Origin of the sequence: Paenibacillus sp. FSL R7-0340, from assembly GCF_038002205.1 — a bacterium.
In the GTDB taxonomy this organism is placed as follows: domain Bacteria; phylum Bacillota; class Bacilli; order Paenibacillales; family Paenibacillaceae; genus Paenibacillus; species Paenibacillus polymyxa_B.
Window position 1 is genome coordinate 1 of record NZ_JBBOBY010000002.1, and the last position, 57,671, is coordinate 57,671.

At 47.5% G+C, this 57,671-nt stretch carries 51 protein-coding genes, 1 pseudogene and 3 riboswitches (1 of these 55 running past the window's edge); of the genes and pseudogenes, 30 read left to right on the forward strand and 22 right to left on the reverse strand.

The window, feature by feature from the left end:
• Positions 1–179 precede the first annotated feature (179 nt).
• Positions 180–338 carry a hypothetical protein gene (locus tag MKX59_RS22880; protein WP_179085475.1) on the reverse strand — a complete coding sequence of 53 codons (159 nt, stop codon included), beginning with the start codon at positions 336–338 and terminating at the stop codon, positions 180–182.
• Between the two features lie 294 nt (positions 339–632).
• On the opposite strand from MKX59_RS22880, the gene MKX59_RS22885 reads away from it, so the two are divergent.
• The 5 genes from MKX59_RS22885 to MKX59_RS22905 all read left to right on the forward strand — a co-directional run bounded on the left by MKX59_RS22885 (position 633) and on the right by MKX59_RS22905 (position 6,914).
• Positions 633–1,964 (forward strand): extracellular solute-binding protein, encoded by a 1,332-nt coding sequence (locus tag MKX59_RS22885; RefSeq protein WP_076265141.1) that lies wholly within the window; start codon positions 633–635, stop codon positions 1,962–1,964.
• 228 nt (positions 1,965–2,192) lie between these two features.
• The gene (locus MKX59_RS22890; protein ID WP_076265142.1) at positions 2,193–3,083 is read left to right on the forward strand and encodes a carbohydrate ABC transporter permease; all 891 of its coding nucleotides are present in this window, start codon (positions 2,193–2,195) and stop codon (positions 3,081–3,083) included.
• Positions 3,084–3,088: 5 nt separating this feature from the next.
• The gene (locus MKX59_RS22895) at positions 3,089–3,922 is read left to right on the forward strand and encodes a carbohydrate ABC transporter permease (protein WP_445669768.1); all 834 of its coding nucleotides are present in this window, start codon (positions 3,089–3,091) and stop codon (positions 3,920–3,922) included.
• Between the two features lie 30 nt (positions 3,923–3,952).
• Complete coding sequence (locus MKX59_RS22900; protein WP_340859016.1) at positions 3,953–5,749, forward strand: sensor histidine kinase; 1,797 nt, start codon at positions 3,953–3,955, stop codon at positions 5,747–5,749.
• Positions 5,730–6,914: a response regulator gene (locus tag MKX59_RS22905; protein WP_028541242.1), complete on the forward strand. Its 1,185-nt coding sequence runs from the start codon at positions 5,730–5,732 to the stop codon at positions 6,912–6,914. The genes MKX59_RS22900 and MKX59_RS22905 overlap by 20 nt, the downstream gene beginning before the upstream one ends.
• Before the next feature lie 72 nt (positions 6,915–6,986).
• Here the strand turns inward: MKX59_RS22905 and MKX59_RS22910 are convergent, their stop codons facing one another.
• Positions 6,987–7,892, reverse strand: a complete 906-nt coding sequence (locus tag MKX59_RS22910) for a LysR family transcriptional regulator (RefSeq protein ID WP_071559438.1) — start codon at positions 7,890–7,892, stop codon at positions 6,987–6,989.
• Positions 7,893–8,052: 160 nt separating this feature from the next.
• Here MKX59_RS22910 and MKX59_RS22915 point away from each other — a divergent pair, with 160 nt between their 5' ends.
• The 6 genes from MKX59_RS22915 to MKX59_RS22940 all read left to right on the forward strand — a co-directional run bounded on the left by MKX59_RS22915 (position 8,053) and on the right by MKX59_RS22940 (position 14,766).
• Entirely contained in the window at positions 8,053–8,643 is a 591-nt protein-coding gene (locus MKX59_RS22915) for a flavin prenyltransferase UbiX (RefSeq protein WP_013369033.1), read from the forward strand.
• Positions 8,644–8,671: 28 nt separating this feature from the next.
• Positions 8,672–10,090 carry a non-oxidative hydroxyarylic acid decarboxylases subunit C gene (locus MKX59_RS22920; RefSeq protein WP_023986668.1) on the forward strand — a complete coding sequence of 473 codons (1,419 nt, stop codon included), beginning with the start codon at positions 8,672–8,674 and terminating at the stop codon, positions 10,088–10,090.
• Positions 10,091–10,131: 41 nt separating this feature from the next.
• The gene (locus MKX59_RS22925) at positions 10,132–10,356 is read left to right on the forward strand and encodes a non-oxidative hydroxyarylic acid decarboxylases subunit D (RefSeq protein WP_340859017.1); all 225 of its coding nucleotides are present in this window, start codon (positions 10,132–10,134) and stop codon (positions 10,354–10,356) included.
• Between the two features lie 71 nt (positions 10,357–10,427).
• Positions 10,428–10,889 (forward strand): hypothetical protein, encoded by a 462-nt coding sequence (locus MKX59_RS22930; RefSeq protein WP_069081122.1) that lies wholly within the window; start codon positions 10,428–10,430, stop codon positions 10,887–10,889.
• Positions 10,890–11,053: 164 nt separating this feature from the next.
• The gene (locus MKX59_RS22935; RefSeq protein ID WP_071559437.1) at positions 11,054–12,214 is read left to right on the forward strand and encodes a serine hydrolase domain-containing protein; all 1,161 of its coding nucleotides are present in this window, start codon (positions 11,054–11,056) and stop codon (positions 12,212–12,214) included.
• A gap of 215 nt (positions 12,215–12,429) precedes the next feature.
• The gene (locus tag MKX59_RS22940; RefSeq protein WP_068941007.1) at positions 12,430–14,766 is read left to right on the forward strand and encodes an Ig-like domain-containing protein; all 2,337 of its coding nucleotides are present in this window, start codon (positions 12,430–12,432) and stop codon (positions 14,764–14,766) included.
• A gap of 70 nt (positions 14,767–14,836) precedes the next feature.
• On the opposite strand, the gene sdaAA is transcribed toward MKX59_RS22940, so the two are convergent.
• Both sdaAA and sdaAB read right to left on the reverse strand, forming a co-directional pair.
• Complete coding sequence (gene sdaAA, locus MKX59_RS22945; protein WP_071559436.1) at positions 14,837–15,736, reverse strand: L-serine ammonia-lyase, iron-sulfur-dependent, subunit alpha; 900 nt, start codon at positions 15,734–15,736, stop codon at positions 14,837–14,839.
• Positions 15,726–16,415 (reverse strand): L-serine ammonia-lyase, iron-sulfur-dependent subunit beta, encoded by a 690-nt coding sequence (gene sdaAB / locus MKX59_RS22950; protein WP_013308430.1) that lies wholly within the window; start codon positions 16,413–16,415, stop codon positions 15,726–15,728. The genes sdaAA and sdaAB overlap by 11 nt, the downstream gene beginning before the upstream one ends.
• Positions 16,416–16,626: 211 nt before the next feature.
• Positions 16,627–16,742: riboswitch (glycine riboswitch) on the reverse strand.
• Positions 16,743–16,956: 214 nt separating this feature from the next.
• On the opposite strand from sdaAB, the gene MKX59_RS22955 reads away from it, so the two are divergent.
• The 8 genes and pseudogenes from MKX59_RS22955 to MKX59_RS22990 all read left to right on the forward strand — a co-directional run bounded on the left by MKX59_RS22955 (position 16,957) and on the right by MKX59_RS22990 (position 25,592).
• A complete protein-coding gene (locus MKX59_RS22955) occupies positions 16,957–18,546 on the forward strand; it encodes a DUF6359 domain-containing protein (protein WP_053324470.1) in 1,590 nt (529 codons plus the stop codon).
• A gap of 325 nt (positions 18,547–18,871) precedes the next feature.
• Complete coding sequence (locus MKX59_RS22960) at positions 18,872–19,903, forward strand: ABC transporter ATP-binding protein (protein WP_071559435.1); 1,032 nt, start codon at positions 18,872–18,874, stop codon at positions 19,901–19,903.
• Positions 19,881–20,807: an ABC transporter ATP-binding protein gene (locus tag MKX59_RS22965; RefSeq protein WP_028541233.1), complete on the forward strand. Its 927-nt coding sequence runs from the start codon at positions 19,881–19,883 to the stop codon at positions 20,805–20,807. The genes MKX59_RS22960 and MKX59_RS22965 overlap by 23 nt, the downstream gene beginning before the upstream one ends.
• Before the next feature lie 13 nt (positions 20,808–20,820).
• Positions 20,821–21,789 carry an oligopeptide ABC transporter permease gene (gene opp4B / locus MKX59_RS22970; protein WP_023986675.1) on the forward strand — a complete coding sequence of 323 codons (969 nt, stop codon included), beginning with the start codon at positions 20,821–20,823 and terminating at the stop codon, positions 21,787–21,789.
• A gap of 28 nt (positions 21,790–21,817) precedes the next feature.
• The gene (locus MKX59_RS22975; protein ID WP_023986676.1) at positions 21,818–22,726 is read left to right on the forward strand and encodes an ABC transporter permease; all 909 of its coding nucleotides are present in this window, start codon (positions 21,818–21,820) and stop codon (positions 22,724–22,726) included.
• Positions 22,727–22,768: 42 nt separating this feature from the next.
• Positions 22,769–24,589: an oligopeptide ABC transporter substrate-binding protein gene (opp4A, locus tag MKX59_RS22980; RefSeq protein ID WP_028541232.1), complete on the forward strand. Its 1,821-nt coding sequence runs from the start codon at positions 22,769–22,771 to the stop codon at positions 24,587–24,589.
• Between the two features lie 160 nt (positions 24,590–24,749).
• Positions 24,750–24,830: pseudogene (locus tag MKX59_RS22985) on the forward strand (LysR family transcriptional regulator); the annotation flags it as partial.
• Between the two features lie 6 nt (positions 24,831–24,836).
• Positions 24,837–25,592, forward strand: coding sequence for a LysR family transcriptional regulator substrate-binding protein (locus MKX59_RS22990; protein WP_256704500.1), 756 nt, complete (start codon positions 24,837–24,839; stop codon positions 25,590–25,592).
• 27 nt (positions 25,593–25,619) lie between these two features.
• Here the strand turns inward: MKX59_RS22990 and MKX59_RS22995 are convergent, their stop codons facing one another.
• The 4 genes from MKX59_RS22995 to MKX59_RS23010 form a co-directional block, all read right to left on the reverse strand.
• A complete protein-coding gene (locus MKX59_RS22995) occupies positions 25,620–26,270 on the reverse strand; it encodes an amino acid ABC transporter permease (RefSeq protein WP_028541230.1) in 651 nt (216 codons plus the stop codon).
• Between the two features lie 14 nt (positions 26,271–26,284).
• Entirely contained in the window at positions 26,285–26,944 is a 660-nt protein-coding gene (locus MKX59_RS23000) for an amino acid ABC transporter permease (protein ID WP_023986681.1), read from the reverse strand.
• A gap of 71 nt (positions 26,945–27,015) precedes the next feature.
• Complete coding sequence (locus MKX59_RS23005; RefSeq protein ID WP_071559434.1) at positions 27,016–27,846, reverse strand: transporter substrate-binding domain-containing protein; 831 nt, start codon at positions 27,844–27,846, stop codon at positions 27,016–27,018.
• Positions 27,847–27,887: 41 nt separating this feature from the next.
• Positions 27,888–28,625: an amino acid ABC transporter ATP-binding protein gene (locus tag MKX59_RS23010; RefSeq protein ID WP_028541228.1), complete on the reverse strand. Its 738-nt coding sequence runs from the start codon at positions 28,623–28,625 to the stop codon at positions 27,888–27,890.
• Between the two features lie 327 nt (positions 28,626–28,952).
• Between MKX59_RS23010 and MKX59_RS23015 the strand changes: the two genes are divergently transcribed.
• Positions 28,953–29,420 carry a cupin domain-containing protein gene (locus MKX59_RS23015; protein ID WP_013308442.1) on the forward strand — a complete coding sequence of 156 codons (468 nt, stop codon included), beginning with the start codon at positions 28,953–28,955 and terminating at the stop codon, positions 29,418–29,420.
• An 89-nt stretch (positions 29,421–29,509) separates the two neighbouring features.
• Here MKX59_RS23015 and MKX59_RS23020 read toward each other — a convergent pair whose 3' ends face one another.
• The 3 genes from MKX59_RS23020 to MKX59_RS23030 form a co-directional block, all read right to left on the reverse strand.
• Complete coding sequence (locus tag MKX59_RS23020) at positions 29,510–30,175, reverse strand: class D sortase (protein ID WP_071559433.1); 666 nt, start codon at positions 30,173–30,175, stop codon at positions 29,510–29,512.
• A gap of 110 nt (positions 30,176–30,285) precedes the next feature.
• Positions 30,286–33,801 carry a collagen binding domain-containing protein gene (locus MKX59_RS23025; protein WP_340859018.1) on the reverse strand — a complete coding sequence of 1,172 codons (3,516 nt, stop codon included), beginning with the start codon at positions 33,799–33,801 and terminating at the stop codon, positions 30,286–30,288.
• A 193-nt stretch (positions 33,802–33,994) separates the two neighbouring features.
• Positions 33,995–34,075: riboswitch (cyclic di-GMP riboswitch) on the reverse strand.
• A 50-nt stretch (positions 34,076–34,125) separates the two neighbouring features.
• Complete coding sequence (locus tag MKX59_RS23030; RefSeq protein ID WP_340859019.1) at positions 34,126–35,007, reverse strand: AraC family transcriptional regulator; 882 nt, start codon at positions 35,005–35,007, stop codon at positions 34,126–34,128.
• 593 nt (positions 35,008–35,600) lie between these two features.
• Between MKX59_RS23030 and MKX59_RS23035 the strand changes: the two genes are divergently transcribed.
• Together MKX59_RS23035 and MKX59_RS23040 are read left to right on the forward strand one after the other, a co-directional pair.
• Positions 35,601–36,857, forward strand: coding sequence for a DUF445 domain-containing protein (locus MKX59_RS23035; RefSeq protein WP_340859020.1), 1,257 nt, complete (start codon positions 35,601–35,603; stop codon positions 36,855–36,857).
• Between the two features lie 33 nt (positions 36,858–36,890).
• Positions 36,891–37,271, forward strand: a complete 381-nt coding sequence (locus MKX59_RS23040) for a TIGR02328 family protein (RefSeq protein WP_023986688.1) — start codon at positions 36,891–36,893, stop codon at positions 37,269–37,271.
• Positions 37,272–37,375: 104 nt separating this feature from the next.
• Here the strand turns inward: MKX59_RS23040 and MKX59_RS23045 are convergent, their stop codons facing one another.
• On the reverse strand, positions 37,376–38,050 hold the full coding sequence (locus MKX59_RS23045; RefSeq protein WP_028541224.1) for an NAD(P)H-dependent oxidoreductase: 675 nt from the start codon (positions 38,048–38,050) through the stop codon (positions 37,376–37,378).
• A gap of 189 nt (positions 38,051–38,239) precedes the next feature.
• Between MKX59_RS23045 and MKX59_RS23050 the strand changes: the two genes are divergently transcribed.
• Entirely contained in the window at positions 38,240–38,623 is a 384-nt protein-coding gene (locus tag MKX59_RS23050; protein WP_023986690.1) for a winged helix-turn-helix transcriptional regulator, read from the forward strand.
• 98 nt (positions 38,624–38,721) lie between these two features.
• Here the strand turns inward: MKX59_RS23050 and MKX59_RS23055 are convergent, their stop codons facing one another.
• From MKX59_RS23055 to MKX59_RS23075, 5 genes are all read right to left on the reverse strand, one after another.
• A complete protein-coding gene (locus MKX59_RS23055) occupies positions 38,722–39,969 on the reverse strand; it encodes a stalk domain-containing protein (protein ID WP_023986691.1) in 1,248 nt (415 codons plus the stop codon).
• A 236-nt stretch (positions 39,970–40,205) separates the two neighbouring features.
• Complete coding sequence (locus MKX59_RS23060) at positions 40,206–40,955, reverse strand: YcnI family copper-binding membrane protein (protein ID WP_071559430.1); 750 nt, start codon at positions 40,953–40,955, stop codon at positions 40,206–40,208.
• A 31-nt stretch (positions 40,956–40,986) separates the two neighbouring features.
• Entirely contained in the window at positions 40,987–42,705 is a 1,719-nt protein-coding gene (locus MKX59_RS23065; RefSeq protein ID WP_023986693.1) for a copper resistance CopC/CopD family protein, read from the reverse strand.
• 254 nt (positions 42,706–42,959) lie between these two features.
• The gene (locus tag MKX59_RS23070) at positions 42,960–44,810 is read right to left on the reverse strand and encodes a bifunctional diguanylate cyclase/phosphohydrolase (RefSeq protein ID WP_081365925.1); all 1,851 of its coding nucleotides are present in this window, start codon (positions 44,808–44,810) and stop codon (positions 42,960–42,962) included.
• Between the two features lie 282 nt (positions 44,811–45,092).
• Positions 45,093–45,686, reverse strand: a complete 594-nt coding sequence (locus MKX59_RS23075; RefSeq protein WP_025723384.1) for a DUF5317 domain-containing protein — start codon at positions 45,684–45,686, stop codon at positions 45,093–45,095.
• Positions 45,687–45,888: 202 nt separating this feature from the next.
• Between MKX59_RS23075 and MKX59_RS23080 the strand changes: the two genes are divergently transcribed.
• The 5 genes from MKX59_RS23080 (at position 45,889) to nfsA (ending at position 51,444) form a co-directional block, all read left to right on the forward strand.
• Positions 45,889–47,118: a multidrug effflux MFS transporter gene (locus MKX59_RS23080; protein WP_028541219.1), complete on the forward strand. Its 1,230-nt coding sequence runs from the start codon at positions 45,889–45,891 to the stop codon at positions 47,116–47,118.
• 116 nt (positions 47,119–47,234) lie between these two features.
• Positions 47,235–47,585: a metal-sensitive transcriptional regulator gene (locus tag MKX59_RS23085; RefSeq protein WP_013308456.1), complete on the forward strand. Its 351-nt coding sequence runs from the start codon at positions 47,235–47,237 to the stop codon at positions 47,583–47,585.
• Between the two features lie 58 nt (positions 47,586–47,643).
• Positions 47,644–47,844 (forward strand): copper ion binding protein, encoded by a 201-nt coding sequence (locus tag MKX59_RS23090; RefSeq protein WP_013308457.1) that lies wholly within the window; start codon positions 47,644–47,646, stop codon positions 47,842–47,844.
• A 113-nt stretch (positions 47,845–47,957) separates the two neighbouring features.
• Positions 47,958–50,414 carry a heavy metal translocating P-type ATPase gene (locus MKX59_RS23095; RefSeq protein WP_028541218.1) on the forward strand — a complete coding sequence of 819 codons (2,457 nt, stop codon included), beginning with the start codon at positions 47,958–47,960 and terminating at the stop codon, positions 50,412–50,414.
• Between the two features lie 286 nt (positions 50,415–50,700).
• Positions 50,701–51,444 carry an oxygen-insensitive NADPH nitroreductase gene (gene nfsA, locus MKX59_RS23100; protein ID WP_023986699.1) on the forward strand — a complete coding sequence of 248 codons (744 nt, stop codon included), beginning with the start codon at positions 50,701–50,703 and terminating at the stop codon, positions 51,442–51,444.
• Positions 51,445–51,626: 182 nt separating this feature from the next.
• On the opposite strand, the gene MKX59_RS23105 is transcribed toward nfsA, so the two are convergent.
• From MKX59_RS23105 to MKX59_RS23125, 5 genes are all read right to left on the reverse strand, one after another.
• The gene (locus MKX59_RS23105) at positions 51,627–52,499 is read right to left on the reverse strand and encodes a TatD family hydrolase (RefSeq protein WP_071559428.1); all 873 of its coding nucleotides are present in this window, start codon (positions 52,497–52,499) and stop codon (positions 51,627–51,629) included.
• Positions 52,492–53,442, reverse strand: a complete 951-nt coding sequence (locus MKX59_RS23110; protein WP_053326524.1) for an ABC transporter ATP-binding protein — start codon at positions 53,440–53,442, stop codon at positions 52,492–52,494. The genes MKX59_RS23105 and MKX59_RS23110 overlap by 8 nt, the downstream gene beginning before the upstream one ends.
• Before the next feature lie 44 nt (positions 53,443–53,486).
• Positions 53,487–54,263: an ABC transporter permease gene (locus tag MKX59_RS23115; RefSeq protein ID WP_023986702.1), complete on the reverse strand. Its 777-nt coding sequence runs from the start codon at positions 54,261–54,263 to the stop codon at positions 53,487–53,489.
• Complete coding sequence (locus MKX59_RS23120; RefSeq protein ID WP_016818835.1) at positions 54,260–54,553, reverse strand: MTH1187 family thiamine-binding protein; 294 nt, start codon at positions 54,551–54,553, stop codon at positions 54,260–54,262. The genes MKX59_RS23115 and MKX59_RS23120 overlap by 4 nt, the downstream gene beginning before the upstream one ends.
• Before the next feature lie 418 nt (positions 54,554–54,971).
• On the reverse strand, positions 54,972–56,015 hold the full coding sequence (locus tag MKX59_RS23125; protein WP_071559426.1) for an ABC transporter substrate-binding protein: 1,044 nt from the start codon (positions 56,013–56,015) through the stop codon (positions 54,972–54,974).
• Positions 56,016–56,206: 191 nt separating this feature from the next.
• A riboswitch (TPP riboswitch) is annotated at positions 56,207–56,316 on the reverse strand.
• Between the two features lie 270 nt (positions 56,317–56,586).
• On the opposite strand from MKX59_RS23125, the gene MKX59_RS23130 reads away from it, so the two are divergent.
• Both MKX59_RS23130 and MKX59_RS23135 read left to right on the forward strand, forming a co-directional pair.
• Positions 56,587–57,021, forward strand: a complete 435-nt coding sequence (locus MKX59_RS23130; protein ID WP_071559425.1) for a pyridoxamine 5'-phosphate oxidase family protein — start codon at positions 56,587–56,589, stop codon at positions 57,019–57,021.
• A 221-nt stretch (positions 57,022–57,242) separates the two neighbouring features.
• Positions 57,243–57,671: the 5' end (the start) of a bifunctional 2',3'-cyclic-nucleotide 2'-phosphodiesterase/3'-nucleotidase gene (locus tag MKX59_RS23135; protein ID WP_071559424.1), read on the forward strand. The gene runs 1,674 nt beyond the window's last position; 429 of the gene's 2,103 nt are visible here — the first part of the coding sequence; its start codon is at positions 57,243–57,245; its stop codon lies off the right edge, out of view.

Here is a 57,671-nt window from a genome sequence, read left to right on the forward strand (position 1 = left end):
AAGATAAAAGAGCACAGCCTTAACGGGCTGTGCTCTTTTTCCTATAACCGATTCATTTATCATTCACATGAAAGATCATTATCGTGGATTCGGTCAAAAGTTGTATGGTATCCTGGTTGTCCTTTGTATAGTGGTGCTTAGTCAGCATTTTTAACTGAGGACAGTATTAACTGGGGAAGTTAATCTATTTCAACCTGTTCTGTCTGAAGGACACTCAAGGCTTGAAGTTTACGGGTAATTTCTTTTTGCCACTTTGTATCTCCGACTTGTACGGCAAGATTGAGAAGATCCAAATAATCATCAATATGCAGGGAGGTTTTATTAAAAGTTTCTTTCACTGCGGTCCTGCCTCCTTTAAAGTCTATGTGTATTTATCATTTAATAATGATAATCATTATCAAACTATGATCTTATTCATATTATGCCTGTGTTCTAGATAAATTGCAAGTTATGATATGAATGAATTTTGAAGCACGCAAATGAGGGCTTGAAAAAACAAACCCTTCTCCTTAAGTTCACGCATTGTTCACGTCTTTTCTATGGAACATAATGAAAAGAACAAGCGGGCATTGAGTGTCCACCAATAAGGAGGGCAAATTGCGCAATGCTTCAACAAGAGGAGGAAAAAGACCATGAGCAGAACAAAAATGAAAGCGTTTGCCATTGTGATGGCGAGCGCCTTGGCATTGACGCTGGCAGCTTGTAATAACGGACAAAGCGCAAGTCCGGGAAATTCAGGAGAACCGAGCAGAGGCACCGCAACGAAAGATGTTACGATTACCTTTCAGAACATTAATCCTGATCCGAGCACCCCTTCGTACAAAATGATTAAGCAAATTGTAGGTCAATACGAGCAGGATCATCCTCATGTCAAAATTGAATTGGATTCGCTAAATACAGATCAACAAAAGCTCAAGCTGAAAACACAGGCAGCGGCGAAGGAAGTACCTGATATCACGATTGTAAACCCAGCTGCACAGATGAAGCCATTCGTAGATGCCGGGCTGCTGGCTCCATTAAACGATGTGGCTGATAAAGAGGGGTTAAAAGATACGTTTCAGAATGGACTTCTTAATTACTATAGCTTCGACGATAAGCTCTATGCTTTTCCGGACGGTAACAATATAGAAGTGGTGTTTTACAATAAAGAACTGTTCAAGCAGGCGGGAATCCAGAAGTTGCCGACCACCTTTGACGAGCTGATTACGACGGTCAAGACGTTGAAGGCGAAGGGAATTACTCCGATTGCCATTGGGGAAAAGGATTCATGGACGGGTTCCCTCCTTTTTATGAATATTTTGTTGCGTACAAATGAAGGGCCGAATTTTCTCAATGATGTACTGGACGGTAAAAAGACGTTTAACGACCCGGCTTTTGCGGAAGCGGTGGATGCATTTCAGGAATTGGTGCAGGCAGGAGCTTTCCCGGATGGAGCTACATCTATTGACTATAATGCAGGCGGTAATATTTTTAAAACAGGAAAAGCCGCGATGTATATCATGGGTACATGGGAAACGGGGTCAATTGATGCTTCTTCGGTAGCGGGTAAGGTAGGAGCGTTTCAATTCCCTACGGTGAATGGCAAGGGTGATGTGAATGAGTATGTAATTGCGCCGGGCAGCGCATTTGCGGTGTCTGCGAACAGTGAACATTTACAGGAGACGAAGGATTTTCTGCACTATTTTATTAAGGAGATGCCCAAAATTCAGTTTGATCTGAAAAATGCGATTGGCAGTGGTCAGAAAATGAAAGGTGATCTGAAGGAAGCGGGCTACTCCGAGTTAGCGATTAGTCTTAATGAGCTGTTCAAGAATGTAAAAGGGGGCGATCTCGCTTTTGATAATACGATGAATCCGGCTATTGCGCAGGCGCATCTGAGTAGCATTCAAAACCTGTTCGTGCAAAAAGAAGACTCTGCACAAGTTGCCAAGGAACATCAGAACACTTTTGAAGCGAATAAATAAGTGAGGATTTTGCAAAAATCCAATAAGCGACTCCCAATGAACAATATATAGATCGAAATGGCCTAGTTCGTCTAGATATTGCACTTTGGAGCGACTGGAATCGAATTTTGCAAAATCCTGAAGTAGCTGACACTAGGGAGGGGGCAGAGTGCTCCTTCCCTGATTGGAAATCATGTAGGTTGTGCATCCTCAGAAGATGTTCAGAATCAACACAAAGGAGATTAGAGCATGAATGTACTGAAGTTGCCAGCACGTACCATTGCCGTTTTCGTGCTACCCTGCCTGTTGTTGTATACCTGTATGGTATTTGTTCCGATTCTGGTGTCGGTGTATTGCGGATTGCTGGATTGGAACGGAATCGCCGAGGCAAAGTTCGTGGGGCTGGCTAATTTTGAACGGATTTTTACAGCAGATTCAGTGTTCTGGCCGTCCGTGAAACGGACTATGATGTTCGCTGTGTTTTCCATGCTGGAAATTCCGTTCTGTCTGTTGCTGGCGATCTTGCTTAATCGTTATGTGCGTAAGGCCAATACGCTGGTTACGATGTATTTTCTGCCGGTTATTCTATCGGTGGTCATTATCGGGCAGCTGTGGAAGACGATCTATAATCCAGCCTCGATGGGTGGAATGCTGAACGGTATTTTGCTGGCGATTGGGCTGGAAAGCTGGACACGCTCATGGCTGACGGAACCGCAGATAGCGATGTACGCCCTCTATTTTGTATCGTTGTGGCAGTATTTTGGCTATCATTTGCTTATCCAGTTTACCGGGGTACAAAATATACCGAATGAGCTGTACGAAGCAGCCAAAATTGATGGAGCTGAAGGATTCAAAGCAGACCGCTATATTACGCTGCCGCTCATTGTACCTATTTTCAAGATATCAATTGTATTAGCATTTATCGGCTCCCTGCAATCGTTTGATTTGATCTGGGTGATGACGGGTGGAGGACCAGCTCATGCAACGGATACAGTATCTACGTATATGTACAATATGTCCTTTTTATCGATGAAATACGGATATGGCAGCGCATTAGCTTCAATTCTCGTAGTGATTTGCTTGTCATTTACAATTGTGATAAATTTTGTTTTCAAACGAATAGAAAATAAGGTAAGCTAAAGGAGATGGAACTGTTGAATGCCTTGAAAAAAACGGGAGTCTTTACCTTATTGGCAATCTTAATTGTCACGCAGCTGTATCCACTCTTTTGGCTGCTGACCTATTCGTTGAAGACGAATGAAGAGATATTAAGCTCAAGCTTCTTTGCACTCCCTCAAGTGCCTCAGTGGCACAACTATCAGGAAGCCTATGAATCAGGGAGCTACTTGCGCTATTTAGGAAACAGTGTGCTGGTGACCGGGGTTACGATGATTTTCGTCATTTTATTAAGCTCAATGACTGCTTATGCGATTACACGTTTTTGTTGGCGCTTCGGGGCTGTTGTGCTGACTTTGTTTCTGATCGGGATGATGATCCCGATGCAAGCTACACTGCTGCCGCTGATGGTGATGTTTAAAAACGTCCATATTCTGAATACGTATTTCTCACTGATTTTACCCTACATTGCTTTTCAGACACCGATTGCGGTCTTCATCCTATCCGGCTTTATGCGGTCCATTCCCCACGAAATTGAAGAATCCGCTTACATTGACGGAGCGAGCATTTATCGTATTTTCCGCAGTGTAATCTTACCCATCTCGATTCCGCCTATCATGACGGTATGTATTTTAACTTTCATTAACATCTGGAATGAATACATTATGGCTGCCACCTTTATCTCGTCCGAGAAGCTCAAAACTCTCCCTTTCGGCGTATATACGTTCGTCAGCCAGTATTCTGTGAACTACGGTAATATTGGTGCTTTTCTAGTCATGGGTGCCTTACCGGTCATTATTATTTATTTTGTTCTGTCCGAAAATATCACCAAGGGCATGGTTGCGGGAGCGGTTAAAGGATAGGCGGCCGATGCGAAAGGAGCGCACGGAGGTATGCTGCGCCGTTTTCAATCCATTCAATACCGCTTGTTTGTTCTGTTCCTGTTGAGCATGTCCGGCATTGTGCTGGCGGTCAGTCTATTATTTTACAACCGTACTACGGTGCAGTTCCATGATAAGGTCAGCGAGCTGGCGCGTAAAAATGTATCCCAGACGGCAGGCCTGTTCGAATTGCTACTCGGCAGCTATAACAGTCTCTCCAAATCGATCAGCAATAATATGGATTTGGTTCGTCTGTTGACGACGGACAGCAGTGACTTACCTGCTGTCAATTACATTAACGAACGTACGATTACGAATATTCTGGGCGCTATCTATTATTCGCGTGAGGATCTGATTGGCATCCATGTCATCACAGACACAGGCAAGGTATATAACTATGGCAATTATATGAATGTCATTGATACTCATTACGAACATTCGGAATGGTATAAGGAAATTCGAAAGTCGGCGGGCAAAATTGCATGGCTGGGCGTGTATCCTCACTCTGTCATTGATCAGGTGGAAACCAGACCCGTGTTTGCGTTTGGACGGCAGCTCTATGATCTGGATGAACACAAGCCGATTGGTATTGTCCTGTTTGAGGCTGAGCCGCGTTCTGTTTTGTCCGCTCTCCACAATTTGCGGTTAGGCACCAATAGTCAGGTATATTTGTTGGGTCATGAAAATCGAATTGTGTCGGCCACTTCCTCTGATCCGCCACCGGATTTGCAAAATCTAGAGCAGCAGGTACCGGAGGAGGATGTTATTGTAAATCGAAGTAATGAAAGAGTTGTAATCGCTTCCAAGTTGCCGTTTGCCGACTGGTCTGTGATTAGTGTGACACCTAGTGAGGATCTGAACGTGGAGTTGGTGCAAAATCAAAGGTACTTATTTATCGTGGCACCTATACTTATTATTGTGTCGGCGTTAATTGCATCTATCGTCTCCAGAGGCATTTCCCTTCCACTCAAGCGAGTCATTCGGGAAATGAAGCGGGTAGAGACAGGAAATTTCCGTCATACGGTAAACACCAAATCCTATGAAGAAATCAACCAACTAGCTACCTCTTTTAACCATATGGTAAGACGGATTGCAGAGCTAATCGAGCTGGTGCGTATATCATCGGTCAGTGAAAAAAATGCGGAGCTGCACGCGCTACAGACGCAGGTCAATCCACATTTTCTGTATAATACGCTGGATATGATCTATTGGATGCTGGATGAAAAGGGACAAGATCAGCTCGGAGAGGTGGTCCTCTCCTTATCCCATATGTTCCGTTACAGCAGCCATTGGGAAGAGGGGGCCGATGTAAGCCTTCGTGAAGAAGTGGAGCAGGTTGGGCACTATCTCACCATTATTCAAACTCGGCTGGAGGGTAGGGTATCTGTAGACATTAGCATTGATGAACGATGGATGGATATCCGCCTGCCGAAAATGACCTTACAGCCATTGATTGAAAATGCAGTGAAGCACGGACTGGAGCCTCTTCATGCGGATACAGGTGGCAAGCTGCTCGTCAGAGCGGAGGAATATGACGGTGTATTGAGCCTGCACATCATCGACAACGGTGCAGGGATGGAGTACGAACGATGGGAGGTGGTCCAGGTCGCTTTGGCAGAACCCGGCAAACAGGCGGGCAGCGGGCAGGCGGGAGGCATCGGCCTGCAAAACCTAAATTTACGGCTACGGCACATGTTCGGAGAAGAGTACGGCCTACGGATCTCTAGCGCACCTGGGGCCGGAACAACAGCCACTGTAAGTGTGCCTCTGCCACAGAAGGAGGAGAAACATGAATATTCTGATAGCTGACGATGAAAATATGATTCGGCAGGGGATTCGGCGTACCATTGGCCAAGCTCTACCAACCTGCGGCATTCATCTCGCTGCTTCCACCGAGGAGGCAGCAGGCATTCTGGCGGAGCATCCTGTAGATATTGTATTAACTGATATCCTGATGCCCGGTATGGATGGTCTGGAATTCATGCGTATTTCTAAGCGAAAGCATCCTCATCTGCAGTGGGTTGTCATCTCGGCCCATTCCGACTTCCAATATGCACAAAGAGCAGTAAAGCTGGGTGCCAAAGACTACCTGTTAAAGCCGATTGGTAAAAAAAAGCTGCTGGAGTGCATTGAAATACTGGCAGCCGAAGCGCTTGTGGCCTCGCAGCAGGCGAACGAGGGTAGGCTTCTCAAATCCAATATGGTTTATTTGCGTGAAGCCGTTTTCCAACGCTATGCCCTTGGACTGGATACGGGCAAGCTGGATATACAGCCTTTTGTCGAAAATTATCCGGAATTCCATCTCTTCATGGTTCGCATGGAACCTGATCACAAGCAGACACATCTGGAGCATTTTATGATTGAAAATGTACTGTCCGAGCTCATTGAGGCAGGAGGCAGCGGCTTTGTCGTCAGTCTAGACCGCCATAGTCTGCTGGGCATTGCAAGGGTAAGAGATGAGGCAGAGGCCGCACGGCTAGAGACGTTGCTCGAATCCCATTTGAAGCGTTATGTGAAGGTGCCCCTACAAATTACACGTTCGGGTGTTCATCACAATTTTGCCTCCATACCTGAAGAGGTGGCGCGACTAAGACGTACGCCAGAGGAGATTGCAGCCGCAGCAGCGGATACAGGAGAATGTCTCCGCAAAGGAATGCATACGGTAGATGTGGCATTGCAATACATTCGGGCTCACTTTACAGAGGAGCTGTCGCTGGAGAAGGTGGCTTCAATCGTATTTTTGAATCCGGTGTATTTCAGCCAGTTATTCAAGCAAAAGACGGGACAAGGCTACAAGGATTACGTCATTTGCTTGCGTATGGAGGAGGCGAAGCGGCTGCTCAGTGATCCTCATCTGCGGCTGGCTGATATTTCAGAGCGGATCGGCTATCAGGATATGAGACATTTTACACAGGTATTCCGGCGCAAATGTGGAATGACTCCAACCGAGTATAGACATCAGGGAGTCAAATAAGGCGGTATCAACGACCGAATGAAGGAAGTTTTTCAAGCATCAGACTGTTTCAGGAGTAGAGCGGTGGAGCATCTACTCGGGAACAGTCTTTTTCGTGTCTCCAGCTTGTAGCAGTTCAACAAATTTGCGAGCTGCATTGGATAAATAACGATCCTTGCGCCATACGACGGCAGGCTGTGTGAAGGGGAATGGCTCCTTAATGGAGAGTGTGCGAAATCTGTCCCCGTATTCTTGTCCCAAGCCAGCGTCTGGAATAATGGTAATTCCCATGCCTGTGGAAACGAGCGAGAGAATGGTCGATATTTCTGGACAGTCCAGTACGACGTGCGGAATAAGATGGTGTTCCTGAAATTTGCGGATGACGGTTTCGTATAGTCCGTGTCCTTCTGTTCGGCGTCCCAACAAGAGGTCATAGCTGGCAGCTTCCTCTAAGGTAATTTCCCCACTGGGATGGCGATCTGCCCATTCACACGGAAGAACCGCAACAAAAGAAACTCCCTCCAGTTCAATCGTATGGTACGATTTGTCATCTACCGGAAGCAGCAGCAGGGCCAGATCCACTTTATTTTGGTGCAGCAGTTCTTCCAGATGATGTGTGTCTCCGTGTCCTATTTTAACGTATACCTCTGGAAAATCCTGATGAAAGCGGCTGAGTTGTTCAGTAATCAGAGACATACAGGCGGATGACGTGCCTATGGAAAGTGTACCAGTTACTTTGTTTTCAAACTCCCCAATTTCTCTACAGGTGTCCTCCATTTCAGCCAATAATCGCTTGGCGCGTGTATACAGTGTATATCCGGCCTCGGTTACCTCCCACTTCTTTCCTTCACGGTAAATCAGCTTTACGCCAAGCTCGTCCTCCATATTTTTGAGTTGTTGACTCAGCGGAGGCTGGGCCATGTTGAGCGTTCTGGCGGCCTTGGTGATTTGCCCTTCCTCCACGATGACGCAAAAGTAATGCAGATGCTTCATGTCCATTGGGATTCCTCCTTATTTCTAAACAACGCTTCAATTTGAATACTTTTAAAGTATGTATTCCATATATTATATATATTTTTCGTGTGCAAGGAACGGGCGTATAATTTTTGACAGTAATGCATGGGTGAACATAAAACGATGGGATGGAAGGAGGGGACATATGAAGAAAATCATTGTAGGAATATCGGGAGCGACAGGATCGATCTTCGGTATCCGTATATTACAACAATTACGAGAGGCTGGAGTCCAAAGCCATCTGGTGCTATCCCCGTGGGCTATTGCGAACATTCCCTATGAGACAGGCTACACGGTGAAGGAAGTGGAGGCAATGGCGGATGCAGTCTACTCGTATAAGGATCAGGCTGCGCGTATTTCCAGCGGCTCCTTTCGAGTAGACGGCATGGTCGTCGCTCCTTGCAGCATGAAGACCCTTGCCTCTATTCGTATAGGTATGGCGGACAACCTGCTTACCCGATCAGCGGATGTGATACTGAAGGAGCGAAAGAAGCTGCTGCTCATGACCAGGGAAACACCATTAAGCAGTATCCATCTGGAAAATATGCTGGAGCTGTCACGTATGGGCGTGATGATCCTGCCGCCGATGCCTGCCTTTTATAATCATCCTGCAAGTATCGAGGAATTAGTGGATCATATTGTTTTTCGTGCATTGGATCAGTTCGGTATTGTCACAACCGCAGCCAAACGCTGGGATGGAATGAAGCAGAATGACTCCAGGCTGCACCAGAATTGAGAAATCGAAAGACGAAGGAGAATGAACAATGGCTTATAAAGACTTTCGCGATTTTCTACACACCTTGGAAAAGGAGGGACAATTACTCACGATCAGCGATGAGGTAAAGCCGGAGCCGGACCTCGCAGCAGCTAACAGAGCATTAAACAATCTTGGAGATAAGACGCCTGCTCTCTTTTTCAACAACATCTATGGATATACGGATGCTCGTATTGCAATGAATGTGATGGGCTCCTGGCCCAATCATGCCCTCATGATGGGAATGCCCAAAAACACGCCGCTCAAGGAGCAGTTTTTTGAATTTGCCAGACGCTATGAACAATTTCCGGTGCCCGTGAAGCGGGAAGAAACCGCTCCTTTTCATGAAGTCGAGATTACAGAGGATATTAATTTGTTTGATATTTTGCCGTTGTTTCGTTTGAATCAGGGGGACGGAGGATTTTACCTGGATAAAGCAATTCTAGTTTCACGCGATCTGGATGATCCGGACACCTACGGTAAGCAAAATGTCGGCTTATACCGGATGCAGGTGAAAGGCAAGAACCGTTTGGGCATCCAGCCTGTACCACAGCATGATATTGCGATCCATATCCGTCAGGCTGAGGAGCGCGGCGAAAATCTGAAGGTGGCTATTGCCCTCGGATGTGAGCCTGTGATTACAACGGCTGCTTCTACGCCGCTGCTGTACGATCAATCCGAATATGAGATGGCGGGCGCCATTCAGGGTGAGCCTTATCGTGTGGTCAAAGCGAAGAATGCAGATCTGGATCTGCCTTGGGGAGCCGAGGTCATTTTGGAAGGCGAAGTGTTAGCAGGTGAACGTGAGTATGAAGGTCCATTCGGTGAATTCACAGGTCACTATTCCGGCGGTCGCGCGATGCCAGTCATTCAGATTAATCGTGTATATCACCGCAAACAGCCTATCTTTGAGCATCTGTACATCGGGATGCCTTGGACGGAAACGGATTATATGATCGGTGTGAATACAAGTGTACCGTTGTTTCAGCAGCTTAAGGATGCTTTTCCTAATGAAATCGTAGCCGTTAATGCCATGTATACGCATGGGCTGGTCGCTATTATTTCCACGAAAACCCGGTATGGCGGCTTTGCAAAGGCTGTGGGAATGCGTGCGTTAACGACTCCGCATGGATTGGGGTATTGCAAGCTGGTGATTGTGGTGGATGAGGAGGTCGATCCGTTCAATCTGCCGCAGGTCATGTGGGCTTTATCCACCAAGCTTCATCCAAAGCATGATGCTGTCATTGTTCCTGGCTTGTCTATTTTACCGCTTGACCCCGGCTCTGATCCGGCAGGTATGACGCACAAAATGATATTGGATGCGACGACACCTGTAGCACCGGATATTAGAGGACATTACTCGCAGTCGCTCGATTCCCCGTTGGGTGTAGCAGAATGGGAGAAAAAGTTGAGCCAAATGCTTCGTTGAATATTTTTTAAAATAAAGAAAGATTAAAGGAGTGCTGACAGATGAATATTTGTCCCCGTTGTGAATCTAATCGTTCGGAGGTTGTTACCCGCTCGCCAGTTAAAGGCGCCTGGGAGGTTTTGTTGTGCCCTGTATGCCTGTTCACATGGCGGACCTCAGAACCGGATAGCATTACTGATCCAGCACAGTATAAATCGGCGTTCAAGGTAAACCCCAAAGATATTCCGAATGCTGCTCATGTTCCTCCTATTCCAGAGCGGATATAGGGTCGTTCGTAAGTAGCCGTAAATTATGGTACTTTGAAGTTATAGGCTAAATGTAAAGGGGATTATACTTCATGCAGACACCAAGGATCGGTAAGGAACTGTTCACGCTACTGGACGGTAAGGTATTGGAGGACAAGCAGCATGAAGCAATGATGCTGCTGACGGTCACGGAAGATCAGTGGCCGCACATAGCGATGATTAGTGTGGGCGAAGTTGTAGCGCTGGACGAGGGGAATTTGCGTCTGGCACTATGGCCAGGCACGACCACGACGGGCAACATGATTCGTACCAGGAAGGCGACGCTTGCGGTGTTTACCGGGGGGAAGGCGCATTATGTGCGGTTGTCGCTGGAACATCTGCCTGCTTTGCCCGAAGCCAAGCATGTACGTGAGCGATTTGCGGCTCATGTTTTTGCAGCCAGAGAAGATTCGGCCCAATATGCGGATATCTTGACAGGTGTCACGGTCCGTCTCAAGGAACCGGAATCGGTGATCCATCGCTGGAAGGAAACGGTGGCCGAGCTGTTAATGTAAAGCCATCTGATTATGACAAATAATCTATGTATTTACCAAGTTTACCGTTAAAATAAATGCGGGGAATAAGCGCTTACAAGGGATCGCGCTGAGCTTGTTAGAACAGGAAATTAGAGCGCGAGGGGAAGGTTGTTTCTTTTGAAGGAAAAATAGGAGGGATGAATATGTCTCGTTTTGACAAGGTAGATCAGCTATTGAAACATTTCGTAGCAAATGGACCGGCAGGTTGCGGTTGTGCCATTGCCCAGAATGGTCAAGTGTTGTATGAAGGGTATCATGGATATGCTGATCTGGAAGCCCGAAAACCAATCACTGAGGATACAGTGTATCGCTTGTTTTCCATGACAAAAGTTGTTGTCTGTGCGGCTGCACTTATGCTGTACGAACGCGGGGAATTTTTGTTGAATGAGCCTTTGTATGAATATTTTCCCGAATATCGTAATGCGCATGTATTCAAAACCGCTCCTAACGGATACACCTATGTGGATAAGGCGGAGAAACCCATTTTAATTAAGCATATATTCAATATGAGTGTGGGTCTTCCTTACGCTTCCGAGTCTTCAGAGACAGGACGGGCCATGCAAAAGGTCCTTACAACGTTAAAGGAAAAGCAGGGGAAATATGATCTGCGCACAGAAATTAAAGCGCTTTCTGAGATTCCGCTTTCTTTTGAACCGGGAACACGCTGGTTATACGGATATGGACATGACCTGGTTGCAGGTCTTATTGAAGTGATTTCAGGTAAATCATTAGGGCAATTCCTAAAGGACGAAATATTTGATCCGCTTGGAATGAACAATACAGGTTACCGATATTGTGGAGATATTGAATCGCGAATGGCCTCCTTTTATCAACGGACAGACGCCGGAGAACTAGAGAAAATAGAGGGTTTCTTGGATGAATATCATCAGCCAGATGCTCTATATGAAAGTGGGGGCGCAGGTCTGTATTCGACAGTTAAGGAGTACCTTACATTTTCACAAATGCTGTCGAATGGAGGTATGGTAGATGGTGTGAGGCTATTAGGGAGGAAAACCATTGATTTAATGCGCACCAATCATCTGAATACAGATCAATTATTGGATTTTACTAATTCATATCATACAGGTTATGGTTACGGACTGGGCGTGCGCACGTTAATTGATAAAGCGGCTGGGCATGCAAATAGTTCTATTGGAGAATTTGGCTGGACGGGAGTAGCAGGCACTTGGGTTTCTATAGATCCAAGCGAACAATTCTCCGTCGTTTATATGCACCAACTGGCTCCTAATATGGAAGAATACCATCATTTGAGAGTTCGCGCAGCAGCTTATAGCTGTTTGTAAATGCGAGGTTGTGGGTCTGTTGGGTAAACTCTTCACTATGGCTCTGAAGCTACACAAATTGTAATGTCTAATCTTTATCAGAAATGATCTAGTTAATAAGGACCAAATTTCCTTCGAAGCCTAAACTATTCTTTTCCATATGACGACATAAAACGTAGGTGTAAGGATTTTGCGAAATCCTTAATTTAAGTTTTGGAATGGGAGGGAATTAGATTTTGAAGAATAGATGGTCCGGTTTTCTGGCGTTGGTCATCCTGATTTCAAGTTTTACATCATATGCAGGGTTTGCATCTGCTGCGGATGCGGTGCTTTCCAAGATTGTCCTTTCCTCTAACGAGGTAACTTTGCAGCAGGGAGATACGGCTGCGTTGACGGCTACTGCTGTTTTTAGCGATGGGACAACCTCGAATGTAACCGTAAGCACGGATTGGAAAAGTGATAATACAGCTATTGCTACTGTGTATAACGGTACAGTTTCGGCCAAGGCTGAAGGGGAAGCCACCGTGGTTGCGACCTATAAAGAGAAGGTGCAATCGGTTCAGGTACATGTAACGAAAAAGGTTAAGGCGCTGACATCCAGTGTACAAAGCCTGAACTTGCGTTCAAGCGGTACAGGACAGGTTGATTTGACAGCGACATACAGTGATAATACAACAGCTCAGGTTTCGGGTGATGCTACTTGGACCTCCGATAATCAAAAGGTAGCCACAGTAGTTAACGGATTGGTTACCGCTCAGGGAGCAGGTACAGCCAATATTAAGGCCGTATATGGTCAACAGACCGTAACCATTGCTGTGCAGGTGGAGCAGGTTAAACGTCTCGATGTCAGTTCATCAGAGGTTTCTCTTTTGCTGAAGGATACTGAGAAGGTTAAACTTACGGCGACGTTCCCGGATGGATCGGTACAGGACGTAACAGAGTCCGCTGAATGGAGCTCCAGCAATGCAGCTGTGGCGGATGTACTGAAAGGCACCATTACCGGCTACAGCGCGGGAAAGGCGACAATTACAGGTAAATATGGCACGATGTCCGCTACGATTTCGGTAGATGTCGATCAAACGAATAAGCTGAAAGCCAGCGAATCCAATATTTTTCTCCGTCTGGATGAATCTAAAAAAATACAAGTTTCTGCCGTTTATCCGGATGGGACGGTAACGGATATCACAGATAAAGCTACTTGGACATCAAGCGATGAAAAAATTGCGACTGTGAATAAGGGAACGATTATGGCCATTGGAGCGGGTTCGGCTACGGTGACCGCTAAGTATGGAGATAAGACTGTTTCGATCAAGACAGATGTCGAAACCTCCAGATATTTGGATTTGAGTGAGGACAAGCTGAGCCTGAATGCCAAGGAATCCAAAAAGCTCAAGCTGACCGCAACGTATGTAACAGGTACGGAAGAAGATATCACAAGTAAGGCAGAGTGGAAGTCCAGCAATGAAGATATCGCTTTTGTCAGTGCGGGAGAAGTCACGGGTTATAAAACAGGTGAGGCTACGATCACCGCTTCTTATGGTGGCAAAACAGTTACAGCTACGGTATCCGTAAATGTACCCGGTGATCTGTCTCTGTCCTCCAAAACGGCAACGATTGATATTGATGAGGACTATACTGCAACTTTGACGGCTACTTATGCGGATGGGCGTAAGGAAGATGTAACACAGGATGCAGAATGGGCTTCAAGCGCGGAAGATATTGCTTCTGTGTCCAAAGGAACGATTACGGGTAAATCCGCTGGTAAAGCGGTTATTACAGCGACCTATAATGGCAAAAAACTGACGATTAACGTACAAGTAGGCCTTGTAGACCGTCTGGAAACAGACTCGCGTGTAATTGCGCTTGGTGCTCAGGAAACGAAGCAGCTGAAAGTAACAGGAGTTAAGAGTGGCGGTACAAAAACAGATGTAACCAAGGACGCCACCTGGACAACGAGCAATGTAAAAGTGGTTGAAGTTAGCGAAGGTTTGATCAAAGCGAATGGTAGCGGTAAGGCAACGGTGACTGCTTCATATGGCAAGCAAAACATTACGTTTACGGTAGAAGTGGACGTAGCGCAAAAGATTGAAGCGGATGCAATCGCGTTGTCACTTAAATCCGGAGATCAAAAAACCATCGCGATTGTGGTTAAATCGAGTGATGGTAAAGAAAAGGACGTTACGGCCCAAGCTGAATGGAAAACGTCTAATTATAAGGTAGCCACTGTTAAAAAGGGTCAGGTTACTGCGGTTAGCTACGGTAAAGCTAACATTCAGGCGAAGTTTGGCGGGAAGGTAATCAGCGTACCCGTGGATGTTGATACGCTTAAATATCTGCAAACAGACGAAGTTGCTTTGAATTTGAAGGCAGGACAGCTGGCCAAGGTTACGGCTACAGCCACGTATAAGGATGAGTCGGAGAAGGATGTTTCCAAACCGGCTGTCTGGTCCTCGTCCAGAATTGTTGTTGCGACCGTCAAAGACGGTAACATTAAGGCACAGGGCAAGGGCAAAGCAGTAATTACTGTGAAATATGCAGGTAAAATGACGAAGATACAGGTAACCGTTCAGTAAAAAAGAGAGCAAGCATACGTCCAAGGACGACATGCTTGCTCTTTTTTTTAAGGAGGCTACCTCTTATAGATTATGACTTATCCTTCTTGGTCGGTGTGTTGCGTGTAAGTGATTCAGTCAAACGCTTGCCAGTCGGCGTCTGGGCCAAGCCGCCTTTGGCGGTCTCGCGGTGCTTCGACGGCATCGCACTGCCGACTTCAAGCATCACGTCAATGACTTCGTCAGACGGAATAGCGCTGCGCACACCCGCCAAAGCCATATCCGCTGCGGCAAGCGCAGTCACGGCTCCCAGCCCGTTGCGCACGATGCACGGAATCTCCACGAGTCCGGCGACGGGATCGCAAATCAGGCCGAGCGTGTTCTTAAGAGCGAGGCCCACGGCGTGAACAGCCTGTTCAGGCGTACCACCACGCAGCTCGACCATAGCGCCAGCAGCCATCCCGATAGCTGAACCAATCTCAGCCTGACAGCCTCCCTCCGCGCCAGAAATGAAGGAGTTGTTGGCGATCACGTAGCCAATGGCTCCAGCGGCGAACAGGCCTTTCACCATATGCTCATCATCCCAGCCGAACCGCTCCTGCGCACTGATGAACACACCAGGGATAACCCCACATGAGCCTGCGGTAGGCGTGGCGACAATACGACCCATGGATGCATTTACCTCCGACACAGAGAGGGCATAAGCCATGGCCAGCGCGGAGGCATCGCCGGAGCAGGTTTCCCCTGACCGCAGATACTCGGCTAGGCGCTTGCCGTCACCGCCCGTCAATCCACTGCGGGATACGGTGTCTTGTGTCTGACCGCGATGAACGGCTTCCTTCATGACTTCATAATAATCAGACATTTGGCGAAAGATTTCTTCCTCCGTTGTATTCGTCTCTTGTACCTGCTCTTGAATCATCAAACGGCCAATTGTGGTGGATTCTTCAGCGCATAAAGCGCTGATTTCATGCAGATGGCTAAACCGCATCGGATTCAGCTCCTTTTTTCAAATTAATCATCTTAATTTCATACATATGAGGTAAAGAACGCAGTTCCGCAATCAGTTCAGCTGGAGCAGAACTGTCCGTTTCAATGGCGGTGAGTGCTTCACCATCCCGGCCTTTGCGATCTACGTGCATATAGGCAATGTTAATGTGGGCCGCGCCCAGCGCTGAAGTTATCGCGCCCAATGTACCGGGCTTATCCGAGTGGAGAAGCACCAGCGTAGGCAGCTCCCCGGTCAGATTGACCCGGAATTCGTTGAGCTGCTGGACATGGATGCTGCCGCCGCCGATGGAGGAGCCCAACAGTGTGCGCTGATCCTCGCCCTTCCACAGCTCGAAACGGACAGTGTTCGGATGTGGCGCGGGGAGTCCGCTGACGGCGAATTCCACGGCCATCCCGGCTTGCTCTGCCCATTGCTCGGCATCCGGAATCCGGTGATCGTCCGTATCGTAATTAAGCAGCCCTGCGATGAGCGCCAGGTCTGTACCGTGTCCTTTATACGTGTCGGCAAAGGAGCCGTACAGCGTCATGCGGGCACGGTCAGGCTGCGTCCCGAGCCAGTGCCGGGCAACGCGTGCGAGCCGCACCGCGCCTGCGGTGTGTGAACTGGAAGGTCCGGTCATGGCCGGACCGATAATAGAAAATACATCTTTGAAACGCATGGTGTGGCCCCCTGTATGTTCTAATACCATACTATATGGTATTTCCGCGTCTTTGCGCGGTTATGACGGTTCCTAATGCTGACGCACAATGTGAGCACAAAAAAGGACAGGATAAGGAAGTTTCCCTTATCTCTGTCCTCGTTACCTGAGAGTTTCGTGCGGTGTTCTTACCGCCTTACCCCTTGGGTGGCTTGCGCTCTCTCCAGAGTTGCGTCAGATGACGATACATGGACCTGAGAGATTATCCGCCAGCCGGGTGCTGGCGTCTTGCTCCTTCGGTGCCGCCAGAGCGTAGGCTCCCTGGACAGACTCTCCCGTCATCTTCATTCGCGTATACCGTTCTACATGTCTTTCTTAGCGTAATGTATGCCGTGCTCGGTGTCAATCACAGGTTTAATTTTTACATAAACAGGTGCGTTTCCAATAAAAAAGATTAAAATTTACATAATTATGGATGAAACCAGGAAGGAATTAGAAGATTGGCGGCTAATCTGATAAAGGACAAGTATATTTATGGAAATCATAGGAGGGATATTGACGTATGGTAAAAGGCTTGCGATTCACAGGTTCACGCTTAAAAGGGATGTTGCATCTAGCAGCGATCGTATCACTGCTGATTGGGATCTTTGTTCCATTCGGTCAGGTCAAGGCGGAGGGAGCATTGACAGTAGCCGAAGCACTTCAGCGCCAAAGCAGTGGAGGTACGGTGACGGTGGAAGGTTACATCGTCGGACATGCTACCGGATCGAAAACGGCTAACTTTTCTTCCCCGTTCGCGAATGATTTTAACGTACTGATTGCCGATCAGGCAAATGAACGTAATACGTCTAATCTGTTGGATGTACAGCTGACTTCAGCGTACAGAGGGCAATATGGGCTATCAGGCCATCCTGAGCTGATCGGCAGCAAAATTCGTGTGACGGGTACACTCGGCGCCTACAATAATTTTGGTGGAGTGAAAAGCCCAAGCGCTGTTGAACTGGTGAGCGGAAGCGAGCCGGGGGAACCAGGCGAACCTGGCAACCCGGGTCAACCCGGTACTACACTGCCGGATGGAAAAGGCAAAAAGGTGCTGTTCGATAATACGCACGCACAGACCGCTGGTGCAGCAGATTGGGTCATTGAAGGCGCCTTCTCCGACTTTGCCAATGGACTGCGTAATGTAGGCTTTACGGTAGACCAATTGAATCGTCCCATTCCTTTTACTTATGGAGAGCAGGCTATAACATATGATAAGTTGCGCCAATATGATGTGTTCATTATTGGTGAAGCGAATGTTGCCTTTAAGGCATCCGAGCAGGCTGCACTGCTGCAATACGTGAATAGCGGGGGGAGCGTCTTCTTCATCTCCGATCATTATAATGCGGACCGTAACAAAAACCGTTGGGATTCCTCCGAGGTTATGAATGGTTACCGTCGTGGAGCCTATACTAATCCGGCCAAGGGCATGACTGCAGAAGAAGCTGCATCACCGGCGATGCAAGGATTAACAAGCTCCGATTGGCTGGCGGCCAACTTTGGCGTTCGTTTCCGTTACAATGCGCTGGGTGATGTGAATGCTACCGACATTGTAGCCGCAGATCAATCTTTCGGCATTACCAAGGGTGTGCGCTCGATTGCAATGCATGCAGGATCTACGCTGGCTATTATTGATCCTACCAAGGCTAAAGGCATTGCTTATATCCCTTCAGGCACGAAAAAATGGGGTAATGCGGTAGACCAGGGAGTTTATAACGGCGGGGGCCGTGCGGAAGGACCTTATGCTGCTATTTCCAAGGTAGGTCAAGGCAAGGCAGCGTTCATCGGTGATTCTTCCCCTGTAGAAGATGCTACACCGAAATATGTGCGTGAGGAAAACGGACAGTCGAAGAAGACATATGATGGTTTTAAAGAAGTGGATGATTCCACCTTCCTGGTGCAGACGGTTCAATGGCTTGCATGGAAGCAGGACTACACGAAATTGTCTGATGTGGCAGGTTTGACTCTGGATCAGCCAACGAAGCTTCTACCATTTGAGGAGCCTGCGGCTTCCACAGAACCGCAGCCTGAGCCTTGGTCTGCTCCAGCAGCAGGCTACAAATGGTACGATCCTAGAACGTTCAAGTCTGGCTCCTATGGAGCGGCTTCGTAATTATCGCCAGAAGCTCAATGTGAGCTGGTATTAGTTAGTCGTTTGATCCCTGCAGAGGGATCAGGCGACTTTTTTTGTGATGAAAATTAACCTGTGGTTGGTTATTTCATTACATTTTGTTCCAGAAAGACCGCGCTACTGCTGGATCATTGATTTTTTAAATGATGTTGATAGCATAATCTTAATTGATATATCCATATACTGGTGATAGGATGTATTCAAATTATTCCGACAAAAACGGTATGTAATGTTCATGAGAGGTTTTAAACATCAAACATGGTGAGAATAAGCGGGACAAGACCATGGAGAATGGAGGAAGCGCGCATTGAATACCGGACCCGTGTTTGAAATTAAAGGATTATCCGTATCTTTTCGCATCAATGATCAATATCACCCCGCAGTCGACCATCTGGATCTGACGGTCAACCCCAATGAAGTGCTGGCTGTAGTCGGAGAATCCGGCTGTGGCAAAAGCGCGCTGGCGCTTTCGATCGCACAACTGCATGACATGGAACGCACGCGTGTAGAGGGAGAGGTCCTTTTTAAAGGCACGGACCTGAACCGTCTTTCTTCAGGGCAAATGAATAAAATCCGCGGAGCGGGCATTGGCATGATCTTTCAGGACCCGCTGACAGCACTCAACCCGTTAATGAGCATTGGTAAGCAGATTGAGGAAAATCTTGATTATCATACGTCACTATCTACGAAGCAAAAAAGGGAACGTGTGCTGGAGCTGCTGGAAAGCGTAGATATACCGAATCCTGTGCGTGTGTATGAGCAGTATCCGCATGAACTGTCAGGAGGGATGCGTCAGCGTGTGATGATCGCGATTGCCATAGCTTGCCGACCTTCTCTTATTATCGCAGATGAACCAACTACTGCGCTCGATGTAACGATCCAATCGCAAATTCTCGACTTGCTCAAACAGCTTCAACAGGAGAGTGGGAGCGGAATTATCTTGATTACGCATGATCTTGGTGTTGTGGCAGAAGTAGCCGACCGCGTGGTGGTCATGTATGCCGGAGAAATCGTGGAGAGCGCTGATGTTTTTGAATTATTCAGGCATCCACAGCATCCGTACACGCGTTCTTTGCTTGCTTCCATGCCGGGATCGCATACCAAGGGGGAATCACTGCATGTCATCGGCGGCATTGTTCCCTCATTACAAGATATTCCCCGCAATAGCTGTCGCTTTGCCCCGCGTATTCCCTGGATTCAGCAGGGAGTGCATGAAGACCATCCCCAACTAAATGAAATTTCCCCTGGACATTGGGTCCGTTGTACATGTTACCAGCATTTTCATTTTGAAGACGAGGCAAAGGGGGAAGCTGCTCATGGCACTACTGGAGTTAAATGATTTGAGGGTCCACTATCCGGTGCGCGGTGGTTTCTTCCAGCGTGTTATCGATCAGGTGAAAGCAGTGGATGGCGTGTCGATCAGCATTGAGGCAGGCCAGACATACGGGCTGGTGGGAGAATCCGGCTGTGGAAAAACGACGACAGGCAGGACGATCATCGGTCTAAATAAGCTGACGAGCGGACGGATTCTTTTTAAGGGAAAGGACCTTGCGGCTCTGAGCCGTAACAACCGTCATCCGCTGCGTAGAGACATTCAGATGATTTTTCAGGACCCCTACTCTTCGCTCAACCCGCGCAAGCGCGTATTGGATGTCATTGCTGAACCGCTGCGAAATTTTGAAAGGCTGAGCAGTGAGGAGGAACGGAGGAAAGTACAGACGTTGCTGGAAAAGGTCGGCTTGAACGCCGATGCAGCCTACAAATATCCGCATGAATTTTCCGGGGGGCAACGGCAACGGATCGGGATCGCGCGTGCGCTGACATTAAACCCCAAGCTGATCATTGCTGATGAGCCGGTGTCGGCACTGGACGTTTCCGTGCAGGCACAGGTGCTGAATTTTATGAAGGATGTGCAACGGGAATTTAATTTGACGTATTTGTTCATCAGTCATGACTTGGGTATTATCCGCCATATGTGCGACCAAATCGGTATTATGTATCGAGGCCGTCTAGTGGAGCAGGGGAGCGAGCAAGACATTTATGAGCGTCCACAGCATCTGTATACCCAGCGCCTCATTGCAACCATTCCCAATATTGATCCTACAAAACGGCTGGAAAATGCCCAAAAAAGGCGAATGCTCTTATCCTCCTACAAAACAGAGCTGCCCAAACATCTAGACGTGAGTGGAAAGCCGTTTGCACTAAAATCAGTAAGTCCATCCCATCAAGTCGCGCTACCATAAGGGGGGTACAGAAATGTGGAAATTTACACTGCGTCGGCTGCTGGTTATGATCCCTCAACTTTTTGCACTGAGCGTGCTTATATTTTTCCTGGCTAAGGCTATGCCGGGGGATGCACTGACAGGACTTATTACTTCGACACCCAATCTGAATCCGGCCGTACTGGAAGAACAGCGACAAAGACTGGGACTGAATGACCCGGTGTGGGTGCAGTATGGGAACTGGCTCGTCCAGCTTGCTCACGGGGATCTGGGCAAATCTTATGTACATAAAATTAGCGTTACCGATCTGATTGGCAGCCGTCTGGGAAACACGTTCTTTCTGGGCGTAGTAATTCTGGTTCTGACGTATCTGATCGCCATTCCGCTCGGCGTACTCAGCGGTCGTTATCAGCATAGTCTGCTGGACAAAACCGTAGTGGGCTATACCTATCTCAGCTTTGCCACACCTCTATTTATACTCGCGTTGTTGCTGCTGTACGTATTCGGATTCAGGCTCGGCTGGTTTCCAACCAGCGGCAGTGTGGATGTAGGCGTGGAGCCGGGGACATGGTCATATTACGTGAACAAGTCGTATCATCTCATTTTACCGGCGGTTACAGGCGCATTGCTCAGTACAACGGCTACGATTCAGTATTTGCGCAATGAGGTCATTGACACACGACTGAAGGATTTTGTGAAAACAGCGCGTTCCAAAGGGGTGCCCGAAGGTAAAATTTATTCCCGCCATATTTTCAAAAACTCTCTATTGCCGATTGCTGCCTTTTTGGGCTATGACCTGACGGGAGTAATTGCAGGTAACATTTTCCTTGAATCTATTTTTGGATACCCGGGGTTGGGCCAACTATTTCTCCAGTCCATCACTCAACGGGATTTTTCAGTCGTGAACGCACTGGTCATGGTCTCCGGCTTCTTGGCGCTATTAGGAACCCTTTTATCTGATGTCATCCTGAGCAAAGTCGATCCCCGCATTCGAATTGAATAGCGAACAAGTCTAGAGAAAGGGAGGGATTATGGTGTCTATACAGGTGGAGGAGGTCTTCACGCCGGAAATCATTCGTAAATCACCATCCAGTTGGTCTGTACTGCGTCGTGAGCTGGTGCGTGACAAAATGGCCTTGGTTTCCATTGGCTTTGTAATTCTGTTCTTGATCTTTATATATGCCTCTGTCCTGTTTGTAAATCAGGATGTAGTCACGACGGTGGATTTGGGCGCAATCCGTGAAGCTCCCGGCTCAGTGCATTGGCTGGGCACAGATCGAGCGGGCAGGGATATTTTTGGCCAGCTGGTCATTGGAGCCCGCAATTCCTTCACGATCGGCTTTACGATTACATTGTTATCTGCCGCTATTGGCTTAACGTTAGGTTTGCTGGCTGGTTTTTATGGGGGGCTGGTCGATAACATCATCATGCGGATCATTGATTTTATTCTGGTACTTCCATTTCTGATGTTGGTCATCGTATTTGTCAGCATTGTACCCAAAAGCGGCATAGGGTCCTTTATTTTTATCATGACCGCCTTTTTATGGATTGGAAAAGCACGTCTGATCCGGGCCAAGGTGTTGTCGGAGCGCGAACTGGATTATGTGCAGGCTTCCAAAACCCTTGGCACACCCAATTGGAAAATCATCTGGTTTGGCGTGCTGCCTAATCTTAGCTCGGTCGTGATCGTCAATCTGACCCTCAGCTTAGCGGGAAATATCGGGATTGAGACGGGGCTTTCTTATCTCGGTTTTGGCTTACCGGAATCTACGCCAAGCTTGGGTACACTGGTGAGTTATGCGAATGACCCGGATGTTTTGCAGAATAGTTGGTGGATGTGGTTGCCTGCCTCACTGCTTATTTTGGTGCTAATGTTGGCGATTAACTTTATTGGCCAGGCGCTCAAACGCGCCACGGATGCCAGACAACGATTGGGTTAACCGAAGTTCAAGGATAAGGACAATGACAAGGAGGGATTTACAATGGTTAAACACTGGAAAAAAGGAATTCTGCCTGTTCTATCTGCAATTTTGGTGCTTTCTCTGGCCGCATGCAGCGGTTCGCCTTCCGCTTCGAATGGAGGGAAATCGTCTGACGGTACAGGCGGCACAGGGTCCGACAGCAAGCAGGTGAATGCCACAGCGCTGGAGAAGGCGATCAAGAACGATAAGGCCCCGATTAAGGGTGGCATCATCAATTATGCACTCGTGTCTGATACCCCTTTTGAAGGTATTCTGAATCCTGTATTTTATGAAGGCAATCCTGATTTTGAAGTCTTCCAGTTTTTCTACCCTTCTATGTTTTCGATTGACTCCAATCTAAATATTGACAATAAAGGAGCGGCGACGATTTCCTTTTCCCCAGACAATAAGGCGGTGACTGTAAAAATTGATCCCAAACTGAACTGGACGGATGGTAATCCCGTAACGGCAGAGGACTATGCTTTTTCCTATGAAGTGATCGGTCATAAAGACTACGAAGGTCCGCGTTATGATAGCTTTATGACCAACATTGTGGGCATGGAGGATTATCACGCGGGTAAGGCCAAAACCATTTCTGGCATCAAGGTGCTGAATGAGAAAGAGGTTACCATTCACTTCAAGGAACCTAATCCTTCGGTGAAATCGGGACTTTGGTCTACACCACTGGAGAAAAAGGTATTTCAGAATATCCCCGTGAAAGATATGGCCGGATCTGATCCTGTCCGTAAAAATCCGATTGGCTATGGACCGTTCAAAATTAAATCAATGGTCACAGGTGAATCTGTGGAATTCGTCAAAAATGAAGATTATTTCCACGGTGAGCCCAAGTTGGATGGCCTTCATCTGAAGGTGGTGAACCCGAATGTCATTACCGAGGCGCTGAAAAGTGGAGAAGTCGATTGGGCCAGCTATCCAACCACCCGTTACAATGAGGCCAGTAATCCGAAAAATGTACAGTTTCTCGGTCAGGAGGAATTATCTTATAGCTATGTGGGCTTTAAGATGGGCAAATTCGATCAGGCCAAGAATCTAAATATCATGGACCCGAACGCCAAGCTGGCGAACAAGTCATTGCGTCAGGCCCTCGGCTATGCGCTGAATAATGAGCAGGTCGGCAAGCAGCTCTATCATGGACTTCGGATTCCAGCAACATCCCTGATTCCGCCTGCCTTTAAGGGATATCATGATATAAATGCAAAGGGCATCGCGTATGACCCGGACAAGGCGAAAAAGCTGCTGGACGAGGCAGGCTATGTGGACACCAATGGAGATGGATACCGTGAGGACCCTAAGGGCAAGGAACTGGTGCTCCATTATGCGGCAATGAGCGGAGATGCGACAGCTGAATCGCTGGCAAAGTTTTATTTGCAAAACTGGAAGGATGTCGGACTTCATGTCGAGCTGGTGGACGGTCGTCTGCTTGAGTTCAATTCTTTCTATGATCGTGTGCAGAAGGATGACCCCGGCATTGATATTTTTGGCGGCGCATGGAGTACAGGTACAGATGTAAACCCTAGTGGGCTGTATGGACGCGGAGCCAGCTTTAACTACTCGCGCTTTACCAGTGAAGAGAATGATAAGCTGTTGCAGGAAGGGGTGTCTGTGAAAGCCTTTGACGACAATTATCGTAAAGATATATACAATCAGTGGCAGGCGTATATGAGCGAGGAGGCGCCCATTGTACCGACGTTATTCCGTTATTCGCTGGAGGCAGTGAATAATCGGGTAGCTAATTACGATATTACCCGTGGCAAGGAGTATGATGCAGACACGTTTGCGAATATTACGTTGACTGCGGAAAAAGCCGAAGTAGCCCAATAATCTAAAAAAGCGCAACAACCTGAAGAAGAAGCGCGAACCGGATGGATCCGATTTTGCGCTTCTTTTGACCTTTTAATGCAATCATTCTGGGGATTCTCGAAGGGAGAGAAGGAAGACGGAAATACGTCAGCTTCAATACTTCATTGCCGTATGCGAGGAACTGCATTTTACGAAAGCTTCGGAAAAGATCGGAATCTCCCAACCCACGCTTAGCTTGCAAATTAAGGCGTTGGAAGAGGAATTGGGCATGACGCTTTTTGACCGTGCAGGCAAGAAAATTAAAATGACAGATGCCGGAAAATTGTTGCTGCAACACAGTGCACATGCGCTCAAGGATTTACAGCAAGCAAAGGCTTCCATTGAGGAGTTGCGCACCGAGCAACGCGGGAGTTTGCGGATTGGTATCGCATTACCGGAGCTGGAGGAACCATTGCAAGAAATGCTTATCCATTTTCATCAGTCATTTCCTAAAGTCAGCCTGCACATCCATCCATCATTTGATGTAACAGAACAGCTGTTGGATAACCGAGTGGATGTTGGCATTACGCTGCATTCGGGTACGGATGAAAGGCTTGTCCAGCTTCCTCTTCGTACGGAGAACTACTGTCTTGTTGTTCCGGTAGAGCATGTGTTTTCCAACCGTACTTCCATTACGCTGGACGAATTGAGGCATGTACCCTGGGCGATGCAGCCAGAGTGTCATCCCGGCAGGAAACTGATTGAGAAGTGCTTCCGTGATCGTGGGTATCCCTTTGCAACCGTCTTGGAGACAAATTCCATACCTTCAATCCTGCGCTGGGTACAGGAGGGACTTGCCGTAACCCTACAGACGGAGTCCCTTGCGGCAGAATTGGATCGCTCACAATTTTGCACTGTACCTATTTTGTGCGGCGTGCTCCAGGGTCAGCTAGAGTTGATTTATCAGTCTGGCCGTTATCAGGGAGAAGCGTTGAAGCGATTGATTGAAAAGATACAAGCTGTACTAACAGTGCGTTCCAACTAGTGGCAACCCTGATGAGTATCAGGAGCTTTAATGTGTACGAACTTCCAGCCTGCGTGCAATCAGTGACATACTGTAATTGACAGCAAAGTACAGGAAAGCTGCGAACAGCAGGGCTGGAATGACAAAAGATTGATTTTGCCCACCGACAATCTGAATGTTATGCGTCAGCTCCGGCAAACTGATAATGACAGCCAGTGAGGTATCCTTGAATAGGGAAATGAACTGGCTGACAATCGGGGGCACCATGCGACGAAGCGCTTGGGGCAGAATGATATGCCATAAGGTTTGAGAATAGCTTAAACCGGAGGAACGTGCGGCTTCCACCTGTCCTTTATGGACCGAATTCAGACCGCTGCGCACAATCTCGGCGATCATGGCTCCCTCGAAGATCGACAGGCCTGTAATGGCTGCCCACTTGAGGGAAATCGAAATTCCGATGGATGGTAAAACCATGCCGATGAAGAAAATAATGAGCAATAATGGAAGATTGCGAATGAGATCAATGATAAAGGCTGCAACCTGTGAAATAACAGGTAAGCGGGTATAGCGCAGAATGCCGAATAAGATACCAAGAACGAAGCTGAACACGATAGAGTAAATAGCAACCTCCAGTGTGAGCAGGAAGCCCTCCAGTATAAAACGCACATTAGGCCACACAAACAATCCACCGAAATCCATACGGGCTTCCCTCCTTAGGATGTTTTGGACAGACGCCGTTCCATATAAAGTACAAGAAAGCTAAGCGGAACCGTCAAGATAAGATACAACAGCGCCGTGATGGCGTAGACTGTGATGGGCAGGAAGGTATCCGAGTTAATGAGGTCCGAGTAATACATTAGGTCCAGTCCGGCCACAATAGCCAGCACGGAAGAGTTTTTGACCAGATTAATGAATTGGTTGCCGATCGCAGGCAGTACAATTTTGATGGCTTGCGGTAAAATAATGCTGATCATCGTCTGGTTGTAACTCAACCCGGAGGACCTTGCCGCTTCAAATTGCCCCTTGGGCACAGATTGAATGCCGGCACGTATTGCTTCAGCAATAAAGGAGGCTGTGTATACAGTCAATCCGAGCGTTCCAGATACGAATCCGTCCAAAGGGATGCCCAAAGTAGGAAGCCCGAGATAAAAAAACAGTACGACGATCAGCAATGGGATATTGCGGATGACCTCTACATAGACGGTACCAATCCAGTTCAGCCATTTAAAAGGCGCAATTCGGAGGATGGCAATAATAGCCCCCAGAATAAAGCTTCCGATCAAGGCAATGACACTAGCTTGAACGGTATGAAGCAAGCCTTCTCTGAAACGGTCGCTATGATCGAAAAGTACGTTGATATCAAAAGTAAGCATCTGCGAATTTACCTCCTTATCCAGACTTAAGAAAGGAAGGAGCTCGCAATCGCGGCTCCTTCACAAGAATACTATTCGGGTTTAACCCCAAGCCATTGCTCGTGGAGCTTATCGTATTCACCGTTGCTTTTCAGTTCCTTGAGCGTATCATTAATAGCTTGTAGCAGTTCGGTTTGCCCCTTCTTCACTGCGATGCCGTAAGGTTCCTCTGTGAAGTTCCCGCCTACAAGAGTATAATTCGGGTCTTGCTGCTGCATGCCGAGCAGAATAGAGTTATCAGTAGTCAAGGCTTCTCCTTTACTTGCTTTGAGGGCGTTGAAAGCATCCTGATAGTTTTCGAATTCCAATATCGTTGCTTCAGGTGCTTTTTCACGGATATTTTTGGCGGAGGTAGAGCCTTTCACGGCGAGCACCTTGGTATTCGAGGTCAGAGACTCCAGCCCGGTGATGGGGCTCCCTTTTTTCACAAGCAGAGATTGCCCGGCGTTAAAATAGACGTCGCTGAAATCAACCTGCTTTTTACGTTCGTCCGAAATGGTCATCGTCGCGATAATGGCGTCGATGTCCCCATTTTGCAATAAGGTAATTCGTGTTTTGGACGTGACTTCTTTTAGTTCAAGTTTGGTTTCATCGCCAAAAATATGTTTGGCTACAGCCTTGGCGATGTCGATATCAAAGCCCTCTACTTTTCCGCTAGCCGGGTCTTTCAGTCCGAACAGCTTGGTATCGTATTTCACACCAACGACCAGTTTGCCACGCTGTTTGATCGCTTCCAGCCCGTTGGCTGCTGCCGGCTCATTCCCCGACGTTGCCGCTCCTTCTTTGCCTCCACAGCCTGCCAAGACGAGCAGACAAGATAAAGCTACCAGCACCAAAGTACTCCATTGAAATCTTTTTCTCATCAGAACATTCCCCTTTCGATTTACGCTGCATTGGTAGTCTATTAATGATGAATCAGACGGCTCAGGAACAGGCGAGCCCGTTCTTCACCCGGATTCTGAAAAAATTCGACAGGTTGGCTGTCTTCCAAAATTTGTCCTTTGTCCATAAAAATCACGCGGTCCGCCACTTCACGTGCAAAGCCCATTTCATGAGTGACAATGACCATTGTGATGCCCTGATGGGCGAGCGAGCGCATAACATCCAGTACCTCTCCGATCGTTTCGGGATCAAGTGCTGAAGTAGGCTCGTCAAACAACATAATTTTTGGATTCATCGCGAGCCCGCGGGCGATCGCGACCCGCTGCTGCTGTCCACCGGACAATTGAGCGGGGTAGCTCTGTGCCTTTTCTTCGATTCCGACGCGCTTTAGATAGGTGATGGCTGTTTGAGTAGCTTCTTCTTTCGAGATGCCCAGTACCTTCATAGGTGCCAGTACAATGTTTTCAATCACCTTTTTGTGGGGATACAGATTGAAATGTTGGAACACCATCCCGATATTGCGGCGGAAGGCATTGATATCAATCTTTTTGTCATGTACAGGGATCTCGTTAACGATCAGCTCCCCATCCGATATCGTTTCCAGACGATTGATGCAGCGAAGCAGGGTGCTTTTACCCGAGCCGGAGGGACCGATGATTACGACGACCTCGCCCTCCTTAATCTGAAGATTAATGTCTTTGAGTACATGGAAGTGACCGTAATGCTTGTTGACGTTGCGAAACTGGATCAGAGAGCTCACCCCTTTTTAGGCTTGGATACATAGCTTAGTAGACGGATTGACATGATCAAGCTCTATTAGAATTTAAAAATTTCTCTCATGATACTATAAGCTTACAATAAAAAACAAGATTTTATGTCACTAAACTTTACGTGTAATGTATTTCGGTGTGTTTTTTGCTAGTAAACTGTTATTTATATGTTGAAAACGAATAAATATCCGTAATTTTATGTTATTAAATTTGACATAAACTATTGATCCTCGACATGCCAAGGGAGAAACGTGACAAAAGCAACGCTATGTTTTACAGTAGGGAAGAAGGAATTTAGGGTAAAGGAAGGTTAGACAATGACGAAAGCTATTTCACCGCTAGTAACGGCATTGGGCATGGAGCCCCATCCAGAAGGCGGCTGGTACAAAGAGATGTGGAAGGCCCATTTCCAAATTCCGAAGCCTGTACTGCCGGATGTGTATTCCGGTCCGCGCTTTGCAGCTTCGTCTACGTATTTCTTGCTGCATCCGGGTGAGTTCTCCGAGTGGCATGTGGTCCATTCTGATGAGCTGTGGTTATATCATAGCGGAAGCCCTGTAGAGTTGAAATTGGGTGGAAGCGGAGAAGAGCCTGGTGAAGAAACTGTGATTATCGTCGGTGCGGATGTGGAGGCAGGACAGCATCCCCAAGCACTCGTTCCAGGAGCAGTATGGCAAACGGCACGTCCGCTTGGGGATGAGCCCGTGCTGGTAACCTGTGTGGTTGCACCAGGATTCCACTTTGATGATTTCAAGCTGATTGCCAAGAATCCAACTGAATCATGATGTGAGCATTGGCGGGTGTATTTCTGTAATGAACAGGAATGGCCCGCCTGATTTATGTTTACTCATAGAAATAGGGCTTTAAAATAGCTTTAGGTGCTTAGTTTCGCCTGAACAATGAGACGATGGGTGGGGTTTACGAGAGGGTCACATGTAATCAGTGTAAGCAGCTTTTGTTTTTTGAAGCTTTTCAGAACAGACACGTCCGTAGGATCGACCACCTTCAGGCTATAAACGCTATATACATATTGGTTACCCCGAGCGTTAACAATAATCTTATCCCCGATCTTCAATTCATTTAGACGATTAAATAAACGTCCAGAGGTACGGGCTCGATGAGCAGCAATGGCGGCATTCCCTGCTTGTCCCAGCGTCCCCGTTTCCGGCATATGTACAGCCGCGTGTCTCATATTTATCCTCGTTGCGCCTTCCAATACAGGGAGCTTTAAAGCAATACGACTTATACTAATAGTGGCTATGGGAGTTTGTTCATTAGCGCTTACCATGGGAGCAGGGGATGGGGAAGTATTTTGTCGTGCTTCACTAACCGGAACTTCTGTAAGACGAGTGGACAAGCGAGCATAGCTGTCCGTAAGACTGGGGGGCCATAGCGCGTCGCTTTTTCCAGATGGTAGCTCTGCTGCTTTTAATAGCTTGCTTTGTTCCTGATCCTCATTCCATTCTGTCGCTTTAGGAAACAAAATAAAAAGTAAGCCTAACACAATAAATACGTAGGAAAGTTTACGCAGACTCAGCAATCTCGCCTCCCCTAAGCAAAGTACGGATTATACATATTTTTTGAAAAATGCCCCATTCCCGACTCATTCCAATCGGGAATGAGTCGGGAGATCAGGGCAGGTGATCGGTTTTATTTTTTGTTTGTTCGTGTGAATTTCAAAAATACGCCCCACATAACCATCGCTATGCCTGTCAAATAGAACGGAACGGGGCTGCCTTCACCTGTTTGGGGCAATTGGTGTACCGCAGGTGTATCCTCCGGATCTTCAGGTTCTTTTCCCGGAACCTTGAGACGGATCTTAGGTTCGGGATCGTCTTTCGAATCCACCGGAGGAGGAGGATCTTGATGAGGCATGACGGCTGGCGGCTCCGGCTCCGGCGGTATAGGCGCAGGTTCCTCCTGTGGAGGGACTATGTCCTCCGGAGACTTTGGCAATGACGGAGGAACGGTTATAGACGGAGTATCGGGTATTTCCGGATCTTTATCATGTTTTTTACCTGAGCCTCCGGACGGGGGTGAAGGGTCTGGATGAGTAGGCGTTCCTGGTTCGTTTTTCTTTTCTTTACGATTGGTGATCACAACCCTCTTTACGCCAGAGCTTTGCCGCAGTGTTGCGTCTATTTTGATCTCGAGCTTGCCCTCGGTGACTTTATAGCCCTCCGGTGCTGCCAATTCTTCCAAGATGTAATCGTCATGAAGCAAGGAGGAAAAGATGATTTTGCCTTCCGCATTGGTGGTCTGAATGAGCGGGGCTCTTTTTTGACCTTTATCATAGAGCGCAAACTGTGCGCCAGGCAGTACCTTGTCAGGCATATCCTGATCTACCTTGGTCAGCTCAAGACTTTCGGTCACACCCCCGCCAGAACCGGAGCCGGAAGACGTTCGCACGATGATTTCCTGGCTGGTTTCCCGCATCTCTGTCGTCAAGCGATCCCCCTCAAAGGCAACCTTATTACTCACCTTGGCTTTGTCTTCAGCATGAATGAACGATTGGTATTCAAGTATAAAAGCAGTGGAAATATCCTTGGCAAAAGTAACTTCAAAAGTTTGCTGGCCTTGAGCGTCTGTCTTGATATACAGCTTGTAATCTTGGTTTCTAATAAACTCGGTGCTTTTGGTGGTATTTCCGTTGGCAGCGATTATTGTAGAGTACAAATGAAAGGAATCCTCAATTAGGATTTGATTGTTGCTAGGCTGATCTATAATTTTAGCGTTAGATACATGGGACTGTCCTTCATTGATGCGGATGCTCCAATCGATCTTATTTCCATTTTGTGTACCGACTTTAGATACATATTCTCCGCCATGAGGTACCGCGACTTGCGCTGCCCATTCAGAGACTGTTTTTTGTCCATCCAGTAGAAGGGCTTGATTGTGGATTTCTTTTTCAATCAGTTCTCCTTCCAATGAAGTTTGAAAGGTAATCCAGTAGGGAGTCTGTATTTGCTCCTTGAACTGGATACGCAATTCATTACCATTTTGCTCGGAGGGAGGAATAATGGTGTATTGATCTGCTGGGATTTCAGCCCCTTTTTGTACGCCATCCCACCATCCCAGCAAGGTCATATCGTATACCTTTACGGAGGCGGGCAGTAACTTCTGACCTTGCAACAAGGGGTCTCTCACTTCCGCGTGATTCAGGATCTTGCGATTGTAGTTAGCTTTAATGTCCCAGGTAATGAGCTTGGAGGTTGCATTATAGCTTCCTTGCTTGGCACCGTTTCGTTGTGTCATAAAGTCCGGCCAGATCGGGCACTCCACTCCTTGCGATGATCTTTCTCCGTCTTCAAACTGGTATTCTATATGGGATTTATTACGAAACTCGGGCTTCGTCGTATCCGTTTTCCAGTCATTATTATAGGTGGTTGAATACTTGATTGTATAAGCCTTCTGAATGGCTTTATGAAAAATGAGCGTAAATCCTTGTTTATAGTCCTGTGATAGCGGAACCAGCTCATAATCCGTGGGCGCACGTAGCTCCGTTGTTCCGTCAACACTTTGAATTTTCAGGGTGTCCGGTAACAAAGCCAAGCCCCCGTTTGGAAACACATCCTGAATGACAATATTTTTCATGATGTACAAGTCTGTATTGATGGTAATCACCCAAGGTATGATTTTGGTGTTGTAATTGGGTGTGTCATACATTTTAGTCATAACTCCGCTTATGATTTCCGTCGATACAATCTTCTGCGTTCCATCCGAGGTTATGATGTTTATAACTTTTCCATTATCATAGACACGGCCTCTGGCTTGAGTCTGGTATCGGATGGTATAGGCTGAATCTACGTCGAAGTTGAATTGAAGTTTGAAGCCGTTGCGGTCCGGATAATCAACTGGGATGACAGTATACGCCCACGATGGGAGCTCCTCCAGTGTGTTTCCCTTAAATACTTTCAAAGAACCGGGCAGCAATTCTTGAGTTTTATTGAAATGATCAATTAAAAGAGCTTTGGCTTCGGGGATTTTTGTCTCGCTGAAGTTATATCTTATGGCCCACGAGAGTGTTTGTGTGGCATGATCATATTTTTCAACCTTTTTGGACAAAAATTCACCACGTTCCACCTGAACAGTAGCGGTAGCAACAACGTTCTCTATCGCATCTCCTGAAAGCGTTGCTGTGTTGGAGAAACGAGTTTTATCGCCAATAATACGCGTGGAATATTGAATCTGATAGGCCGTGTTAATGCTATCGTCTTGAAAACGAATCACAAACCCTGTCCCGGCTTGATCTGCTTCAATGGCATATTCACTTGCATTCACTAGGTCTCGAACAACGGTCGAGCCGTCGATATTGACTTGTAGATGATAGAGCCGGATAGAGTCTCTTCTGAGTTCCAGCCCTGAAGGAATTGGATCGGTGATGAGGGCATGCTTTACGGTGTTTAGTTGTTTGTTCACATCAATGGTCCAGTCGATCTGATTGGTGCCCTCTATTTTCCCTTGTTTGCTTAGGGTTGGCCCTGACTGGGGTTTTACATTCACGATGACCGTTTGTACCCCGCCTTTGATCGGAATCGCAATGATGATCTCTGTACTGCCTTTCACCGTTTCTTTCGTAAACTCGGTTTTAACTTGTAGTTTGCCGCTGACATTGGAGTGATTCTCTACATATTGGTTAAAGGTCATGATAACCTTGCCCTGACGATCTACTGTGAAGTATCCCACGGTTCCATCGGTAGTGACTAACGGAGATGAGATATCAGTGTAGATGACAAACTGTTCTGGTAAATGAAAGGTGAAGGTGTCCCCTGACTTATAGGTATTGTCAGGAAGCTCCCATTCATATCCTAGTTGGATGGCTGATCCGATGTCGAATTGGCTGCCGGGACTATATACCGCATCAATGACACGCCCTGTTTCGTCGGTCAGGTTCAACTTCGTTAGTATGCTCTGCGGAGCTGCATCATGTTGAGACTTTGAACTGACTGCTCCTTGAACGAAGGGGACCGTGTTTGAAGGAATCTCCCCAGGAGGTTCAAGGTTTGGGACAACGTATACAGCATCTGTAACGGTAGGTGTAGGATCAGATACAGCACTCTGCGGCAGTTCTGGGGCTGGAGCATCTGCGTAAGCCAGCGTTGCGCTGAAAAAGCTTTGGACAATGAGCAATAAGGCAATGATCATTACATTTATTTTTGTTCTCATGCTCCAAGTGATTCTCCTATTCATCGTAATATGGCAATGCTTCGTTCGAAATTAGTATATTCAGCATGCTAGGCAGACATGACTATCCCAATAGAAAAAAAGCCCTGATCATAGCGATCAGGGCTTTCTTCGAGAGAGGCATAGCAATTTGTGATGGATCTATGTAAAAAAGACATAATAAAAAGCTCGTTCATCTGGTAGCTGGCTGCCATCCGGATAGGAAGGCCCTATAGTTTTGCGTCACTGCCTTTCGACAGTTTTGCCATTAACTTGAATAGCTTGTGCGTCTATCATCTATCAAACTGATTTCATGTAACCTCTCATTTACAACTTGGAACGGTTCCCCCATTTTTTGCGGAAGGAATGAGGTGTTTCTCCTACATGCTCCTTGAATAGGTTAATAAAATGGCTCGTATTGGGAATCCCTACGTACCTTGCGATATCCACAATGGACATGTCACTGGTTTTAAGCCAGCTTTGAGCGGCTGTGATACGGACATTAATGAGATAATCAATCGGAGAGAAACCGATCTGCTTTTTGAAATTTTTAGCCAGATTAAACTTGTTTAATTCAAACATGTCTGCCAGCGAGTCCAGTGTTATTCGCTCACAGTAGGACTGATCCAAATATTGCTGTACCCGGCGTACTTCGCTGAGGGTTTCAGCATTCACATGCGGATGATCATAGGGATGTTGCAAAATGCACATTAGTATTTCACCAATGAGCCTGGACGTTAGCAGCTCAGCGGAAAGACTTCTGTCAGACTGCCCGCAAATCAGAGCATGGAGCTTATCCAATATAATATGCGGATTATGCATGGAAATGACCGGTTTATTATGCTTGGCAAATTGTTCGTAAAAATTTTCGATCAGGTTGCCATACAGGTACAGGCTGATATACTCCCAGGATTCATGACCGGAGGTGCTGTATTGAACATATTCCTCGCAATTAATAAAGAACAAATCTTGAGGTTTTATGATATATTTCTTGTCCCGGTACAGTAATTCTCCCTTACCAGACAACGTAAAGACAAGCAAAAAAGAGGCAAGTTCTTTCCTTTCCATCGTAAAAGCAGAATTTTTTTGAAAGTAGCCTAATTCCTGGATATATAAAAGGGATTGCTTGGCAAAAGCGGAGGGAGTGCGTACAATTACGACCGGATCGCCATTCCAGAGGCCCACGTTGTTTTTTTGGTCTGTTGTCATATTCAATTCCTTTACAAAAAAGCAATTTTATCTAGCATATCTTGGTTTGATTTACCAATATATAATGGCTGATTAAACATGATTTCCTATTTATAAAAGTTTATTTTATCACAACAAATATGTCTATATATCAAATTATGTGTGTGAGCTTTATGGGAGTCTCGCTTTTTATGGATATTTAATCTGATAATCCATATGAAAAAGTCGAATGCTGTTGAAAGAATCTGGGGTTATCATGGATTCAAATCCTTTCTGAGGTCAAATACCAAAATGGTACTGAAAAAAGGTATCTTATGCCCATTCAACTTTCTTGTTCACTTCTCCTTTCGGTTTAAAAAAATTGGGACTTGGTTTTGTTAAAATGGTTCGTAAGGCTTATTATTGAAAATAAGAGTTTGGGCCCAGTACTGTGATTTTGTTCACAAACATGAATGTAAAAAAGAGAGATATATGCATAAAAAATTACGCAAAAAGTGCCCTTGCGCGTTTCATCAAAAGTGCTTTCAACTTTGGAAATGACACGGGCAATGATATGATGGGTAATACAGGTATAGTGCTTTACTTACTCGACAGTCAGTTTGGAGGATTACAGGATGGGAAAACCAAAAAGTACGAAAACCGCAGCGGCTTGGTCGCTCGTTATTCTAGGGGCAGGCTTTGCAGCCACATTGCCCTTCCAGCAATATGGCTGGGCTCGTTTATTAGCCGGAGCTTTTGAGGCAGGACTTGTAGGGGGACTGGCAGACTGGTTCGCTGTCACTGCTTTGTTCCGTCATCCGCTAGGCATTCCGATACCACATACGGCGCTACTTCCTAAAAATAGGGACAAGCTCACGAATGCATTGGTGAGTACCGTGGAAAATAACCTGCTAAACAAAGACAGCATTGCGTCTAAAATTGCAGATATTCGTTTGGCCGATTTGGTACTGGGCGGTGCGGAAAAAGGAATGCGCACGCCGGAGGCGGCGGCATCCATAGATGTTCTTGCCAAGCGTCTCGTCCAGTCGCTCCCGCTCGCGGAATTGGCTCCGGTCATCGTGGCAGAGCTCAAGCGGCAGGTGACTGACTTTGACACCGGACCGCTGCTAGAGGCGCTTGCTCGTCAGACCAGCGAGAAGGGCTATGATCGCCGCGCACTGGATTACACGCTGGAGCAAGCAGAGTCCTGGCTTTTGCGACCCGAAACGGGTTATACGCTGGGCACCTTAGGGATGCAGGCTGTTAGTGGTTTGCAGGTGAGCGGGCTGATGCAGTTTGCCTTGAACGCATTCCTAGGCTATCTGAACGAAGAGCGTATGGGTGAAATGATTCGTCATTTCCTGCTGGATCAGGTAGCAGAACTGCAAAGGGAAGAGCACCCGCGCCGCCAGGCCGTGCTGGATGGTCTGAGAACACAGGTGACCCGATTGGCGACGAAAGATACGGTTCAGGAAGGGTTGAACGGCTGGAAGGATAGCCTTGTTGAAGCCTGGGAAGGCGATGCGTCAGTGCTGGGCAAAATGGAAGAACTGCGTATACGCTTATTGGACTACATGGAAGACGGAAGCTATGTGCAGACCTATATTTTACCGCTATTGGATCGGATGCTGACTGATTTAAGAGGGAATACCGAGCTGCTGGACAAGATCAATGTGCGAATTGTGGAAGGTATTACTGGACTGGTGGAAGCCAACCATAGTCGAATTGGTAACTTGGTACGCGAAAATGTAGACAAAATGGATAACAAATCCCTGATTGCACTGATGGAGGACAAACTGGGACAGGATTTGCAGTGGATACGTATTAACGGCGCAGTTACAGGCTTCCTGATCGGCATTGTGCTGACAGGTATCCGTATGCTAATCCAATAGACCAGAAAAAGCTACAGATAGGGTTGTGGAAGCATGAGGCTTTGGCATGAACATTTAATCGACAGGTTACCCCGTCCGCAACTGCTGGGGCAACATCGTGAGTGCTGTGCCCTGCGCGGGAATGGGTGGGGCAAGCCACACGCCACCGTGAATTATGTGTTCGATTATCACCCAATGCTGCTGGTGCGCTATCATAGGCTCATTATGGACGAAATGAAAAGCAGAGGGTACAATGTTGATCCACTATGGGAACAGCCGTTGTATCGCGGTAAGCAGTGTGAGCCTTGGGAGGCGGAGCTGGGTGAGGAACTGGCAGGCGCGGGTGCATATGTGGAGCATGACGATGAGTATATGAAGGAGTGCCTGGATAACCTGGCTTCCAAGGGTATTTTAATAGAGATCGAAGTGACCTAAAAAAGACGGGCTGCGGTATGTTCATCATTCAGATGAAGTGCCGCAAGCCCGCTTTTTTGATGCTTCAGTGTTCAGTGCTTGGGGGAGAGACTCGGGATATTAGATTACAGAATCCAGCGGGTGACCTTTTCCAGCGGTTGTCTGGATTTTTCCCGCTTGGGTTCATGAGCGCGATAACCGAAGGCAGCAATGACTGAAATATCGAGCAGCCCGTTTTCTAGCAGTCCTTCTTCCTCCAAAATGGCATGCACCTGATCGTAGTTAAAGCCCTCAATTGGACAGGAATCAATACCGATCTGAGCCGCCGCTGTCATCATATTGCCTAAGGCAATGTAGGTTTGCTTGGAAGCCCAGTCAAATAACGTACGTTCGTTTTCCAGTAAGCGTTGATTTTCACCCTGGAAAATCTTATAGCGGCCTGGCAGTGAGGCAAAGTCCTCCTCAGACATACCTTTAACCTCTTTATACATATACTCCACGTAAGGAGAATCATAACGAACATCCTTGCGCGCCAAAATCAGGACGACGTGGCTAGCCGCAGGAATCTGCTTTTGACCGCCGCTGGAAACTGCAGCCAGCTTTTCTCTCAATGCCTGATTTTGTACAACTACAAACTGCCATGGTTCAAAACCAACGGAGCTTGGAGAAAGTCGCCCGGTTTCGAGAATGAACTGAAAATCCTCTTCTGGTATGATGCGATTGGGATCGAATTCTTTCGTGGCGTGCCTGAACAGAAAGGCGTCCAGAATTTCCTGTTTTTTAGCTGATGTATTAGACATAAAATGTACTCCTTTTGATATGGGTTTAGTTGGTACTCTATGGGTTTTCTGCTACTATAATGAGAGCTGATATCGAATATATAGTTATCATATAGAAAGTTTTTGCAGGGAACAAGTACGCACATATTTGTTCCTTGTCATGCGTCTGGGGCTATTGGTTTACACATTCTACAGAAAGAAGGGGTATACATGGCACAGGAGATGGAACATGCAGTTAGCGTTAATTTTGGATGTCCGGTAGCGAAAACCGTCGGGGTTATAGGCGGCAAGTGGAAGGGAGTCATCTTGTATCATTTGACGACAGGACCGCGGCGCTATAACGAAATTCGACGGACCTTGCCTAATATTACACAGCGGATGCTAACCTTGCAGTTGCGTGAACTGGAGAGAGATGGCATTGTGCACCGTGAAATTTATAATGAGAACCCACCGCGTGTGGAATACTCGCTTACCCCGTTGGGAGATACGTTAAGGCCGTTGCTGGATTTTATGAGAGACTGGGGGATCTTCTATGGAGAACAGGGTTGCGAGCCTGTGACGACAACTTCCAAATCAGGCAAGCACTTTTGTTAAAGGGCATGAAGAAAGCCCGCCAAATGATTTCATAGAAGACGCATAAGAAATCATTAGCGGGCGGAATAAGGTCTGGGTTATTTAGATAAAATGTACACTTATTTAAACTCGATGGCTTCGTTCATCTGCGCCCAGGCCGTTTCTCCAATGATGCCCAAGCGCCAGATAGCGATTCCTTTGAGGTCATAACGTTTGGCTAAACCGATCTTGGCGTTAACGGTGCTATCTTTTTCACTACCCATCGAAATCCCCAAAATGAGCTTGTCCCGCGAGGTTTCCTTCAAGGCCAGTTGTATGGCTTCGTCCACTTTATCCAAAGGCTCAGGCGTAGCCTTTTGTCCGTAATCATAGGCCATGATGATCAGATCGTCCGCCAGATTGCCCAGCGTTTTGTAGTCATAGCCAGAGTAAGAGCTGTTCAGCGGATGTAGAACGACGGTGAGCTTGAGTCCAGCCTGATGCGCTTTGGCCGATAACTTTTGAATAAAGGCGTTGTAGTCTGAACGCGCTTTGGCTTTATCGCCGCTCCAGCCCAATCCTTCCAGATCTAGCGTAATGCCTTTAAATTGTTTGTCGGTGGCGGTACTGACGATTTGGGAAATGGTTTGTTCTTGAAGCTGCGCATTTTCCAAAACCTTGGTCAGTTCGTGATTGCCATCTCCGGAATAGACCATCAGGTAAGGGGAAGTCCCCTGGCTGTCTGCCTCCTGCACAATGGACTCCGGCGTTACGGTTCCAGCGGCTTGAGGCCATTTGTATTCTTTGCCGTTTGTCGTAAATTGTCCGTTCGTATCAATTCGACTCCAGCCGAAGGCAACTGCGTTAAAATCCGGTATTTTGGATTTTTGGTCAAAGGAAGACAGCGCATAGAAGCCTACTGTATACATAGCTTCACGTGGCGATGTAATGGAGACCGTCCGTGTTCCCTGGTTCCAGTTCACCGTGGCTCCAAACTGCTGCCCGAAAAAGCCCAGCGGAATCATGGTGCTGCCGTGCACGGTTTGCGGAGCGGCTGTTAGTTGAACCGTTTGTCCGTCCACTGTGGCATTGCGGCTACCCATCTTTAGAACCACCTGTTTGGTAGCAGAGCCTTGCGCTTTGGTAGCAGTGATGCTTTGGCTCGCTTGATCCCATTTCACTGTAATGCCGAGAGCCTCAGAAATAGCGCGAAAGGGAACCATGGTCGTGCCGTTCATCATGGCAGGTTGTACGGGGAACGGTAATGGATATCCGTCCAGCATAATGCTGATCTTGCCGGTCTCGGCTTGTGCCAAGGGGCTATAGATGCCCGCTGCGGTACTCAGGAAAATAGCGCTAGATAACAGAGCCTTATTTACGATTTTCATCCTATGATCTCCTATGCTCAATAGATTGCAATGCTATCATGTTAGAATCGTGAGGTATCTACCATTTTACCAAAAAAATGATAGAAAGGTGAATGTGAAATAATAGGATGAGATGAATCTGAGTATGTATTAAAGCTGAATATTAATCGTGTTCTTTCATACAAAAAAGCTGACCCCTTTAACTAGGTGTCAGCTTTTTCTTTTTAAAACGATCTTAACTTTATACGTAACCCAGATTACTTGCGGCGCTTGAGTGCAATGCCGACAGCTGCGGCACCAAGAACGACTGCAATGATCGAGAGGACGAGTGCTGTCGTTTGTGTAGTAGAGCTGGCAGGAGCAGAAGCAGCAGGGGCAGCTTCTACAGCATTGTTCGAAGCAGGTGCGGGACTGCTGCTATCTTTAGTCGTATCTGTGCTCGCGTGGCCTGCTGCCGTACCCGTCGAATCGTGTCCGCTGTCTGCGGCAGGGGCAGGAGTTGCGGACGTGGCATCTGCCGTGATTTCGGTAATGGAATGAGGGTTGTTACTTCCTTCGTCGCCTGTCCATTCCACAATACTTCCGTCACTATAATATTGGAAGGCGTCCCAGGCTGCTGCGGTATTCTGGTCTGCATTTTGCGCTACAAAGCTGAAACGCTGATACTGACCCGCTTGAATGCCGTCTTTTTCAGTCGTCCAGGTTACGGTGGTTACTTTGCCAGAGCTGTCTTTTTCGGTGGCTACCTTCCAATTCGGTACAGGCTCGTATTGTTTGAAAACGACCTCTTTCGGAATTTTCAAGGCGACTTTGGTGGTTGGAATGTTTTTTTCCACGGGTACTTTCAATGTGTACGTTTCCCATGCATTAGGTTGTGAAATAGAAGGCTTAACTGTCACATGTGCACTGGCCATGCCTGCAAAAAGTAAGGCACCCGCCGCAATTAGACCCACAGAGGTTGCAAACCTGGAAAATCTGGATTTTGCTGTTTGAATCGTTGTATTCATATTCATTTCGCTCCTTTTAAGTATAAAATAATTATTTTTTACCGCCTACATGCAGGGTAAATTCAGCATCAACCGCATCGAGTGATGCCGTCAGAGCATGTACTTTTACCGCCCATGTTCCTTCGGAGGTCATCAATTCCTGACTGCGGAATGGTTGTTGTTGCTTTACGGGCAGAACAAATTCCTGTTGATCTTGGTCAGGGTCCGCTGGAGTGAGCGTTAACGTGACCTGCTGGATTCCCGAAACGGCAGCACCCTTGCTATCCTGAACGGATACCTTAAATTCATTGCTGCCCACAGCATTGGGGCTGACTGCCAGTGTAACGTTATATTCGCCCGTAGTGCGAGTCTCCTCAAACGGTACAGCAGGTGCCTGGCCGGGTGACAGGTGAGTGAGCACCGCGGTCAACAGCATCACGAGCAGGCCGACGGACAACTCGGCACGCAATCCCCCAGCGGCTCGCTTGCTCGCCGCCGCTTGCCGTGCGCTGCGGAACTGGCTGGCCGCGAAGACCAGCATGACTAGCAGCAGCGCTGCTTTGCCGAGCAGAACGAGTCCATAGGACGTGTTCAGCAGCATGGAGGGAGCCGGAATGTACAGCACGGCTCCATATATACCGGTGGCGAGTAACGCTGCCACCATCGCAATGCCCCAGCCGGCGAAGCGGCGCAAGGCGGCTTGTCGCAGAGTTGCCCGCTCGGATACGGGCAACTCTGCTCCGGCAACAGGCAGGCACACGACCATGACGGCAAGTGAGCCGATCCAAAAGGCTGCTGCCGCGAGATGGACGAAGTCCGCCGCAATGGCTGGAGCTGGATGCGTAGCCGCTGCCGGATGGCCGACAAAGGCTTTGGACAGCATGAGGCATAGCGTTAGGAGAGCTGAGCTGTAGCCCCAAAGACGGCGCTGGCGATTCGAAATGCTGTGATCCAGCGCGTAAATCAGCGTTACGCTTAGGAGTAGCACGAGAATCATCTGGATAAACCAAATTTGTCCGGCTCCAGTAAACTGGAGAGCTTCTCCCAGAATCGGGAATGAGAAGCCCTCCCTGATGGAAACCCCGGCATCCCATGAAGCCTGAAGTGGCAGGCTGATCAGAATGGCGGCAGACGTTATGCCGTAGCCGCTCCATAGCAACTTAGTCCAGCGGGGCAATGTTTCAAAGGGCCGCTGATTTTGCTTATGCTGTTCACTTCGATTCTTGTCTTGGCTTATGCTCGGTAAGATGAACAGCCGGAAACAAATCGCTCCAAAAAGCAGCGATAGTCCTATGTAAAGAAACCAACGGACAGCGATTAAGTCGATTCGTGATGTCCCTGAGCCTTCAGATGCGGCAGCTTGATGGGTAGGCGCATTGGAACCGCTGCCTACTTGAAATGGAATAACTCCATTAACCGGATGTCCGTCTGCGGATAAAGCTCTCCAATTGACGGAGTAAATTCCATTTTTCATCCCTGGAATCAATTGGATTTCCATGGTGGATTTGTGATTCGGGTCAAGCTGTGCTTTTCCTGTGTCGACCCGCTTGCCTGTTTCATCGGTCACTTTGATCGACATGAAGGCAGATTGCAAATCTTCATTGAAGGTGATGGTCACCTGAGAAGGCGACTTGTCCAAAACCTGATTTTCGGTCGGACTGGATTCAATGACAAATGCATGAGCCCACGAAGAGTGAGGAAACAGGATCAGAAGGGGGAGACACAGCAATAAAAGACAAGCCACACGGGCTGGTCTGGACAGGTACAACATGCCTGTGAAGTCACCTTCTCTCGATTACTTGAAGCGAGGATATCCCCATTTGTAACATTTTATACGGACAAACCCCTTCCTATCTTAATCATAGTGCATATAGCGTGAATAGATGGAGCGAATTATGACATTTATATGAAATTTGAAATAATAAGCATTATACAAAATGCCAATCATATGAAAACCCCTAGCGTGGTTGAATTCAGGACGATTTCAACCACGCTAGGGGCAAAGAGGAAGAGCCTATGAAGGAACTAGAGCCCTGTTTCCATGAGATCCGTGAAAGCAGATTGCTTATGTTGAATATAATGGATAAAAATAGCCGTTAGTTTGGGATCGAATTGGCTACCCGAGCAGGCACGTAGTTCTTCAATGGCCTCCTCGAACGTTTTGGTGGGTTGATAGGGGCGCTCGGTTGTCATCGCGTCAAAAGAGTCGATGATCGTCAGCATCCGACATAAACGTGGAATTTGCTCGCCCTTAAAGCCAAACGGATAGCCTCCTCCGTCATAACGTTCATGATGCAGCTCCACAAAAGGAACCAAATCTATGAATCGTTCGTTGGCTTCGACAATACGTTTGCCCCACATGACATGCGCTTGCACCATCTGCCATTCCTCACCGGACAGTTTCTCTTTTTTATTGAGGATATTCCAGGGAATCTCCAGTTTACCAATGTCATGAATGAGGGCACCTAGTATGAAACGCCGCTTATCCTCCGGTCCGAGCTGAAGTACATCGCTCATGTCTGCTGCATATCTGAAAACCCGCTTGGAATGCTTGAAAGTGTTAATATCCTTGTACAAGAACAAATTAAGCTGCTGCTCAAGATCGCGAATATCCTGCCCCAGATCGACCTCGCGCTCCACTTCATTTAAACTTCCGTGCGTATGAACGATGTTTTTGCCCTGTTTCTTGGCGTAGTACAGGGCTTTATCCGCCAGATCGACCAGCTGTGACTTGTCGTAGATGTCAATGCGACTTTGTGCAATACCTGCGGAGAAGGACAGACAGCCATGCGGAAAAATTTCAACACCCTCATAACGAGAATCATTTAATCTTTTTCGAATAGCATTGACTGTTTCATATGCTTGTTCAGCGGTATGCTCGGGCATAAGCAGAGTAAATTCTTCTCCACCGTAGCGGGATACGGTGATGTGGGTGCCGGAGGTTTCCTTCTTAAGAAACTCACCGAGAAATCCCAGTAGCTGATCGCCTTTAAGATGACCGAAATGATCATTGTATTTTTTGAAATCATCAATATCAATCAGCGCCAGACTGAGAGGAGTATTCTCGGATCGGGATATATTCAATTCAGCTTCAAGTGTATTTTCAAAGTAGCTGTGATTGTATAGCCCTGTTCTGCGATCCATGTTCGCTTTTTCTTCGATTTCCCGATACAGCGTGAACATTTGCTTGAATGCGTGAGACAGGAGCATGCTTAGCCCAAGGAACAGCAAAAGTCCTAAAATGCCGTTGTTATAAATCAGTGTAGTCAATACCAAAGACAGAATGAGTGTACATAAGTATACGAGCAGGGATTCAGCCAAAAAAGCCTGTTTAAGCTCATTGAAGGACCCTTTGTATGCGATATAAAAGTAGATGCCCAGTGTGATGGTGTTCACCGCAAAGTAGCAAATCAACGCCAGCAGGTAGGAAGCGAAATGATCTTGGTTTAAAGCTCCCTGCGTTCCGCCGCTTAGTTCAAATACTGTTGAAGACAGGAAAATGGAAAGGGCGTAAATGGAAAAATTGACGGTATGCTTCCACCAGGACAGCTCTGTGTGCCGGAACATGGCAATGATTACATTTAACAACAAAATCAGAATAGCAATTTCGGTGCCATGCACAAAAATACAAGCCAGATACACGGAGGAATCCATGGACTGCTTGTTACTGGCCGGTGGTAGCTGGAATGTAAAATGCTCCAGAATCAGAACTGCTCCCAATAGGGAATAGATCGTGACCCACTCTGTTGTCGTATAGTGCAAAAAGGACCATTGGTTCGTATACAGGAGGACGATCACGCCTGCCAAACATATGAAAAACACATATATTCCCGTCGCGGTAACCCGTTCTTGCAGCTTTTTTATTATACTCATCATTTCTTCTCCTGCCTTGTCGTATCTTGATGTCAAAGCTACCAGGGGTGAATGGGATAATTTACAATTTTGTAATCGAAAATTTCACATGAAAAAACAGGCCGGAATCCAGCCTGTTTTGTTGAGCCTGTGCTTCCTTTTTTTCTTATCGGTGACTAGCCCCCGATTTTGTAACCGGAAGTCAAAGCAATTATGACAGAAGCTACGATAATAGCATTGATAATCACACGGGAGTATTTCAAGTTTTTCATAGGGTTCCCTCCCTTCCTTGGAATAAGGTGTGCACTAGGCGTGGCGGGGATTGGTTTCTTGCTGCTTATCCTTAGTTCTCTTCACGACCATAATGCTTTGGATAAACAGGAACATCCCGAAATTCATGACAACATCTCCAATACTAATTACCTGCGTGCGGGGATAGGGCTTGGAGAGAGGAATAATGTCACCAAGCAATGATAGACGCGTGCTCGCATCCATCATGTAATGTTTCGAGATGACACTTCCGGATTTAAGCATATCTGTATAATAGGGACCCAGCACCTCCGAAGCGCTCAACGAGACCGGCATCCTGCCGCCATTCACCGCCATAACGATAAAATTCATCAATACGCCGATTATAATAAGCTTGAATCCCTTATGATGTCTGTTCAACCAGAGAAATATCAATCCAACCACGTAGACTCCCATAAATAGATACCCGTTAATGGCTGCCAGCCAAGCCCACTTTTCCTGGAAATAAAAAATAATGAATTGTACCAGCAGCAGCACGGGGAACATCCAGCCGGCTATAAGGCGAATTTGACTGAAACGGATCAGACCTTGCCGCCAGCCTCCTCTGAACAGACCTACAATGAGACCTAGTAGCACTCCATCATAGACCATTATCATTCTCCAGATTCCACAAATTTTTTGTTTTGGTTACCGTATAATTCGACCTGAAATTGGTAAATTCCTGCCTGATATATAGCAGTTTTGAAAAAAAATTGCGGATTAGCGTGTAATTATTCGAAGCCAGACGAAATGAGTGATATCATGATACATTGAAGTAATTATTTATATTTTTTTGAAAAGGATGATTATTATTATGAACCGGTTATCCAATACTGTTATGGTTGCCGCAGATATGACCAAATCGCGAATATTATGGATCGCCTTTGTCCTGGGTGCATTGAGTGCTTTCGGGCCGTTGTCCATAGATATGTATTTGCCGTCGCTGCCTACATTAGCCGACAATTTGCATACGACCACTTCGCTGGCGCAGCTTAGTTTAACCGCCTGTCTGTTGGGACTGGCCGTTGGCCAGATCGTTGCTGGTCCGCTTAGCGACGTAAGGGGTCGCAGAGGACCGCTGGTGATCTCGCTCATTCTGTACGCTGCTGCTTCGCTGTTATGTGTGTTTGCGCCGAATATCGGTATGCTCATTGTGCTTCGCTTTATTCAAGGGCTTACGGGGTCGGCGGGGATCGTGATTTCCAGAGCTGTAGCCCGTGATCTATACTCGGGCAAAGAGTTGACACGTTTTTTCTCACTACTTATGCTGGTGAACGGCGTGGCACCCATCGCTGCACCAGTACTGGGCGGTGTCATTTTGAACTTTGTTTCCTGGCGTGGTGTATTCATGGTGCTTTGTGTAGTCGGCGTGGCTATGCTGATTGCCGTCGTATTGGGTTTGCCAGAAACGTTGCCAACTAACCGCCGCTCATCCGGTGGCTTGAAGCAGACGCTAGGAACACTCGGTCACTTGTTTGCCGATCGACGCTTTATGGGCTATGCCTTCTCACAGGCGCTGATTACAGGAGCGATGTTCGCGTATATCGCTGGCTCACCATTCGTGCTTCAGGATATTTTCGGGGTTTCTCCTCAGACGTATAGCATCATTTTTGCAGTGAATGGTTTGGGGATTGTACTGTTTTCGCAGTTGACGGGTAGACTCGTGGGTCGCTTCAGCGAACGACAGTTACTCTTGTCGGGTCTGGTAATTGCGGCTGTAGCCGGAATTAGCTTGCTTACTGTAGCCTTTACCGGAGGCCAATTGTTTGCTGTTTTAGTTCCTCTGTTTTTTGTCGTTTCCTGCGTAGGGATTGTGAGTACAACGACGACTTCATTGGCAATGCAGAGTCAACAGCGCTCCGCAGGCAGTGCGTCCGCCATGCTTGGTTTGTTGCCTCTATTACTTGGCTCCATCGCTTCACCGCTAGTAGGCTTGGGGAGTGGAACAACCCCCGTACCGATGGCGGTCGTTATAGCTATAGCCGAGGTTGGAGCGCTATTAAGCTTTGTCGTACTTGCTAAGGAAGCACGCGCGAAGGCTTAAAATAGGGCGAAAAAGTGACATTTTTCTAGAATGTTGACATACCCCATGGGGGTATATTATGATAAGGATATAACAAATGCATAAATGCATATATACACCACACAGGAGGCTGATGTATGGCTGAGGAGCAACCTGTTTCCCACACTGAAGTCCATGAGAATCACTGTGGAACAGACGGGGAAAAGACAGTTAGAAAAAGTCATCATTCGGCAGAGTTCAAGAACAGCCTCGTATCCCGGTTGAACCGTATTGAAGGTCAGGTTCGCGGAATTAAGGGCTTGATTGAGAAGGATACCTACTGTGACGATGTACTGAACCAGATTGCGGCTGTCCAGTCCGCGCTGAATGGTGTCGGCAAGCTGCTGCTGGAAGGGCATATGAAAAGCTGTGTCATTGAGCGCATGCAGGCAGGAGAGCAGGAAGTGATTGACGAGCTGCTGGTTACGGTCAAGAAGCTAATCCGCTAAAAGTAATACCCATACACATAATCGGGTGCATAAAGTACCCCCTGAGGAGGAAAAGAAAATGGCACAAGTTACATTGAACGTAGAAGGCATGAGCTGCAATCATTGCGTGAAAGCAGTAGAAGGGGCTTTGGAGAAAGTTGGCGCTACCGGCAAGGTCAGCCTCGAAACGAAACAAGTGAATGTAGAGTATGACGAGTCCAAGCTGAACGTTGAAGCTCTGAAAACAGCCATTGAAGACCAAGGCTATGACGTTGTTTAAGCTGAAGATGCTTTATGTGTGAACAGACTTGTTTCGAAGGAGAAGCTTCCATATTAGAAGCTTTTTCTTTTTGGATATGATATACCCCACTGGGGTATAGGAGGAGGGTTATCATGGAAAACCGTGCGACCGACGGTGACAAGCAGACAACGCTTCATATTACGGGGATGTCCTGTGCCGCCTGCGCAAGCCGTATTGAGAAAGGTTTAAATCGAATAGATGGTGTGGCACAGGCTAATGTGAATTTGGCTTTGGAGCAGGCGTCGATATCCTATGATCCCAAGCAGGTGGAGATCCCTGAGTTTCGCGATAAAATTGCTTCTCTTGGGTTTGGAACTGTAAGTGAAGAAGCCAATCTGAATGTGACGGGCATGACTTGCGCGGCCTGTGCAACCCGGATTGAAAAGGGATTGAATCGGATGCCTGGTGTAACAGGTGCCACGGTAAATTTGGCGATGGAAACAGCTCATGTGGAATATGCAGCTGGGAGTATTGCGGTTGGTGATCTGGTGAGCAAGATTGAACAGCTAGGCTACGGAGCGATTCCGCAGAGCGCTGAGGACAATATTGCGGATGTGCGCAGTAAGGATATCCATCGTAAAAAATGGAAGTGGATTGTGTCTGCAGTGCTGTCATTTCCGTTGTTGTGGGCAATGGTGGCTCATTTTTCCTTTACATCATGGATTTATGTGCCAGAACTGTTCTTGAATCCATGGTTCCAACTAGTGCTGACAACGCCGATTCAGTTCGTCATTGGTTGGCAGTTTTATGTGGGCGCGTACAAAGCGCTTCGTAACGGCAGTTCGAATATGGATGTGTTAGTTGCACTGGGTACATCTGCGGCTTATTTTTACAGCTTGTACCTTACTCTGCGTCCGTCTGATGTCATGGAGGGAATGGCGGGAATGCCTGTCATGACCATGCCAGAGCTGTATTACGAGACAAGCGCGGTGCTAATTACGCTTATTTTGGTTGGTAAATGGTTCGAAGCGGTAGCCAAAGGGCGTTCGTCCGAGGCGATCAAGAGCCTGATGAGTCTACAGGCAACGACGGCACGTGTAGTACGTGATGGACAAGAGCTTGATATACCGATCGAACAGGTACGTGTGAAGGATATCTTTATTGTACGACCCGGCGAGAAAATTCCTGTCGATGGTGTGGTCGTGGACGGACGTTCGGCAGTGGACGAATCCATGTTAAGTGGTGAGAGTCTTCCGGTTGAAAAAGAAGCAGGTTCCGCAGTTACAGGGGCGACGCTCAATAAAAACGGGGTACTACGTATCCAGGCTGAGCGTGTGGGTGGTGATACGGCGTTGGCCCGTATTATTAAGGTCGTGGAAGATGCGCAAAACTCCAAGGCTCCGATTCAGCGGATTGCGGATCAGATTTCCGGTATTTTTGTCCCCATTGTTGTTGTTATCGCTGTGTTGGCCTTTATCGTCTGGTTTTTCCTTGTGACGCCGACTGATTTTGCAGGCTCACTGGAGAAAATGATTGCAGTTCTCGTCATTGCTTGCCCTTGTGCGCTCGGATTGGCAACCCCAACGTCTATTATGGCAGGATCGGGACGTGCCGCTGAATACGGTATTCTGTTCAAGGGCGGCGAGCATTTGGAGATGACCCGTTCAGTCAACGCAGTGGTGTTGGATAAGACAGGTACAGTTACGAATGGCAAGCCAGAGCTGACGGATGTTATGGTTGGAGCAAGCGGCTTGGCTGAAAAGGATTTGCTGCGTTTGCTCGGTGCGGCAGAAAAAAGCTCGGAGCATCCGCTGGCGGAAGCCATTGTAAAGGGGATTGCAGATCGAGGCATTGAGCTAGTAGGACCGACAGATTTTGAAAATATTCCGGGTTATGGTGTGAAGGCGCATGTGGAAGGTAAGCAGGTATTGGCGGGTACACGCCGATTGATGAGCAGGGAAGGCATCGCGATAGATGACTCAGCTGAGCAGCATATGAATGAGCTGGAAAGCGCAGGGAAAACCGCGATGCTTGTTGCTGTGGATGGTGCCTATGCTGGATTGGTGGCCGTGGCGGATACGATTAAAGAAACGTCACGGGAGGCAGTTACCCGTCTGCGCGCGATGAACATTGAAGTGATCATGATTACGGGTGACAATGAACGGACTGCGCGGGCTGTTGCCGCCGAGGCTGGAATTGAACGAGTGCTGGCGGAGGTGCTGCCTGAAGGAAAGGCTGAAGAAGTGAAACGGCTTCAGGAGCAGGGCATGATCGTAGCTATGGTTGGGGATGGTATTAACGATGCGCCTGCGCTGGCTACTGCTAATATTGGGATGGCGATGGGCACGGGAACGGATGTGGCAATGGAGGCGGCGGATATTACCCTCATGCGTGGCAACCTGAACAGCATTCCTGATGCGATCGAAATGAGCCGCCGGACCATGACAAACATACGGCAAAATCTGTTTTGGGCGCTCGGTTATAACGTGATCGGTATTCCGATTGCCGCTTTGGGCTTCCTTGCCCCATGGTTGGCGGGAGCAGCCATGGCATTTAGCTCTGTTTCGGTCGTGCTGAATGCACTGCGTCTCCAACGGGTGAAGCTGTAAATGTATGGATGTATTAGCAGGATAGCGTACTGTCGGACATCTGTTGCGAGATAAAGTTATTATCAGAGTATAGAGCAAGTACGCACAATTGGTTTTCTGCGTGCTTGCTTTTTGTTGCGTTTGTTTTTTTAAACCATTCAACTTTCATCACGTTAGGTTGCTTATCATTCGCGAAAGTTCCATAATATTTGTAGGAGTGCCATGCAAGCATGCAAGAACTTCTTCGTATACTCACAGGCTTGAAGTAGATAAAGAGCTTATATTATGGATTAGGAGTGAAGCAGTCATGAATGATACGATTTCCTTGTTGATGAACCACCGGTCTGTGCGAAAATTCAAGTCAGACCCCATTACCGACGAGCAGCTCGCAGCTATTGTGGCAGCTGGCCAAATGGCTTCCTCGTCCAGTAATGTGCAGGCATATACCGTTATTGCCGTTACCGAGCCTTCTTTAAAAACAAAACTGGCCGAGTTGGCAGGAGGACAGGCTTACGTTGAGCAATGCCCCGCGTTTCTGGTATGGTGCGCAGATCTGTACCGTCTGAAGCAGGTCACACTACACCATCAGCCAGGTCAGCCTTCCTATGAAGGTTCCGTTGAAAATTATACGGTTGCGACCATTGATGCCGCGTTAGCCGCACAAAATGCAGCGGTAGCCGCTGAATCACTGGGCCTGGGCATCGTCTACATCGGCGGCATTCGTACTAAAATAGCAGAGGTATCTGAGTTGTTAGGGTTGCCAGAGCTGGTGTATCCAGTGTTCGGTATGTGTATTGGTGTACCGGATCAGGAAACGGGCTTGCGTCCACGTCTTCCACTGTCCGGTGTTTTGCATATGAACGGTTACGACAAAAATCAGACGATGAAAGCTGTAGAGGTATACGATCACACATCAGCGGAATATTTGAAGGAACGTACAGGCGGTCAACGCTCTACGCCATGGTCTGAGCAAATGGCTGCGAGACTGACCGAGCCAGCGCGCTTGCAGTTGAAGCCATTTTTGGAACAGAAGGGTTTCTTGAAGCAATAAAAGCTGAGTGGCGACAAAAAACTCTGCAAAATACAAGTAGTATTTGAGCTATATACGTTTGAAAATACAAGAACCTCCTTATTTACGTATGATGAAGTCCCGCGTAAATAAGGAGGTTCTTTGCTTTGGCTGCATGTTGTGGTTGTAAACCTTCCAGTCAGTAAATAGCTGGTATGCCTTTATCAATCAGATAGTGAGTAAAAGCGTCTCGTATTTTCATAAAATAATTGACGGACGGCAGATTCATCTTGATGGGTCAGCTTGCTGTACGCACGAATGACGTCGGCAGTCATCCGGGGATGTGTCTCTTGTCCAGTAAAAGGTCCCTCGAACGGCCAAGGACCATCTGTCTCTGCCATGATCTGATCAGACGGATACTGTCTTGCCAAACTGCGGATCTCTTCTTCGTACAGGAGATCCGGTGTGAAGGAGACATAATAGCCGTTCCGGGCCATACGTTCGGTCGTGGCGGCAGAGCCCTTGAACCAGTGAAAATGCGCCTGTGTGACGCCATGACGTTCCAAAAGGTCACAGGCGATGTCTGCGTCCTCATAAACGGCGTGCAGGACAATGGGCTTGTTATGCTTGCTTGCAAACTGGATAAAGCGCTCCAATAGCACTATGTAGGGAGCGAGGTCAAAAGGTGAACCGCTCTGTGAGGCTTCCAGCCGATTGTAATAGGGCAAGCCGACTTCACCCACGGCGACCATCTGCTGTACATGTTCGTCCATCCAGTTGAACAAGAGTTCAAGCTCAGCTTGCGGTGGAAGAGCCTGTTCGGGATGAAAGCCAAAGGCTGGTCGTACCAGCCCGGGGTAACGCTTGGCTAACTGCAGATTGGCTCGGCTGGAGCCCAGATGCATCGACACGGCTATCACGGCTTGGACGCTGCTATTGGCAAGTGAAGCGAGCAATAATTCCTGTTGTTCGGGCGGGTAGCTGTCTACATGAATATGCGCGTCGATCAATGGAGCGGGTCCAATTGCGGTCAAATCCAAGCCTGGCTTTGTTTGGCTGTTCCATTTCAATGCACATCGAACTTTTACGTCACTCATGTCGATTCAATCCATCTTCCGGGATATTCTTGTGGACGCTCTGAGCATTGTCCATGTCGCCGTCCAGTTTATGTTTTTCCTCGCGCATCCAGCTGGTCATGGTCCGCTTCCATTCAATAAAGAGCGGATCGAGGGTGATTTCTTCCCTACGCGGGCGGGGAAAAGGGACATCTACGACATGCACCACTGAAGCAGGTCGCGCCGACAGCACATAGATGCGGTCGGAGAGCAGCAACGCTTCTTCAATGCTGTGGGTAATAAACAGCACAGAACGGCGGTTCTTTTCCCACATCCGTAATAACCATTGCTGCATGTCTGCACGTGTCAGCGCATCGAGTGCGCTGAACGGCTCATCCAGCAGCATTAATTCCTGTGGGCTGAGCAGTGCGCGAAGAAAGGCTGCGCGCTGTTGCATTCCACCAGACAGCGTATGTGGATACGCCTTGGCGAATTTACCAAGTCCAACCTGTTCGAGCCATTGCAAGGCTTCTTTGCGACGCTCGCGTTCACTGGCGTACTGAGGGGGTACTGCTGTATTTTTACGTGGAGCATTTTCCTGCCCAAGCAGTACGTTGTCCAGCGTGGTACGCCACGGGAAAAGGGCGGGCTGCTGCGGCATATAGCTGATATGCCCACGTTCACCAGTCATGTCCCGTCCGTGCATACGGATACGTCCCTGCTGTGGTTTGAGTAGCCCGCCGATGATGTGAAACAGCGTGCTTTTGCCGCTGCCTGACGGACCAATGAGGGAAACGAATTCTCCTGGCTTGACTGTGAGGGATACATCCTGCAGTACGGGCAGTAGGCTTCGCTTTTCGCGGAAGGCGAGGCTGATCCCGTCCAATTCCAAAGCAGGAGGAGCGGTTGAAGGACTCTGCTGTTCCCCGGTTCGTTGTTCATTAGCCACGTTGTATGATGATAAGTCAGTCGGATGCAGACTCATACGCGCCACGTCCTTTCTTTGCTGTATGTAATTCAAGGAGGAAGCTACTCTCGATCGGGTTTCCAGCGAACCAGCCATTTCTCCAGTAGTAAAATAACCACAAACATGAGTAAGCTGAGTGCAACAATAATGCCGATGGCGGCAAAAATGAGGTCCGTGCGATAGGCCGATTTTTGCAGCAGCATATAATATCCAATTCCTTCACTAGCTCCGATCCATTCCGCAATGATCGCACCCATCACACTATAGGTAGCAGCAATTTTAACGCCAGAAAAGACTTGCGGCAGGGAATGTGGCAGCTCCAGCTTCATAAAAATAGCCATGCGGCTTGCACCCGACATCCGCATATAGTTCATCATCGTACGGTCTGTTCGAGTCAGCCCGTCCATGGCAGCTACAGCCACAGGAAAAAAGCATACTAGGGTAATGACCATCAGCTTGGGCAGCACCCCAAAACCAAACCACACCATGAGCAGCGGTCCCAGGGCGATGATTGGAATGTTTTGGCTCAGGATAAGCAGCGGATACAGGGCGGATTTGAGAAAAGGAATCGTATGAAGAACGATGGCGATCAACAGTCCCGTTGCTGTCCCTATCGCGAATCCCGCAAGTGTCAGACGAATCGTAGCCCATGTATGGGCACCAAGCAGCGCTGTCTGGGCTATGCCCTCTTGTACGATGAGGGATGGAGCAGGCAGCAGCCAGGATTCAACATGCAAATAGGAAACCGCCCCCTGCCAGGCCGCTAAAAAGAAGAGGACCGCCACAAAGGGCGGCCATACGCTTTTCCACCAGGATGCGTTCTTGCCTTTCGGATTCATGGGCGATATTTCTCGGTCAGCTTGTTCATGCTGATGCCTTGTGGGTTATGTGCGATTTTGATCTGTGAAATGACGCTGGGACTGCCCGCTTCCGTCAAAGCTTCGTGCATTTCTTTAACCACTTTCAGCAACTCGTCGAGCTCGCCCTCCATGGTCGTATCCAATGGATTCACCTGATGTTTGACACCGGAGCGCTGAATGACCTCAATCGCCTTATCTACATACGGGTAAGAGTCCTCGTTATTAGGAGTTTTAGGGATTACTTGAATACTGAGCAGTGTGTTAGCCATGCAAATTCACCTGTCCTTTATTTGGAGTGTTATTAAAAAAATATGGTGGTTTAAGGCGGGGAGACCGCTTCGCGGTTCATTTGATCTTACGATCGCTTCGCTTCTCCAGATTCAAATGAACCACTACGCTGCCAACCGCCTTAAAAGCACCCTATTTTTAAAGCTGGTTTGTGTGGCATTTTTAACACACAAGCGCACCTACTTAGCGCTTAGATAATATGAAAAGCTAAAGAATAAACCAAGTAGAACGAGAACGAAGTGGGCGGAATGGTGCTGTACAAGCGTTAGCGTTCGCCTTTGTACCCAGATATTCATAAAAGAAATCTGGGTACAGCAGCGATGGGAAGCACCATCCGACTGCGTAGTGGCGCTTTGTTCACTTCTCTAGATCAGTCTTATTTAGCGTTTTAACAAATGATCAACGCTTGGGCAGGAAACCGTTTGTGAAGGCTTTATCGACTTCCAAAGGCTTGCTGAGCAGCTTGCGTTCGTACATCCAGTCCGAATAGTTTTGCCATACCTCCGCTTTTTGCACACCCCATTGCGCGGCATCGTCCTGATAACGCGGGCTTAGCCATTTTTGGCTGGCAAGTACCAGTTTTTTATCCAGCTCCGGTACAGCTTTGCTTAAGATGTCTGCGGCTTCTTCCGGATGAGCGATAGTGTATTCATAGCCTTGTGCGGTAGCGTCCATGAACGCTTTGACCAGCTCGGGATCATTTTTTATTGTCTGTTCGTTGCTCACAATTACAGGTGTATAGTAATCGAGGCTTTTGGAATAATCTTTTACATACAGCATATCCAATGGCTCACCTCGAAGCTGGGCCTCGATTCCGGTCCATGCGTAGAAAATCCAGGCAAAGTCGATATCCCGCTTCACGGCTGTAAAATAGTCTGCATTGCCCATGTTGATGATCTTCACTTTGCTCACATCGCCTTTGTCTGAATCCATGATGGATTTCATGACCGCTTCTTCTACGGGAGAGCCCCAACCGCCGTATTTTTTACCTTCAAAATCTTTCGGGCTCTTAATTCCACGATCTACCGGGGCTGCGAAGCCTGAGGTATTATGCTGAATCACCGCAGCGATGGATACAAGCGGCACGCCTTGCGTACGAGCCTGTGTGACGCCTTCTTGGTAGCTGATACCAAAAGGTGCAGCATTAGAAGCAACCATTTGATCAGCTCCGCCTGAACCAGGTTGAACAATTTGGACATTCAAACCCGCTTTTTCGTAAAATCCTTTGTCCTTAGCGACATAGAGTCCCGTATGATTCGTATTGGGTGTCCAGTCGAGCACGACTTTAACATCTTTGAGCCCCTTTGCCGGAGTAGACGTTTGAGTGTCGGTAGCGGGAGCCGCTTCTTGGGATGTGGGGGGACTTCCACCGCAAGCGGTCAGGGTCAGGGCCATGAGCCACAGACTGATCAGTCCCAGGCTTAATATTTTCATGCGCTTCATCGTTGTGTTCTCTCCTTTAATTACCCGTTATCCGTCCAATCAGACAGCTTAAGTTACCCATTTTCTAAAAATAACATCTGCCGGATGCGATCTTTCCAACAACTTAATCTTCAACAAAAAAAGCGCCCCGAGTTTCCGGGACGCTTGCGCTTGTATATACCAAAGTAAGGGATGGTCCTATGTAAAAAAGGCACATCTTGCTTAAGCATTCCTACGCTGGCATTACCCAGATCAGGTTGTAAGGGTCAGTGTCTTGGGACACACTCTCAGCCGGCCGATTCCAGCACCCCTGGCATTGTATGGTTTAATGGGTTCATTTATTCGGGTTTACTACGACGATTATATGCCTTGAATGCGGGTCTGTCCAGCATGAAGGGAGAGGTGACGGTTCATTTGCCGAACGACAGGGTACACTTTTACTGTGAGCTTTGATCTGAAAATGAGCATGAATCAATTCGATTCGATCCGGTCATGTTATTTTCAGAACAGCTACGCAAGTAGGTTCAGATGGGCTGGTGCCCAATGGCGTGGCCGTAGAGAATTCTAATTCGTGAAAAGGAGTTGTTGTACTGTGGGTAAAACGGAAACATTGGATCGCAACCAACTGGAACAAGCCATTGTGAAGGCTTTGGATAACAACAAATTTTGCTCGTTAGGTACGGTAGAGGGTGGCAAACCGAAAGTACGCTATATGGCCCTTTTTAACGATGGAATGAACATTCATCTGGCGACAGATCGCAAAACGCATAAAGTAGAGGAGCTAAAGGACAATCCGAATGCTTATCTGCTGCTGGGTTATGAAGTTGGCGGTACGAAGGAAGTCGTAGAAGTGGAGGCTACCGTCCAGATCACAGCTGATGAGGGGCTGCGCAAACAAGTGTGGAACGATTCCTTGAAGGAATGGTTTTCCGGACCGGATGATCCCGATTATGTCATTCTGGACGTGAATCCGACACGCATTGAGTATGTGGGTCAGCAATCTGAGCGCCAGGTTTGGAAGAAGTAATACGAATATAAATGGATAAGCCGGTGAATCTCCGAGTTTTTTAGGAGGTTTGCTGGCTTTTTATTTTTTGAGAAAATTAATTATTTTTTCATAAATAATTTAAGTAAATGACTACTCTTTTATCTGGCGTTGGATTAAAATAGAAATGGTGGGTTCATGGCTTACATATATGTGCAAAAGTATGTATATGAGGCATACACCTTAATGAGGAGGGGTATATTTTGTTATTTCGTAAAAATTGGTTTAAAGGGTTTACAGCAGCAGTTGTGGCTTGTAGCATGCTGGTGTTTTCGGCCGCTCCATCCTGGGCAGCTAGCGATTCTCGCGATAGCGCTACGGTGAATTTGCGGATCATGGAAACAACGGATATTCATGCGTCGCTGATGAACTATGATTACTATTCAGACAAAGAAACCAACGAATATGGCTTGATTAGCACAGCTGGTTTGATCCAACAGGCGCGTAGTGAAACAAGAAACAGCATGCTGTTCGATAACGGTGATTTGTTACAGGGCAATCCATTAGGCGATTATATGGCCAGAAACAAAACCTATGAAAAAGAAGGCGGTGTCCATCCAGTCTACAAGATGATGAACTTGATGGGCTATGATGCGGCGACAGTGGGTAACCACGAATTCAACTACGGTCTC

Coding starts and splice junctions, on each gene's coding strand:
- MKX59_RS22925 (WP_340859017.1), top strand. CDS start 10,132: ATGAATATTTGTCCCCGTTGTGAATCTAATCGTTCGGAGGTTGTTACC.
- MKX59_RS23085 (WP_013308456.1), top strand. CDS start 47,235: ATGGCTGAGGAGCAACCTGTTTCCCACACTGAAGTCCATGAGAATCAC.
- MKX59_RS23055 (WP_023986691.1), bottom strand. CDS start 39,969: ATGAAAATCGTAAATAAGGCTCTGTTATCTAGCGCTATTTTCCTGAGT.
- MKX59_RS23000 (WP_023986681.1), bottom strand. CDS start 26,944: ATGCTTACTTTTGATATCAACGTACTTTTCGATCATAGCGACCGTTTC.
- MKX59_RS23120 (WP_016818835.1), bottom strand. CDS start 54,553: ATGGCTAACACACTGCTCAGTATTCAAGTAATCCCTAAAACTCCTAAT.
- MKX59_RS22890 (WP_076265142.1), top strand. CDS start 2,193: ATGAATGTACTGAAGTTGCCAGCACGTACCATTGCCGTTTTCGTGCTA.
- MKX59_RS23090 (WP_013308457.1), top strand. CDS start 47,644: ATGGCACAAGTTACATTGAACGTAGAAGGCATGAGCTGCAATCATTGC.
- MKX59_RS23025 (WP_340859018.1), bottom strand. CDS start 33,801: ATGAGAACAAAAATAAATGTAATGATCATTGCCTTATTGCTCATTGTC.
- opp4B (WP_023986675.1), top strand. CDS start 20,821: ATGTGGAAATTTACACTGCGTCGGCTGCTGGTTATGATCCCTCAACTT.
- sdaAB (WP_013308430.1), bottom strand. CDS start 16,415: ATGCGTTTCAAAGATGTATTTTCTATTATCGGTCCGGCCATGACCGGA.
- MKX59_RS23060 (WP_071559430.1), bottom strand. CDS start 40,955: ATGAATACAACGATTCAAACAGCAAAATCCAGATTTTCCAGGTTTGCA.
- MKX59_RS23015 (WP_013308442.1), top strand. CDS start 28,953: ATGACGAAAGCTATTTCACCGCTAGTAACGGCATTGGGCATGGAGCCC.
- MKX59_RS22905 (WP_028541242.1), top strand. CDS start 5,730: ATGAATATTCTGATAGCTGACGATGAAAATATGATTCGGCAGGGGATT.
- MKX59_RS22900 (WP_340859016.1), top strand. CDS start 3,953: ATGCTGCGCCGTTTTCAATCCATTCAATACCGCTTGTTTGTTCTGTTC.
- MKX59_RS23095 (WP_028541218.1), top strand. CDS start 47,958: ATGGAAAACCGTGCGACCGACGGTGACAAGCAGACAACGCTTCATATT.
- MKX59_RS22895 (WP_445669768.1), top strand. CDS start 3,089: ATGGAACTGTTGAATGCCTTGAAAAAAACGGGAGTCTTTACCTTATTG.
- MKX59_RS23115 (WP_023986702.1), bottom strand. CDS start 54,263: ATGAATCCGAAAGGCAAGAACGCATCCTGGTGGAAAAGCGTATGGCCG.
- MKX59_RS23125 (WP_071559426.1), bottom strand. CDS start 56,015: ATGAAGCGCATGAAAATATTAAGCCTGGGACTGATCAGTCTGTGGCTC.
- MKX59_RS23110 (WP_053326524.1), bottom strand. CDS start 53,442: ATGAGTCTGCATCCGACTGACTTATCATCATACAACGTGGCTAATGAA.
- MKX59_RS23075 (WP_025723384.1), bottom strand. CDS start 45,686: ATGGTCTATGATGGAGTGCTACTAGGTCTCATTGTAGGTCTGTTCAGA.
- MKX59_RS23050 (WP_023986690.1), top strand. CDS start 38,240: ATGGCACAGGAGATGGAACATGCAGTTAGCGTTAATTTTGGATGTCCG.
- MKX59_RS23045 (WP_028541224.1), bottom strand. CDS start 38,050: ATGTCTAATACATCAGCTAAAAAACAGGAAATTCTGGACGCCTTTCTG.
- MKX59_RS22990 (WP_256704500.1), top strand. CDS start 24,837: ATGACGCTTTTTGACCGTGCAGGCAAGAAAATTAAAATGACAGATGCC.
- MKX59_RS22930 (WP_069081122.1), top strand. CDS start 10,428: ATGCAGACACCAAGGATCGGTAAGGAACTGTTCACGCTACTGGACGGT.
- MKX59_RS22885 (WP_076265141.1), top strand. CDS start 633: ATGAGCAGAACAAAAATGAAAGCGTTTGCCATTGTGATGGCGAGCGCC.
- MKX59_RS23065 (WP_023986693.1), bottom strand. CDS start 42,705: ATGTTGTACCTGTCCAGACCAGCCCGTGTGGCTTGTCTTTTATTGCTG.
- MKX59_RS23040 (WP_023986688.1), top strand. CDS start 36,891: ATGAGGCTTTGGCATGAACATTTAATCGACAGGTTACCCCGTCCGCAA.
- MKX59_RS23035 (WP_340859020.1), top strand. CDS start 35,601: ATGGGAAAACCAAAAAGTACGAAAACCGCAGCGGCTTGGTCGCTCGTT.
- MKX59_RS23030 (WP_340859019.1), bottom strand. CDS start 35,007: ATGACAACAGACCAAAAAAACAACGTGGGCCTCTGGAATGGCGATCCG.
- MKX59_RS23005 (WP_071559434.1), bottom strand. CDS start 27,846: ATGAGAAAAAGATTTCAATGGAGTACTTTGGTGCTGGTAGCTTTATCT.
- MKX59_RS22955 (WP_053324470.1), top strand. CDS start 16,957: ATGGTAAAAGGCTTGCGATTCACAGGTTCACGCTTAAAAGGGATGTTG.
- MKX59_RS23070 (WP_081365925.1), bottom strand. CDS start 44,810: ATGATGAGTATAATAAAAAAGCTGCAAGAACGGGTTACCGCGACGGGA.
- sdaAA (WP_071559436.1), bottom strand. CDS start 15,736: ATGCGGTTTAGCCATCTGCATGAAATCAGCGCTTTATGCGCTGAAGAA.
- MKX59_RS22935 (WP_071559437.1), top strand. CDS start 11,054: ATGTCTCGTTTTGACAAGGTAGATCAGCTATTGAAACATTTCGTAGCA.
- MKX59_RS22965 (WP_028541233.1), top strand. CDS start 19,881: ATGGCACTACTGGAGTTAAATGATTTGAGGGTCCACTATCCGGTGCGC.
- MKX59_RS23105 (WP_071559428.1), bottom strand. CDS start 52,499: ATGAGTGACGTAAAAGTTCGATGTGCATTGAAATGGAACAGCCAAACA.
- MKX59_RS22920 (WP_023986668.1), top strand. CDS start 8,672: ATGGCTTATAAAGACTTTCGCGATTTTCTACACACCTTGGAAAAGGAG.
- MKX59_RS22995 (WP_028541230.1), bottom strand. CDS start 26,270: ATGGATTTCGGTGGATTGTTTGTGTGGCCTAATGTGCGTTTTATACTG.
- opp4A (WP_028541232.1), top strand. CDS start 22,769: ATGGTTAAACACTGGAAAAAAGGAATTCTGCCTGTTCTATCTGCAATT.
- nfsA (WP_023986699.1), top strand. CDS start 50,701: ATGAATGATACGATTTCCTTGTTGATGAACCACCGGTCTGTGCGAAAA.
- MKX59_RS23080 (WP_028541219.1), top strand. CDS start 45,889: ATGAACCGGTTATCCAATACTGTTATGGTTGCCGCAGATATGACCAAA.
- MKX59_RS22910 (WP_071559438.1), bottom strand. CDS start 7,892: ATGGACATGAAGCATCTGCATTACTTTTGCGTCATCGTGGAGGAAGGG.
- MKX59_RS22975 (WP_023986676.1), top strand. CDS start 21,818: ATGGTGTCTATACAGGTGGAGGAGGTCTTCACGCCGGAAATCATTCGT.
- MKX59_RS22915 (WP_013369033.1), top strand. CDS start 8,053: ATGAAGAAAATCATTGTAGGAATATCGGGAGCGACAGGATCGATCTTC.